Raw genomic sequence first — 57,671 nt, forward strand, 5'->3', positions numbered from 1 at the left:
TACTTCTTCATCTTCGGTCTGCTGCTGGGCGCCCGTAAGGGCATCCCCAGCGACATCTACGTGCCGTTCCTGGTCACCGGCGTGTTCGTGTTCACCTTCACGCAGAGTTCGGTGCTCGCGGGCGTGCGCGCCATCTCCGGCAACCTGGGCCTGGTGCGGGCCCTGCACTTCCCGCGGGCCGCGCTGCCGGTCTCCTTCGCGCTGCAGCAGCTCCAGCAACTGCTGTTCTCGATGGTCGTCCTGGTCGTCGTGGTGATGGCGTTCGGCAGCATGCCCGCCCTGTCCTGGCTGCTGGTGATCCCCGCGCTGCTGCTCCAGTTCGTCTTCAACACCGGCCTGGCGCTGCTCTTCGCCCGCCTGGGCAGCAGCACCCCCGACCTGGCCCAGCTGATGCCGTTCGTGCTGCGCACCTGGATGTACGCCTCGGGCGTCATGTTCAGCATCCCGGCGATGCTCGCCGACAAGGACGTCCCGCACTGGCTGGCCGACGTCCTGCAGTGGAACCCGGCCGCGGTCTACATGGACCTGGTCCGCTTCGCGATGATCGACGACTACGGCTCCTCGTACCTGCCGCCGCACGTGTGGGCCTTCGCGGCGGGCTGGGCGCTGCTGGCCGGCGTGATCGGCTTCGTCTACTTCTGGAAGGCGGAAGAGAGGTACGGCCGTGGCTGACGAGAGGACGGACACCCACATCCCCACCGTCATCGCGGACGACCTGCACATCGTCTACCGGGTCAACGGCGCCCGCGGCGGCCGCGGCAGCGCCACGGCGGCGCTCAGCCGGATGATACGGCGGGGCAAGGACGACGACGCACGGGGTGTGCGCAAGGTGCACGCCGTGCGCGGGGTCTCCTTCGTCGCCCACCGCGGCGAGGCCATCGGCCTGATCGGCTCCAACGGCTCGGGCAAGTCGACCCTGCTGCGGGCCATCGCCGGCCTGCTTCCCGCCGAGAAGGGCAAGGTCTACACCGACGGCCAGCCCTCCCTCCTCGGCGTCAACGCCGCCCTGATGAACGACCTGACGGGCGAACGGAACGTCATACTCGGCGGGCTGGCCATGGGCATGACCCGCGAGCAGATCAAGGAGCGCTACCAGGAGATCGTCGACTTCTCCGGCATCAACGAGAAGGGCGACTTCATCACCCTGCCGATGCGCACCTACTCCTCCGGCATGGCCGCCCGGCTGCGCTTCTCCATCGCGGCGGCCAAGGACCACGACGTCCTGATGATCGACGAGGCCCTGGCCACCGGCGACCGCAAGTTCCAGAAGCGCTCCGAGGCGCGGATCCGGGAACTGCGCAAGCACGCCGGGACGGTGTTCCTGGTCAGCCACAACAACAAGTCGATCCGCGACACCTGCGACCGCGTGCTGTGGCTGGAGCGCGGCGAGCTGCGCATGGACGGACCGACCGAAGAGGTGCTCAAGGAGTACGAGAAGTTCACCGGTAAGTAGCCCAGTCCCTCAGGGCCCCGCCACCACTGGCCCATGGGGTCCGGTGTCCGCAAAAGAAGCGTCAACTCCTGCCGTGCGCAGGAATCTTGACACCGGTCGGCGCGTTGTTCCGAGGCGCGGGGACACCCCGGCGGTCCGTACCGCGCTGTACAACGTAAGCTGTAGCGGTGCCTAAAGACGGCAATCAGGGCCATAACGCGCGACACCGACCGGTGACCCGGCCGGGTGGAAGTGCGGGCGGCGTGTCCGAAATAGTGTGTATTGGGTCGGCAGTGTAGAACGGGAGATGTGACGGCAATGGCTACGGAGACTTCCCTGCTCAACGCAGTGTGCGCCGTCCCCGTCCAGGGCAGTCCGCGATGACCCGAACCCGCACGGCGCGAGCGGCCGACCCCGGGCGCGCTCCCCTGGACACCGAACGCGCCACCCTCGACAAGGCCGCCGCCGAGAACTTCCCGGTGGCGCCGTTCTTCCTGCCCGGAGCCTGGCGCGCCGACCTGATGGCGGTCTACGGCTACGCCCGGCTCGTCGACGACATCGGCGACGGCGATCTGGCCCCCGGCGGCGCCGACGCCGCACTGCTCGGCGTCGCCCCCGACCGGGCAGACGACCGGACGGCGCTGCTGGACGCCTTCGAGGCGGATCTGCACCGTGTGTTCGACTCGGTCCCGCGCCATCCGCTGCTGCGCCGGCTCCAGCCGACGGTCCGCCGCCGCGGCCTGCCCCCCGAACCCTTCCTGGGCCTGATCGCCGCCAACCGCCAGGACCAGGTCGTCAGCCGCTACCAGACCTACGACGACCTGCTCGCCTACTGCGAACTGTCGGCCAACCCGGTCGGCCGCCTGGTCCTCGGCGTCACCGGGACCTCGACCCCCGAGCGGATCCGCCGCTCCGACGCGGTCTGCACCGCCCTCCAGATCGTCGAGCACCTCCAGGACGTCACCGAGGACCTCGGCCGCGACCGCGTCTACCTGCCCGCCGAGGACATGAAACGCTTCCACGTCGACGAGGCGGACCTCGCCGCGCCGCACGCCGGCGCGTCGGTGCGCGCGCTGATCGCGTTCCAGGCGCAGCGCGCCCGCGAGCTCCTGGACGAGGGCGCTCCCCTGGTGGACAGCGTCCGCGGCAGGCTGAAGCTGCTGCTCGCGGGGTTCGTGGCAGGGGGACGGGCGGCCCTGGGCGCGATCGCCGCCGCCGAATACGACGTACTTCCCGGCCCGCCCAAGCCCGGCAAGGTCCGGCTGCTGCGCGAGGCCGGCACGACGCTGCGAGGAGAGGGGTGATCCGGGCCGTGGAGCCGGACACACACACGTCGGCGCCGGTGCTCGCCGCCTACCGGTACTGCGAGGCCGTCACCGGACAGCAGGCCCGGAACTTCGCCTACGGCATCCGGCTGCTGCCGACGCCCAAGCGGCGCGCGATGTCGGCGCTCTACGCGTTCTCCCGGCGCGTCGACGACATCGGCGACGGCACGCTGCCGGACGACGTCAAGGCCGCCCGGCTCGAGGACACCCGGGCGCTGCTCACCCGGGTCCGGGACGGGGCGGTCGACGAGGACGACACCGACCCGGTCGCCGTCGCCCTCGCGCACACCGCGCAGCAGTTCCCGGTCCCGCTCGGCGGTCTGGACGAGCTGATCGACGGCGTCCAGATGGACCTGCGCGGCGAGACCTACGAGACCTGGGACGACCTGAAGGTCTACTGCCGCTGCGTCGCCGGCGCCATCGGGCGGGTCTCCCTCGGCGTCTTCGGCACCGAACCCGGGGCCCGGGGCGCCGAACGCGCCCCCGAGTACGCCGACACGCTGGGGCTCGCGCTCCAGCTCACCAACATCCTGAGGGACGTCCGGGAGGACGCCGAGGGCGGGCGCACCTATCTGCCCGCCGACGACCTGGCCAAGTTCGGCTGCTCGGCCGGGTTCGGCGGGCCGACCCCGCCGGAGGGATCCGACTTCGCCGGCCTCGTCCACTTCGAGGTGCGCCGGGCCCGCGCCCTGTTCGCCGAGGGCTACCGGCTGCTGCCCATGCTCGACCGGCGCAGCGGCGCCTGTGTCGCCGCCATGGCCGGCATCTACCGCCGTCTCCTCGACCGCATCGAGCGCGAGCCCGAGGCCGTGCTGCGCGGCCGGGTCTCCCTGCCCGGACGGGAGAAGGCCTACGTCGCGGTGCGCGGCCTGTCCGGCCTGGACACCCGGCACGTCACCCGGCGGACCGTCAGGAGGCGCGCCTGATGGACACACCACTCCCGCCCGACGGCGCCGCCGGCAAGCGGGGCGCAACCCTCCGCCGCCGCCCTGCGTCCCTGACCGGGACGGCCCGCCGCGCACCGATCCGGTGGCACGGCGGCCGGGCAGGGGAGGGCACGCCATGACCCGTGTCACCAGCTCCGGGAACCCGCCCGCCGGCGACGACGCCCCGGCGAGGCGGCACGCCGTCGTGGTCGGCGGCGGGCTCGCCGGCGCCACCGCCGCGCTCGCGCTCGCCGACGCCGGCGTGCGCGTCACCCTGCTCGAAGGCCGCCCCCGGCTCGGCGGGCTCGTCTTCTCCTTCCAGCGCGGCGACCTGACCGTCGACAACGGCCAGCACGTCTACCTGCGCTGCTGCACCGCCTACCGCTGGTTCCTCGACCGGATCGAGGGGGCGGCCCTGGCACCACTGCAGAACCGTCTCGACGTGCCCGTGATCGACGCCGACCGGCCCGAGGGACGCCGGCTCGGCCGGCTGCGCCGCGACCCGCTGCCCGTACCCCTGCACCTGGGACGCAGCCTCGCCGCCTACCCGCACCTCTCGCTCGCCGAACGGGCGAACGTGGGCCGGGCCGCGCTCGCGCTCAAGGGACTCGACCTCGCCGATCCCGCTCTCGACGACCAGGACTTCGGCAGCTGGCTGGCCGCGCACGGCCAGTCGCCGCGCGCCGTCGAGGCACTGTGGGACCTGGTGGGGGTCGCCACCCTCAACGCGGTCGCGGGCGACGCGTCCCTGGCGCTCGCCGCGATGGTCTTCAAGACCGGTCTGCTGTCCGACCCGGGCGCGGCCGACATCGGCTGGGCCCACGTCCCCCTGGGCGACCTGCACGACCGGCTGACCCGCAAGGCGCTCGACTCCGCGGGCGTCCGCACCGAGGTCCGTACCCGCGTCACCTCCGTCTCCCGGCGCGGCGACGGGAGCTGGAGCGTGCAGGTTCCCGGCGAGACCCTCGACGCGGACGCCGTCGTCCTCGCCGTGCCGCAGCGCGAGGCGTACGACCTGCTGCCCGCCGGAGCGCTCGACGACCCCGGGCGGCTGCTCGGCATCGGCACCGCGCCGATCCTCAACCTCCACGTCGTCTACGACCGCACGGTGCTCACCAGTCCCTTCTTCGCTGCCCTCGGCAGCCCCGTGCAGTGGGTCTTCGACCGCACCCGGGCCTCCGGCCTGCGGGAAGGGCAGTACCTGGCCGTCTCGCAGTCGGTCGCCCAGAACGACATCGACGAGCCCGTGGCCGTGCTGCGCGAGCGCTACCTGCCCGAACTGGAGCGCCTGCTGCCGGGCACCCGCGGCGCCACCGTGCGGGACTTCTTCGTCACCAGGGAGCGCACCGCCACGTTCGCCCCCGCTCCCGGCGTCGGACGGCTCAGGCCCGGCGCCCGCACCAAGGCTCCCGGCCTGTACCTGGCCGGAGCGTGGACCGCCACCGGGTGGCCCGCGACCATGGAGGGTGCGGTCCGCAGCGGCGTCGGCGCGGCGGACGCCGCGCTGAGCAGCCTGGGCCGGCCCCGCCCCCGCCACCTCTTCGCGTGGGACGGGGCGGCCGGCCGCGGCGCCCCGGGCCCCGCCGTGCGAGAGGGACTCCGGTGAGCGCCGACGCACCCGCCGTGGCGGGCCCCCGCACCCCCGGTACCGCAACAAGAGGAGAGACTGTGCCCACTGTGCCCCCGGCCTCGAAGGCCGCTGGAAGGACCGCGGCGGACGTGCCCGCGCTCCTGGAGCGCGGCAGGACACTGGCCATGCCGGTACTGCGGGCGGCCATCGACCGCCTGGCGCCCCCCATGGACACCGTCGCCGCCTACCACTTCGGCTGGATCGACGCCCAGGGCAGGCCCGCCGACGGCGACGGCGGCAAGGCCGTGCGCCCCGCGCTCGCCGTGCTGTCCGCCGAGGTCACCGGCGCCGCCCCCGAAGTCGGCGTCCCCGGCGCGGTCGCCGTCGAACTCGTCCACAACTTCTCCCTGCTGCACGACGACCTCATGGACGGCGACGAGCAGCGCAGGCACCGCGACACCGTCTGGAAGGTGCACGGCCCCGCCCAGGCCATCCTGGTCGGCGACGCCCTGTTCGCCCTCGCCAACGAGGTGCTGCTGGAACTCGGCACCGCCGAGGCCGGCCGGGCCGCCCGCCGGCTGACCACCGCCACCCGCGCCCTCATCGACGGCCAGGCACAGGACATCTCCTACGAGCACCGCGACCGGGTCGGCGTCGAGGAGTGCCTGGAGATGGAGGGCAACAAGACCGGCGCCCTGCTCGCCTGCGCCAGCTCCGTCGGAGCGGTGCTCGGCGGCGCCGACCCGCGTACCGCGGACACCCTGGAGAAGTACGGCTACCACCTCGGCCTGGCCTTCCAGGCAGTCGACGACCTCCTCGGCATCTGGGGCGACCCGGCGGCCACCGGCAAGCAGACCTGGAGCGATCTGCGCCAGCGCAAGAAGTCCCTCCCGGTCGTGGCGGCGCTCGCCGAGGGCGGCCCGGCCTCCGGGCAGCTCGCGGAGATCCTCGCCGCCGACGCGGGCAGCAGTGACTTCGCGAACTTCTCCGAGGAGGAGTTCGCGGCCCGTGCGGCCCTCATCGAGCAGGCCGGCGGACGGGAGTGGACCGCCCAGGAAGCACGTCGACAGCACACCATCGCCATCGAGGCCCTCGACGCCGTCGACATGCCCGACAGGGTGCGGGAGCAGTTCACCGCGCTCGCGGACTTCGTCGTCGTACGAAAGAGATGATCACTATCGGTCGAATAACCCTCGCGTAGTCGCCGGCCGGTGTTGCGGGGAGGTACGGCACCGGCCGACGGCGGACCCACAGCAGACGCACACATTGCAGGACTGCACGAAGGGGAAGCCATGACAGCGACGACCGACGGAAGCACCGGGGCGGCCCTGCCGTCCTCGGTGGCCGCGGCCAGCGACACCGACACCGACATCCCCGCGGCGGCCGGGGTACCCGACATCGCCGCCGACGCCATGCGGCGCGCCACCGAGTTCCTGCTGTCCCGCCAGGACGACCAGGGCTGGTGGAAGGGAGACCTCGAGACCAACGTCACGATGGACGCCGAGGACCTGCTGCTGCGTCAGTTCCTGGGCATCCTCGAGGAGGAGACCACCCGGGCCGCCGCCCTGTTCATCCGGGGCGAGCAGCGCGAGGACGGCACCTGGGCCACCTTCTACGGCGGACCCGGCGACCTCTCCGCCACCATCGAGGCGTACGTCGCGCTGCGGCTGGCCGGCGACCGGCCGGACGCCCCGCACATGGCGCGTGCCGCCGCCTGGGTCCGCGACCGGGGCGGGGTCGCCGCCTCCCGGGTCTTCACCCGGATCTGGCTGGCCCTGTTCGGCTGGTGGAAGTGGGAGGACCTGCCCGAACTCCCGCCCGAGCTGATCTGGTTCCCGTCCTGGGTGCCGCTCAACATCTACGACTTCGGCTGCTGGGCCCGCCAGACCATCGTCCCGTTGACGATCGTCTCCGCCCAGCGGCCGGTACGACCCGCCCCGTTCCCGCTCGACGAACTGCACACCGACCCGGCCAGGCCCAACCCTCCCGGACGGATGGCACCGGCGATCAGCTGGGACGGCGCCTTCCAGCGGCTCGACAAGGGCCTGCACGCACTGCGCCGGGCCGTCCCGCGCCGGCTGCGCAGGGCGGCGATGAACACCGCGGCCCGCTGGATCATCGAGCGGCAGGAGAACGACGGCTGCTGGGGCGGCATCCAGCCGCCCGCCGTCTACTCCGTCATCGCGCTGCACCTGCTCGGCTACGACCTGAACCACCCGGTGATGCGGGCCGGACTCCGGTCCCTCGACCGGTTCGCGGTGTGGCGCGAGGACGGCGCCCGGATGATCGAGGCCTGCCAGTCCCCGGTGTGGGACACCTGCCTCGCGACCATCGCCCTCGCCGACGCCGGTCTGCCCGCCGACCACCCCCGACTGGTCAGAGCCGCCGACTGGATGCTCGGCGAACAGGTCGTACGGCCCGGCGACTGGTCGGTGCGCAGGCCCGGACTGGCGCCCGGGGGATGGGCGTTCGAGTTCCACAACGACAACTACCCCGACATCGACGACACCGCCGAGGTGGTCCTCGCACTCCGCCGGGTCAAGCACCACGACCCGGAGCGGGTGGACAACGCCATCGGCCGCGGGGTCCGCTGGAACCTCGGCATGCAGTCCCGCAACGGCGCCTGGGGCGCCTTCGACGTCGACAACACCAGCCCGTTCCCCAACCGGCTGCCGTTCTGCGACTTCGGCGAGGTCATCGACCCGCCGTCGGCCGATGTCACCGCGCACGTCGTGGAGATGCTCGCCGTCGAAGGGCTCGCCCACGACCCGCGCACCAGGCGCGGCATCCGGTGGCTGCTCGCCGAACAGGAGCCGGACGGTTCGTGGTTCGGACGCTGGGGCGTCAACTACCTCTACGGCACCGGGTCCGTGGTGCCCGCGCTGGTCGCCGCCGGCCTCCCCGGCTCGCACCCGGCCGTCCGACGGGCCGTGTCCTGGCTGGAGTCGGTCCAGAACGAGGACGGAGGATGGGGCGAGGACCTGCGCTCCTACCGCGACTCCCGCGAGTGGAGCGGCAAGGGCGCCTCGACCCCCTCGCAGACCGGCTGGGCGCTGATGGCCCTGCTGGCGGCGGGCGAGAAGGAGTCCGCGGCCGTCGAACGCGGCATCACCTGGCTGGCGGCCACCCAGCACGAGGACGGCTCCTGGGACGAGCCCTACTTCACGGGCACCGGGTTCCCCTGGGACTTCTCCATCAACTACCACCTCTACCGGCAGGTCTTCCCGCTCACCGCGCTCGGCCGGTACGTGAACGGGGAGCCGTTCGCCAAGCCGCCGGCTGCTCGGCCGGCGGAGGCGCCGGGAGTGCAGCCGGGGGCGGACACGGCGGCTGCCGGTGCGCCGGGCGCCGGCGCACCGCAGCAACCGGCCGAGGCGAAGGGCGGCTGATGAGCCCCCGGGCGGCCCCGGCGCCGTTGCTGATCGCCTGCGCGCTCGGCATCGAGCGGCTCGCCCTGAGGGGGATGGGCCGCGGCGGCCCCGGCGGACCGGTCACCGTCCTGCGCACCGGCATGGGGCCCGCGGCGGCCGAGCGTTCCGTCACCCGGGCGCTCGCCGGCCCGGCGCTGCGCGACGCCGCCGTGCTGGCCACCGGCTTCTGCGCCGGGCTGGCCCCCGGAATGCACCCCGGCGACCTGGTGGTCGCCGGGGAGACCCGCGACCCGCGCGGCAGCGTGCCGTGCGTGCGGACCGACCTGCTGGTGAAGGAGCTGGCACGGGTCGCGCCGGGGCGCACCGTCCACATCGGGCCGCTCACCGGCTCCGAGCACGTGGTCCGGGGGCACGAACGGTCCGAGCTGCTCACCACCGGCGCGATCGCGGTCGACATGGAGTCCGCGGCCACGCTCCTGAGCGCCGTCCGCGCGGGTGCGCGCCCTGTTGCGGCCGTACGGGTGGTCGTGGACGCTCCTGAACATGAACTGGTCCGGATCGGCACGGTGCGCGGTGGAATATCGGCTTTCCGCGTTCTTCGTTCCGTTCTTCCCGCGTATCTCGAATGGCACCGTTCCTTGCTGCTCCCCAGGAGGTGAGCCAGATGGCCATGCCGCTGCGTCAGTCCATCAAGGTCGCTACATACTTGGCCGAACAGAAGCTCCGCAGGCGGGACAAGTTCCCGCTGATCGTCGAGCTGGAACCGCTCTTCGCCTGCAACCTCGCCTGTGAGGGCTGCGGGAAGATCCAGCACCCGGCCGGGGTGCTCAAGCAGCGCATGCCGGTCGCGCAGGCCGTGGGCGCGGTGCTGGAGTCCGGGGCGCCGATGGTGTCGATCGCCGGCGGCGAGCCGCTGATGCACCCTCAGATCGACGAGATCGTGCGCCAGCTGGTGGGCCGGCGCAAGTACGTGTTCCTGTGCACCAACGCCATGCTGCTGCGCAAGAAGATGGACAAGTTCACCCCGTCGCCGTACTTCGCGTTCGCCGTGCACATCGACGGACTGCGCAAGCGGCACGACGAGTCCGTCGCGAAGGAGGGCGTGTTCGACGAGGCGGTGGCCGCCATCAAGGAGGCCAAGCGACGCGGCTTCCGGGTCACCACCAACTCGACCTTCTTCAACACCGACACCCCGCAGACCATCATCGAGGTGCTCAACTACCTCAACGACGACCTCCGGGTCGACGAGATGATGATCTCGCCCGCCTACGCCTACGAGAAGGCCCCCGACCAGGAGCACTTCCTCGGCGTGGAGCAGACCCGCGAGCTGTTCAGGAAGGCGTTCGCCGGGGGCAACCGCCGCCGCTGGCGGCTCAACCACTCGCCACTGTTCCTGGACTTCCTCGAGGGCAGGGTCGACTTCCCGTGCACCGCGTGGGCGATCCCGAACTACTCGCTCTTCGGCTGGCAGCGTCCCTGCTACCTGATGAGCGACGGCTATGTGCCGACGTACCGGGAGTTGATCGAGGAGACCGACTGGGACAAGTACGGCCGCGGCAAGGACCCGCGCTGCGCCAACTGCATGGCGCACTGCGGCTACGAGCCCACCGCGGTCCTCGCCACCATGGGGTCCCTGAAGGAGTCCCTGCGCGCCCTGCGCGAGACGGTCTCGGGAAACGGGGAGTGACGCCGTGACCGCTGTCTCCCTCGGGGTCCCCGAGGTGCCGGTCCGGCCGCTGGCTCGGCGCCGCAGGAGCCGGAAGATCCAGGTCGGGTCGGTGGCGGTGGGCGGGGACGCGCCGGTGTCGGTGCAGTCGATGACGACGACGCGGACCTCGGACATCGGGGCGACGCTGCAGCAGATCGCGGAGCTGACGGCGTCGGGCTGTCAGATCGTGCGGGTGGCGTGTCCCACGCAGGACGACGCGGACGCGCTGGCGACGATCGCGCGCAAGTCGCAGATTCCGGTGATCGCCGATATTCACTTCCAGCCGAAGTACGTGTTCGCGGCGATCGAGGCGGGCTGTGCGGCGGTGCGGGTGAACCCGGGCAACATCAAGCAGTTCGACGACAAGGTCAAGGAGATCGCGAAGGCGGCCGGGGAGCACGGCACGCCGATCCGGATCGGGGTGAACGCCGGCTCGCTGGACCGGCGGCTGCTGCAGAAGTACGGGAAGGCGACGCCGGAGGCGCTGGCGGAGTCGGCGCTGTGGGAGGCGTCGCTGTTCGAGGAGCACGGCTTTCGGGACATCAAGATCTCGGTCAAGCACAACGATCCGGTGGTGATGGTGGAGGCCTACCGGCAGCTGGCGGCGCAGTGCGACTATCCGCTGCACCTGGGGGTGACCGAGGCGGGGCCGGCGTTCCAGGGCACGATCAAGTCGGCGGTGGCGTTCGGGGCGCTGCTCTCGCAGGGGATCGGGGACACGATCCGGGTGTCGCTGTCGGCGCCGCCGGTGGAGGAGGTCAAGGTCGGCCTGCAGATCCTGGAGTCGCTGAATCTCAAGCAGCGGGGTCTGGAGATCGTTTCGTGTCCGTCCTGCGGGCGTGCGCAGGTGGATGTGTACAAGATGGCGGACGAGGTGACGGCGGGTCTGGAGGGGATGGACGTGCCGTTGCGGGTGGCGGTGATGGGCTGTGTGGTGAACGGTCCGGGGGAGGCCCGGGAGGCCGATCTGGGGGTGGCGTCCGGCAACGGCAAGGGGCAGATCTTCGTGAAGGGCGAGGTGATCAAGACCGTGCCGGAGTCGAAGATCGTGGAGACCCTCATCGAGGAGGCCATGAAGATCGCCGAACAGATGGAAGCCGACGGCGCCGGCTCCGGCGCCCCGGCCGGTACCGGAAAGCCGGCAGTGACGGTGGGTTGAGACGAGGCACGGACCGATAGGGGGCCGAGCGTGACGATACTGGAGAGCATCAGGCAACCACGCGACCTGAAGGCGTTGTCCGAGGCGGAACTCGGTGAACTGTCCGAAGAGATCAGAGAGTTCCTGGTGCACGCGGTTGCCAGGACCGGCGGTCATCTCGGCCCCAACCTGGGCGTGGTGGAGCTCACCGTCGCCCTGCACCGGGTCTTCGAGTCACCCGTCGACCGCATCCTGTGGGACACGGGTCACCAGAGCTACGTGCACAAGCTCCTGACGGGCCGTCAGGATTTTTCCAAGCTGCGCGGCAAGGGCGGCCTCTCCGGCTACCCCTCGCGCGAGGAGTCCGAGCACGACGTCATCGAGAACAGCCACGCCTCCACGGCACTGGGCTGGGCCGACGGGCTGGCCAAGGCACGCCGGGTGCAGGGGGAGAAGGGGCACGTCGTCGCGGTGATCGGCGACGGAGCCCTGACCGGCGGCATGGCCTGGGAGGCGCTGAACAACATCGCCGCCGCCAAGGACCGCCCGCTGATCATCGTCGTCAACGACAACGAGCGCTCCTACGCCCCGACCATCGGCGGCCTCGCCGACCACCTCGCGACCCTGCGCACCACCGACGGCTACGAACGGGTGCTCGCCTGGGGCAAGCACGTGCTCCGGCACACCCCCGTGATCGGCGGCACCGTCTACGAGGCGCTGCATGGCGCGAAGAAGGGCTTCAAGGACGCCTTCGCTCCCCAGGGCCTCTTCGAGGACCTGGGCCTGAAGTACGTCGGCCCCATCGACGGGCACGACATCGGGGCCGTGGAGTCCGCCCTGCGCCGCGCCAAACGCTTCCACGGGCCCGTCCTGGTCCACTGCCTCACCGAGAAGGGCCGCGGCTACCAGCCCGCCCTGGCGGACGAGGCGGACCGCTTCCACACCGTCGGCGTGATGGACCCCCTCACCTGCGCCCCGCTCGCACCGGCCGGAGGCCCGTCCTGGACCTCCGTCTTCGGCGAGGAGATCGTCCGCGTCGGTGAAGAACGCGAGGACGTGGTGGCGATCACCGCCGCCATGCTGCATCCGGTCGGCCTGGGTACCTTCGCCGAGCGGTTCCCGGACCGGGTGTGGGACGTCGGCATCGCCGAGCAGCACGCCGCCGTGTCCGCGGCGGGCCTGGCGACGGGCGGCACGCACCCGGTCGTCGCCGTGTACGCCACCTTCCTCAACCGCGCCTTCGACCAGCTGCTGATGGACGTGGCCCTGCACCGCTGCGGGGTCACCTTCGTCCTGGACCGGGCCGGCGTCACCGGCGTCGACGGGCCCTCGCACAACGGCATGTGGGACCTGTCGGTGCTCCAGGTCGTGCCCGGTCTGCGCATCGCCGCGCCACGCGACGCCGACCGGCTGCGTGCCCAGCTGAGGGAGGCGGTCGCCGTCGACGACGCGCCGACGCTGCTGCGGTTCCCCAAGGAGTCCGTGGGCCCGGCCGTCCCGGCGCTCGACCGGATCGGCGGCACGGACGTGCTGCACCGCGCCGGCGATCCCGAGGTGCTGCTGGTGTCGGTCGGCGTCATGGCGCCCGTCTGCCTCCAGGCCGCCGAACTGCTCGAGGCACGCGGTACCGGGTGCACCGTGGTCGACCCGCGCTGGGTCAAACCCGTCGCACCCGAACTCGTCGAACTTTCCGCGCGGCACCGGCTCGTGGCCGTTGTCGAGGACAACAGCCGTGCGGCGGGCGTGGGTTCGGCCGTGGCGCTGGCGCTGGGCGACGCGGATGTCGATGTACCGGTACGGCGGTTCGGCATTCCGGAGCAGTTCCTCGCGCACGCCAAGCGCGGTGAGGTGCTGGCGGACATCGGCCTGACGCCCGTCGAGATCGCCGGCCGGATCGGCGCGAGCCCGGCCGTGGGCCGGGAGCGGCGGTCCCCGGGGGAACCGTCCGAGAAGCAACGGGAGCAACAGCCATGAACACCGTGGAGTCCACCCCGGAGCCCTCGCGGGCCGGGGACTTCGACCTCGGCGCGCTGCTGGCCGAGCGCGGAGCCGAACGCTACGAGCTGCACACCAGACACCTCAACCACCAGCTCCCGCGCATGCTGCACACCATCGGCTTCGACAAGGTCTACGAACGCGCCGAGGGCGCCCACTTCTGGGACGCGGACGGCAACGACCACCTGGACATGCTCGCCGGATTCGGGGTGATGGGCCTGGGGCGTCACCACCCCGTGGTCCGCAAGGCGCTGCACGACGTCCTCGACGCCTCGCTCGCCGATCTCACCCGCTTCGACTGCCCGCCCCTGCCCGGACTGCTGGCCGAGGAACTGCTCACCCACAGCCCTCATCTGGACCGGGTGTTCTTCGGCAACAGCGGCACGGAGGCGGTCGAGACCGCGCTGAAGTTCGCCCGCCGCGCCACCGGCAGGTCCAGGGTCCTGTACTGCGCGCACGCCTTCCACGGGCTGACCACCGGCTCCCTGTCCGTCAACGGCGAGTCCGGATTCCGGGACGGATTCGCCCCGCTGCTGCCCGACACGGCGGTACCCCTGGGTGATGTGGACGCACTCGGGCGGGAGTTGGCCAAGGGCGACGTCGCCGCCCTCATCGTGGAACCCATCCAGGGCAAGGGTGTGCACGCGGCCCCGCCCGGCTATCTGCGCGCCGCCCAGGAACTGCTGCACCGGCACAAGGCGCTGCTGATCGCCGACGAAGTGCAGACCGGACTCGGACGGACCGGCGACTTCTACGCCTACCAGCACGAGGAAGGGGTCGAGCCGGACCTGGTGTGCGTGGCCAAGGCGCTCTCCGGCGGCTATGTGCCGGTGGGGGCCACGCTCGGCAAGGACTGGATCTTCCGGAAGGTCTACTCGTCGATGGACCGGGTGCTGGTCCACTCGGCCAGCTTCGGAGGCAACGCCCAGGCCATGGCCGCGGGCCTCGCGGTGCTGGCGGTGATGGAGAACGAGCAGATCGTCGCGAACGTCCGGGCCACCGGGGAACTGCTGCGGTCCCGGCTCGCGGCCCTCGTCGACACGTACGAGCTGCTCGCCGACGTCCGTGGCCGGGGTCTGATGATCGGCATCGAGTTCGGCCGGCCGCGGTCGCTGAAGCTGCGCGGTCGCTGGGCCATGCTGCAGGCCGCTCGGAAGGGACTCTTCGCACAGATGGTGGTGGTCCCACTGCTGCAGAAGCACAGGATCCTCACCCAGGTCTCCGGCGACCATCTGGAGGTGATCAAGCTGATCCCGCCGCTGATCATCGGCGAGCGGGAGGTGGACCGGTTCGTGGACGCCTTCACCGCGGTCATGGACGATGCCCACGACGGCGGTCTGGTGTGGGAGTTCGGCAGGACACTGGTGAAACAGGCGGTCGCCGACCGGTGAGACCGTGACGTTCCGCAGGCCGGGCGCTTTTTGCCTGTGAGGCAAACGATTTGCCCCACAGGCAAAGATGCGCCTGAATGGAGTCATGAGCTCCCCCGAGGCCGAGCCGTCGGCCGGACCGGCCGCCGCGCTCCCCGCGGTCGCGCCGCAGCTGCGCGCCCTGAGGCGTCGGGCCTCCCTGACGCTGGAGGCCGCCGCCCGCGACGCGGGGCTGTCGCCCGCCCATCTCTCCCGGCTGGAGACCGGGCAGCGCCAGCCCTCGCTGCCGATGCTGCTCTCCCTCGCCCGTATCTACGGTACGACGGTTTCCGAACTGCTCGGTGAGACGACCGCCGACCGCGAGGCGGTGACGCGCGCCGGTGACATGGAGCCGACCTCCGTGGGCGGTTGGACGTACCGGCAGGCCGGTTCCCCCGGGCGCGGGATGCAGGCCCTGCGGGTCCAGGTCCCGTACGGGGCCCAGGGCGACATCGTGCGGGTCCACCCGGGCGAGGAGTGGCTGTACGTCCTCAAGGGGCGGCTGCGGCTGCGCCTCGGGGACGCCCTGCACCGCCTCGCCCCGGGGGACAGCGCGCACTTCGACTCGCTGACCCCGCACCGTATCGCCGCCGAGGACCCCGACGGCGTCGAGCTGCTGTTCGTCCACACCCTGCTGCAGAGCCCCACGGCCGCCCTGTGCCTGGGCCCCACCCAAGGAGATGTGTCATGAAAGACCTGGAGGAGAAGTTTCCCCGCGCCCTGTGGGTGAGGCTGTTCGTCTACGTGGTGGTGGGGCACCTCTTCGCGGGTTTCATCTATCTGCTGTTCGAGCTGGGTGCGAAGCAGTAGTCCCCGGACGGACGCGGCGGGAGCCGAGTGATTCCGTGATCCCCCGGCCGAGCACCTGCTCGGCCGGGGGATCACTCAGTCCAGCATGCGCTCGCGCAGCCGCTCCCGGTTCTCGGGGGTGAGCCCGAGTCCCTGCTCGAGGTAGGGGTCCACCCCGCCCCAGGTCTCCTCGATCGTCTCCAGCGCGGCCGACAGGTACTCGGCGCGGGCGTCGAACAGGGGGTCGAGCAGTTCCATGACCTCGGGGGAGTAGGCCGAGGCGGAGGTGCCGCTGCGGCGCACCTTGTAGCGGCGGTGCGCGGCGCTGGACTTCAGGTAGTCGTCGTAGATCGCGTCCCGTTCCACGCCCAGCGCGAGCAGCGTCACCGCCACCGACAGGCCCGCGCGGTCCTTGCCCGCCGCGCAGTGCATCAGCGCGGGCACACTCTCCTCGGCGAGCGAGAGCAGCACCTGGGAGTGCTCGGCGGTGCGTTGCCTCACCGTCATGCGGTACGAGGCGATCATCCGCTCCGCCCCCTTGCCGCCGGCGAGGATCGAACGGAGCTGGTCCAGGTCCCCGTCGCGGACCATCCTCCAGAACTCGGCGCCGTCGGCCGGGTCGCTCAGCGGCAGGTTCACATTGCGCACGCCGGGCAGTTCGATGTCCCGCCCGTCCAGCTTGTGGTCGGCCGCGTTGCGGAAGTCGAAGACGGTGTGCAGCCCCAGGGAGGACAGGAAGGCGGCGTCCTCCTCCGTGGCGTGCGCGAGATGGCCACTGCGGAACAGCGCCCCGTGCCGCACCCGGCGGCCGTCGACGGTCGGCAGACCGCCCACATCACGGAAATTGCGCACTCCGGTGAGCTCGGGTTCGGTCGACGGGATCTGCTGCGTCACGGGGGCCCCTCTCCCACTCTGCGCCGCCGGCGCGTCGGCGGCGGGCGTCACCCGACGATACGACATGCCGAGCAGGGGCGATGAGGTGGCGACGGGGCCGTCGGAGTGGAGGCAGGGCCGTCCCGGGGAGCCCCGGTGCGGAGCCGCCGGCGCGGACGGACCCGTGCCGCCGGCCTCACGCCCCGACCCGGCCGAACCGTCCAAGGATTCACCTATTGGTACGTTCTGTCCGTTTAAGGAGTTTCGCCATAACGTGCCACCATAGAGGGGGAGATGGGAATGGGGTGGTGAGCATCGTCATAGAGGTGACGATGTGTTGTCGCCATGTTCACGTAATTCCGGCATTTCGCAAGGGGGTTCGGGGGGTGTCGAAAATTCTGGGCGACTCTGGGTGACGGTTTTCAGGGCAATGGATCACGAAAGCACACCTTCGGTCAGAAGATCGTGCTTGTCCCTTTGCGTCTCGGTCGCCTACGTTCGCCATCGATCCGGACGGACGCCTAATCCTGCCGCTGTCCGGAACCTTCACCCTCTGACCCGTATATGGCAGGAGCGGGGGACCCACAGGTACGACTGCCTGTTCCGGTCTCCGGAACGGCTTGGGGTTAAGTCGCGTTCTCGACGCGGCCGGGCATCTCCAGTCCGCACCCGACAGCTCACCTCGTAGGCGCCGGAGAGGAAATTCGTCATGCCCGCAAAGGGTAAGCACCGCCGTCCCAGCGCTTTGCGTTTCACCCGTTCCATCGCCGTCGCCGGGACCGGTGGCGCCGTACTCGCCCTGCCGCTCCTCGGCGCCACCGGAGCGAGCGCCGCCACTCCGCAGGCCGCCCCGGAAAAGGCCGTCCAGTCGTATTCCGTCGCCGGCAAGGCGTCTGACGGCGTGAAGGCGGACGGTGGCAGGAACGGCGAGGTCCGCACGTACATCGTGAAGGGCGGCGACTACCTGGCGAAGATCGCCGAGTCCGAGAACGTCGACGGTGGCTGGAAGCAGCTCTACTCCGACAACCGTGAGGCCGTGGGCGACGACCCGTCGCTCATCCACCCCGGCCTGAAGCTCTCGGTCGACGGCAAGGCCGCCGCGACCAGTGCGCCGAAGAAGCCCTCTTCTTCCGAGACGCCCTCTTCATCTGCTCCGTCGGCTCCGTCCTCCGCGTCGAAGCCGACGACGGCCGGCAAGGCCTCCGGGCAGTCCGCGCCGAAGTCCTCCTCCGGCTCGACCACCGCGAAGCAGGCCGCGACCACCTCCGGTTACAGCTCGCCGGTGCCCGGCGGCGGCCTCGGCACCGCCTACAAGGTGGCCGGCAGCATGTGGTCCAGCGGCTACCACACCGGTGTCGACTTCGCCATTCCGACCGGCACCTCCCTGAAGGCCGTGGGCGCGGGCACCGTCGTCTCCGCCGGCTGGGCCGGCTCGTACGGCAACCAGGTCGTCATCAAGCTGAACGACGGTTACTACGCCCAGTACGCCCACCTGTCCTCGCTCTCCGTCTCGGCCGGCCAGACGGTGAGCGGCGGCCAGCAGGTCGGCCTCTCGGGCTCCACCGGCAACTCGACCGGTCCGCACCTGCACTTCGAGATCCGCACCACGCCGAACTACGGCTCGGACCTGGACCCGGTCTCCTACCTCCGCGGCAAGGGCGTCTCCATCGGCTGACCCCCGAGGCAACCTGCCTGACGCGCCGAAAGGCCGGACCCCGATCCCCGGGTCCGGCCTTTCGTGCGTCCGGTGCGCCCGGTGTGCTCATAAAGGTGGAGGGGTGGGGAATGCCGGGGGTGCCGGGGGTGTTCCGTGCGTCACGTTGCTCGCCGATCAACGTCCCTGCCCGGAGGGCTATTCCGGATTGGCCGATGCTTCGCGAGTGGCTTATCTCACCGTCCGTCAATGCCTTCCTACGGTCGCGTAGGTCACATTCGAAGGTGAATCATGTCCGGTTGTGGCAGACGATTCGAAGAATGACAGCAAGGCAGTGATCGGGTCGTACGTGGCGGTGGGGGACAGCTTCACCGAGGGCGTCGGCGACCCCGGTCCCGACGGGGCATTCGTCGGCTGGGCCGACCGATTCGCGGTGCTTCTCGCCGACCGGCGTCCCGAAGGCGACTTCCGGTACACAAATCTCGCGGTGCGCGGAAAACTGCTCGACCAGATCATGGCCGACCAGCTTCCGCGGGCCGTCGAACTGGCCCCCGCACTGGTTTCCTTCTGTGCGGGCGGCAACGACATCCTGCGTCCCGGCAGTGACCCGGACGAGGTGGCCGAGCGTTTCGAACAGGCGATCGCCGCACTCGTGGCGGTCTCCGGCACGGTTCTGGTGACCACCGGGTTCGACACCCGTGGCGTGCCCGTGCTCAGGCACCTGCGCGGCAAGATCGCCACCTACAACGGGCATGTGCGGGCCGTCGCCGACCGGTACGGCTGCCCGGTGCTCGACCTCTGGTCCCTCAGGAGCATCCAGGACCGCAGGGCCTGGGACACCGACCGGCTGCACCTGTCGCCCGAGGGGCACACGCGCGTGGCGCTCCGCGCGGGACAGGCCCTCGGCCTGGACATCCCGGCCGATCCGGAGCAGGTCTGGCCCCCACTGCCGCCCCGCGGCAACCTCGACGTCCGGCGGGACAACGTCCAATGGGCGCGCGAGTACCTGGTGCCGTGGATAGGGCGCAGGCTGCGGGGGGAGTCGTCGGGGGACCATGTGACGGCGAAGGGCGCGCTGTCCCCGGACGACATCAAGGAGCGCATCGCCTCGGTGGCGTGACGCGGGGTGGCGTGACGCGGGCCGGGAGGGCGCGGGGTGGGGGAGCGCGGGGCGGGGGAGCATGTGCGGGCACGGCCCGTGCCAGGGGTGTCCGCGTTCCCGGTTCGGCGGGCCCGCCCGGACAACTCCTCCTGCTCCGGCCCTCTTCCGGGCCGGCGGGACCCGGACACCGGGACCCGAGCACGCGGGCGAAGGCGGCGACCACCGGCTCCTCCTTCGTCGAGAAGTGAGGGGACACGTGCACGGTTCCGGGGCGCTTTCCGGTCGGTGAGACATCCTGGCGCCGGGCCGGCCACACATAATGGAATGTCTGACCGACTCCACTGGGAGGCATTGTGGCCGGTACCCGTTCCCAGAGCCCCGGGCTCCGTGCGCTACGGCCCGCGGCCTTCGGTGCGGACCCCACCGGTGAGCGCATGGCGCGTATCCGCAGGTCCCCGCACTACCGGGACGGCGTGTTCCAGAACCCCGAAGGCCCCACCCGGCTCCGGCCCCCGGGCTCGTCCCGGGACCTGGCGAAGACCTACTTCGACAAGGACACCCGGTCCCGCCGTGCCCCGCACGGCGCCCTGCCGGTGCATGCCACCACCCTCGCCGACCTGGCCCGCCCGCCCGCCTCCGGGCTGCGCCTGACCTGGATGGGCCACTCCAGTGTGCTCGCGGAGATCGACGGGCGGAGGGTGCTGTTCGACCCCGTGTGGGGCGAGCGCTGCTCCCCGTTCCCCTTCGCCGGCCCGAAGCGGCTGCACCCGGTACCCCTGCCGCTGGCCGCGCTCGGTCCGGTCGACGTCGTCGTGATCTCGCACGACCACTACGACCACCTGGACCTGCCCACCGTCAAGGCGCTCGCCGGCACGGACACGCTGTTCGCCGTACCGCTCGGTGTGGGCGCCCATCTCGAGCACTGGGGCGTCTCCGCCGACCGGCTGCGCGAACTGGACTGGCACGAGGCGACCGGGATCGGCGGACTCACCCTCACCGCCACCCCGGCCCGCCACTTCTGCGGCCGGGGCCTGCGCAACACCCAGCACACCCTGTGGGCCTCATGGGTCGTCGCGGGTGAGGAGCACCGCGTCTACCACAGCGGCGACACCGGCTACTTCGACGGCTTCAAGGACATCGGCGCCACCCACGGCCCCTTCGACGCGACGATGATCCAGATCGGCGCGTACTCGGACTTCTGGCCCCAGGGGCACTCGGACCCGATTCCGGGACCTGGCTCCTGGCCGGAGATCCACATGAATCCCGCAGAGGGTCTCCAGGCCCACCTCGACCTCCAGCAGGGCCGGCCGGGCGGGGTCCTCCTGCCGATCCACTGGGGCACCTTCAACCTGGCACCGCACCCGTGGGCGGAGCCCGGCGAGTGGACGATGGCTGCGGCCGACGCGGTCGGGCAGCCCGCCGCCTTCCCCGTTCCTGGCCTGCCGTTCGAGCCCGCCGGGGAGCTGCCGGCCGAACCGTGGTGGCGGGGTGTGGGACACGTCCCGAGCCGCAAGTGGCCCTTGCCCGACCCCGTCAAGGACTCCTCCCACGAGGGCCTGGACCTGGTGGGGGAGGAATGAGCCTTGGCCTTGATCGCTACGGTGAGTGATATTTTCGCGAGGGGCACGCTGGGCGGAGAGGAGTCCCGAAGGGTCCTCCGGTAGGGCGGCCGGGCGGAAGGACGAGGGCCGGGGAGCTTTGAGCTCCCCGGCCCTCGGTGTTTCCCGATGACCGCCTCTGACCAGGTCGGATCGAGTGGTGACTGTTCTTTGACGAGTGAGTGACGGGTTTATCGGTCTGTCGTACGAAGCCTCATACCAGAGCGGGACGCCGTCCGTGTGAGTTTGTCAACTGACCACCGCACGTGATGCGGTGGTGACTACGGTGAGTGTCGGTCGGGTGACGCATGGCCGACGCCCTCGGTCTTTCGAGGCGCCCCCGACCGGTACGGCGACACCACGACGACACCCGTCGCTCGGCGCATCGCGCCACGGGGTCGCGCCCATCAGATCGGATCAGGGAGCGGGGACCGGTACGTGCAGGCAGAAGGCGGACGAGGGAGAGGACGGGGTGACACACCCCGCCGCTCGGGCCCGGCCGGCGCCTCGGGCGTGACCAGCGGGTCGCCGGCAGCCGCGGCTGCCCCGGGCGGGCCGTCGGCCGGGGCACGCGCGGGTGCCGACAACGGGCGTCCGCCCGCCGCGCGCGGCGACGAGCCGCGCGGAGCACGGAACCGGTCCCGCGCGCCCGGCGGCCGCGGCCCCACGCGGTCCCCCGGCACCCAGGACCGACGGACCAGTTCGAGGACACCCATGCCCGATCTCCGCGCTCCCGCCGGTCCGCCCTCCCGCACCGACCGGCGGGAGGGCGGACGGCACGGGCGCCCACCCGCCCGGCCCGCCCTCGCGTACCCCGAGGCGCAGATACGGCCCCAGTTGCTGCGGCTCGCCGTCCTGCCGCCCGTGGCGGTCGCCCTCAGCGCCAGCGCCGCCGTGCTCTTCCTCGTCCGCTCCACCGGCGTACGGCCGGGCGCGACCCTGTGGGGTGTGCTCGGTGGCGCGGTGTCGGTGACCCTCGCCGGCATCGTCATCGCCGCCGTGGCCGCCGACCGCGCGGCCCGGTCCGTGCACGACCGCATCGAGAGCCTGCGCCGGAGCACGGCCCGGCGCGAGGCCGACCTGCGCGCTCTCGTGGACACCCTGCGCCGTGGCGACGGCCCGCCACCGCGCACGCAGCCGGGCGGGACGCCCCGAGACGCCGACGACTTCGACCGGCTCGCCGCCGACCTGTCCCGGGCCCATGACAGCGCCGTCACCGCCGTCGTCCAGGCGTCCCAACTCTCCAGCCAGGCGGGCAGCGAGCAGAAGCTCGAGGTGTTCGTCAACCTGGCCCGGCGCCTGCAGTCCCTGGTGCACCGCGAGATCTCCATCCTCGACGAGATGGAGAACGAGATCGAGGACCCCGACCTGCTCAAGGGCCTCTTCCACGTCGACCATCTCGCCACCCGCATCCGCCGGCACGCCGAGAACCTCGCCGTGCTCGGCGGGGCCGTCTCCCGGCGGCAGTGGAGCAACCCGGTCTCCCTGACCGAGGTGCTGCGCTCGGCCATCGCCGAGGTCGAGCAGTACTCACGGGTCAAGCTGGTGCCGCCGATCGACGGCACCCTGCGCGGGCACGCCGTCGCCGACGTCATCCACCTGCTCGCCGAACTCGTCGAGAACGCCACGCTGTACTCCGCGCCGCACACCCAGGTGCTGCTGCGCGCCGGATTCGTCACCTCCGGGCTCGCCGTCGAGGTCGAGGACCGCGGGCTCGGCATGCCCGTGGACGAGCAGGAACGGATGAACGCCCTGCTCGCCGACCCGGACCAGGTCAATGTCGCCAGCCTCCTGGCCGACGGGCGCATCGGCCTGTACGTGGTCTCGCAGCTCGCGCGGCGGCACGGCATCCAGGTCCGGCTCCAGAACAACATCTACGGCGGAGTCCAGGCCGTGCTCGTGGTGCCGCAGGCACTGCTCGGCGCCGAGCAGTGGTCCTCGGGACCGGGCGCGGGCGAGGGCGAGGGCCGGCCGGCCGAGGGCGACGCGGGACCGGGCCCGCGGGACATCGGCGGGCCGACACACCGGCCCGCGCATGCCGTGCCCGCACCCGGGAGCGCTCCGCTGCCCGGCCCCGCCGGGTACGGGAACGGGGACGGACCATGGCCGCAAGAGCCCCAGGCAGGCACCGATCCCTACGCCGGACCCGGCCCGCAGACCCGACCCGATCTGCGGACGGGACCCGATGCGGGGACGGACCTCGCACAGCAGACCGGATCCGGCTCGCTGCCGGAGCCCGGGAGCGGAACGCCCCTCCCCCCGGTCTCGTCCCCCGGCGTACCGGCGGCACGGAGCCACGACCGGGCCGGCGCCCCGGCGGCCCCGACGGGCCCCGGCGGCGTGGCACCGCCCCTGCCGCTGCGTGGCGCCCGCGCGGTGCGGCCCAATCCGGCCGAGGCCGTGCCCGGCGTCACCCCGGACGACCGGCAGACCCTCGAGGAGAGCGGGATCGGGACCGCACCCCTCACCCCGCGCAGCCCCACCGTGCGCGGCACCATGGGCAGACCCCAACTGCCCCGCCGCCGTGCCCAGGAACACTTGGTGCCCCAGCTCCGCGACGGTCCCACGCCGCGTCAGGACACCGACCACGTCGTCGGGCACGACCCCCACCTGATGGCGGCCTTCCGGCGGGGCGTCAGTCTCGCCGAAACCCAACAGCACATGGACATGGGCCACATGGGCGGCGACGACCTGGACCGTAACGACCCGGCCCACGACGACACGAGGCACGACGACATGGGCCGTGTCGAGACAAGGAGCGTCGACACGGGCCGTGGTGACACGGCCGAGGACCACAGGATGGGCGACCACCTGGTGGGCGACTACAGGGCGGGAGGCCACATGGCGCCCGTGTCCATGCCGCTCTCGTCACCCACGGGCGAGCGCTTCGACCCCACCGCCCGTCCCATGGACGCAGGTCCCACGGACGCCCGTCCCATGGACATCCCCTATGCGGACGCCCACCGCATGGACCCGCACCACACGATCAAGGCTCACGCGACGGAGTCCCACACCGTGGAGTCCCACACCGCCGACGCGCGTCCCCCGCATACGGCGTCCCAGGAGGCGCGCGGCGGCCACGACGGTGTGCCCGCGCCCCGCACCGACCACCCCACCGCACGGCACGACGGGAGCGCACCCGCCGGATGAGCACGCCCGCACCCTATGGGGCCCCCACCTTTCCGCCAGCCCCCGGCCCCGGCGCTCCCGCAGACCTTCGTACCCCAAGGAGTCGATCCACCATGGCGAGCGATGCGCCGACCGCCCACGTTTCCGATCTCGACTGGCTGATGAGCGGCCTCGTGCAACGGGTGCCGCACACCTCCAGCGCCGTGCTGCTCTCCTGCGACGGACTGGTGAAGTCCGTGCACGGCCTCGACGCGGACAGCGCCGACCACATGGCGGCCCTGGCCTCCGGCCTCTACTCCCTCGGCCGCAGCGCCGGAGTCCGCTTCGGCGCGGGCGGCGACGTACGCCAGGTCGTCGTCGAGCTCGACTCGATGCTGCTGTTCGTCTCCACCGCGGGTTCCGGCACCTGCCTCGCGGTGCTGGCCGGCCGCGAGGCCGACGCGGCGGTGCTCGGCTACGAGATGGCCATGCTGGTCAAGAGCGTCCGGCCGTACCTGGTGACCGCCCCCCGGCAACCCGCCGTCGAACCGCCGGCGATGAGGCCTTGAACGTGGCGGCGGCCGGTGACGGCCCCTGGCTGGACGACGCGGCCGGGCGGCTGGTGCGCCCCTTCACCGTCAGCGACGGCCGCACTCGCCCCACCGTCGAACTCGACCTGATGTCACAGGTGATGGCCACCGGGGCCACCCCCTTCGGCTACCTCGGCCCCGAGCACGCGCAGGCACTCGAACTGTGCCGCGCGCCCCTCCCGGTCGCCGAGGTGGCCGCCCACCTCAAGCTGCCGCTGGCCGTCACCAAGGTGCTGCTGGCGGACCTCGTCGACAGCGGAGGCCTCACCACCAAACCCCCCGTGTTCGACCGCAACCCGACGGACCGGGCCCTTCTGGAGGCAGTGCTCGATGGACTACGACGACAGCTCTGACCACGGCGCCGGCGCCGACGTGTTCCCCACCGCGCTCAAGATCCTCGTGGCGGGCGGGTTCGGCGTGGGCAAGACCACCTTCGTCGGCGCGGTCAGCGAGATCGCACCGCTCAGCACGGAGGAACTGCTCACCACGGTCAGTGCCGCCACCGACCGGCTCGACGGCATCGAGAACAAGGTCGAGACGACCGTGGCGATGGACTTCGGCCGCATCACCCTGGACCAGCACCATGTGCTCTACCTGTTCGGCACACCGGGCCAGGAACGGTTCTGGTTCATGTGGGACGAACTCTGCGAAGGCGCCCTCGGCGCGGTCATCATCGCCGACACGCGGCGCCTGGAGGAGTGCTTCGCCGCCGTCGACTTCTTCGAGCAGCGCGGTCTCGGCTTCATCATCGCCGTCAACGAGTTCGACGGCGCCTTCCGCTACGACCCCCAGGAGGTACGCGCTGCCCTGGACCTGCCGGACGAGATCCCCGTCGTGTGCTGCGACGCCCGGATCTCCAGCTCGGGCGTCCAGACCCTGCTGACGCTGGTCCGCCACCTCATCGCCCACGCCCCGGCCACCGCGACGGGGTACGGCGCCCACATGTGATCCCCACACACCCACACGGAGCCCGTATATGACATGTGCCCACATCCAGGGAGCCCGCCCATGAGCTACGACCCGCCGCGTCCGGCCGGTCGTCTGCTGCTCACCCCCGAGGACAAGGAGGCCCCGGCCCGCACCGAGCGGCTGCGCCGGCTGGGACTGGGCGAGCGCCCCGAGCCCACACTCGACGCCTTCGCGTACGGCCTCTCCGAGTTCACGGGGGCGGCGTACGCGATGGTCAACTTCCTGGGGCAGGAGGGGCAGTTCTTCGCCGGTCTGCACACGCCGGCGGTCGCGCCCGTCCTCCGCGGCGACGGCACCGGCGCACTGCTGGGCCGGTCGCTGCCCCGCGACCACGGCTTCTGCCCCCATGTGGTGGCCCGCCGCAAGGCTCTGGTCCTGGGGGACGTGAGCGACTACCCCCGGTTCGCGGGCAACCCGGTCGTGGACGAGTTCGGGGTGCGCTCCTATCTGGGTGCCCCGCTCATCGACAGCACCGGCATGGTGCTGGGCACCGTGTCCGTCTCCGACACCCGGCCGCGGGCCTGGGGGCAGGAAGGGCTTACGGCCATCAAGGAACAGGCCGCGGATCTCGTCGTACGGATCGAACGCGGGGAGAGCGACGGACTGCTGTTCTGAACCCGCGGACGCGGGGTGCTGCCGCCGATGGGGTGAGGCGTGAAGGAAAGCTGTGGCCGCGCTTAAGAAATCCTCGATGGACCGGTGAGGGTGTCGTACGGCAGATTGCAGTGCGATCCCACCCCGCTCCCGGCCAGGGCTGCTCCGGCATGCCCAAAGCCGGGACTCACCCCGAGGAGCCGTGGCGTTGAAGGCGCTCGTCAAGGACAAGGCCGAACCCGGGCTGTGGCTCGCGGACGTCCCGGAGCCGGCCGTCGGCCCCGGCGACGTGCTCATCAAGGTGCTGCGCACCGGCATCTGCGGCACCGACCTGCATATCCGCGCCTGGGACGGCTGGGCCCGGCAGACGATCAGCACCCCGCTGATCCTCGGGCACGAGTTCGTCGGCGAGGTCGTGGAGACCGGACGGGACGCCGGCGAGATCAAGACCGGTGACCGGGTCAGCGGCGAGGGCCACCTGGTGTGCGGCAAATGCCGCAACTGCCAGGCCGGACGCCGGCACCTGTGCCGCGCCACCGTCGGCCTCGGCGTCGGCCGCGACGGCGCGTTCGCCGAGTACGTCACCCTGCCCGCGGCCAACGTCTGGGTGCACCGCGTTCCCGTCGACCTCGACGTCGCCGCGATCTTCGACCCGTTCGGCAACGCCGTGCACACCGCCCTGTCCTTCCCGCTCGTCGGCGAGGACGTCCTGATCACCGGCGCCGGACCGATCGGCCTGATGGCCGCCGCGGTGGCCCGGCACGCCGGCGCCCGCCACGTCATGATCACCGACGTCAGCGAGGAGCGTCTGGAACTCGCCCGCAAGATCGGCGTGAGCCTGGCGCTGAACGTGCGGGACTCGGCGATCGCCGACGGGCAGCGCATCCTCGGCCTGCGCGAGGGCTTCGACATCGGCCTCGAGATGTCCGGCCGCCCCGAGGCACTGCGCGACATGATCGCCAACATGACCCACGGCGGCCGGATCGCGATGCTCGGTCTGCCGGCCGAGGAGTTCCCGGTCGACTGGTCCCGGATCGTCACCTCGATGATCACGCTCAAGGGCATCTACGGCCGTGAGATGTTCGAGACCTGGTACGCCATGTCGGTGCTCCTCGAGGGCGGCCTGGACCTCGCCCCCGTGATCACCGGCCGGTACTCCCACCGCGACTTCGAGGCGGCCTTCGAGGACGCGGCGAGCGGCCGCAGCGGGAAGATCATCCTCGACTGGACGGCGTAGCCCTCCTCGGCGCCCTTCCCGACCACCTCGTGGTCACCTCCCCGGCCCTTCCTTCTTTCTTTCCTTCCTTCCGCGAGCACCTTCAGGAGCCTCCCCATGTTCGACTCCGTGCGCGACGACCTCCGCACCACCCTCGACGAGATCCGCGCCGCCGGACTGCACAAGCCCGAGCGCGTGATCGGCACCCCGCAGTCCGCCACCGTGAACGTCACCGCGGGCGGCCGGCCCGGTGAGGTCCTCAACTTCTGCGCCAACAACTACCTCGGCCTCGCCGACCACCCCGAGGTGCTCGCCGCCGCCCACGAGGCCCTCGACCGCTGGGGCTACGGCATGGCCTCGGTGCGCTTCATCTGCGGTACACAGGAGGTGCACAAGGAGCTGGAGGCGCGGCTGTCGGCGTTCCTCGGCCAGGAGGACACGATCCTCTACTCGTCCTGCTTCGACGCCAACGGCGGCGTGTTCGAGACGCTGCTCGGCGCGCAGGACGCGGTGATCTCCGACGCGCTGAACCACGCGTCGATCATCGACGGCATCCGGTTGTCCAAGGCCCGCCGCTTCCGCTACGCCAACCGTGACATGGCCGACCTGGAACGCCAGTTGAAGGAGGCCGCCGAGGGCGGGGCGCGGCGCAAGCTGATCGTCACCGACGGCGTCTTCTCCATGGACGGCCACGTCGCACCGCTGGCCGAGATCTGCGACCTCGCCGACCGCCACGGCGCCATGGTCATGGTCGACGACTCGCACGCCGTGGGCTTCGTCGGAACCGGCGGGCGCGGCACGCCCGAACTGCACGGGGTCATGGACCGCGTCGACATCCTCACCGGCACCCTCGGCAAGGCGCTCGGCGGCGCCTCCGGCGGCTATGTCGCCGCCCGCGCGGAGATCGTCGCCCTGCTGCGCCAGCGCTCCCGGCCGTACCTGTTCTCGAACACGCTCGCCCCGGTGATCGCCGCGGCCTCGCTGAAGGTCCTCGACCTGCTGGAGTCCGCCGACGACCTGCGGGTCCGGCTGGGCGAGAACACCGCCCTGTTCCGTCGCCGGATGACCGAGGAGGGCTTCGACATCCTCCCCGGCGACCACCCCATCGCCCCGGTGATGATCGGTGACGCGTCCCGGGCCGGACGCCTCGCGGAGCTGCTGCTGGAGCGCGGTGTGTACGTGATCGGCTTCTCCTACCCCGTGGTGCCCGAGGGACAGGCCCGGATCCGCGTCCAGCTGTCCGCCGCGCACTCCACCGAGGACGTGAACCGCGCGGTGGACGCCTTCGTGGCGGCACGGGCGGAGCTCGACGCCTGAGCGAGGCCTGACGCGCCCTGCCCGCGCGCCCTGCCCGGGGGAGTCGCCCGGGCGGGGCGCGCGGCGGCGTTTGAGAGAATCGATTCCATGATCGAGGCACGGCGGCTCCACATCCTTCGCGCGGTGGCCGACCACCGCACGGTCACGGCGGCGGCCGCCGCGCTGTACCTGACCCCGTCGGCGGTGTCCCAGCAGCTCGCCGCACTGGAGCAGGAGACCGGCCACCGGTTGGTGGAGCGCGGCGCCAGGGGCGTACGGCTGACCCCGGCCGGCGAGATCCTGCTCGGCCACACCAACGTGGTCCTCGCCCAGCTGGAGCGGGCCGCGGCCGAACTCGCCGCGTACGGCGCGGGCGCGGCCGGCACCGTCACCGTCGCCTCCTTCGCGACCGGGATCGCCCAGGTCGTCGTCCCCGCGGTGGTCCGCCTCGCCGCGACGGCACCCGGTATCCGCATCCGCGTCCAGGACGCCGAGGGCGACGCCAGCCTGCCGATGTTGCTGGACCGGCAGGTCGACGTCGCCGTGGCCGTCGAGTACCGCGGGGCGCCGCCCGCCGACGATCCCCGCCTGTCCCACGTACCGCTGTACGCGGAGCCCTTCGACGCGGTCGTCCCCGTCACCCACCGGCTGGCCGACACCGCGGAGGTACCACTCGCCGAGCTGGCCAAGGACCCGTGGATCGGCCCGTACCCCGGCAACCCCTGCCATGATGTCGTCGTCCTGGCCTGCGAGAACGCCGGATTCCAGCCCTTGCTCGAGCACTCCTCGGACGACTTCCGCGCGGTGGTGGCACTGGCCTCGGCGGACGTGGGCGTCGCACTGGTCCCCCGTTCGGCGCTGCGCGGCATGGACCTGACCGGCGTGGTCGTCCGCCCGGTCGACGGCGTCGCGCCGACCCGCCGGGTCTTCGCCGCCGTACGCCGGGGGGCCGAGGAACACCCGCTGATCCGCCCGGTCCTGGACGCACTCGGCGAGGCCGCCGGCGAGGCGTAGGGCCCGGAACACTGAGCCGGAAGCAGCGCCCGGAGCGGGACCCGGAGCGGCACCTGAAGCGGAGGGCGCCGGGAAGGGCCGACGCTCGGGGGCTGAAGAAGAGCGGGGCGCCGAGCGGCAGGTGGCGACGGGCATGCGGAGCCGCGAGGAGGCCCCGGGGCTCCTCTCCGCCACCGCCACCGGGTGATTGTCAGTGGCAGCCGCTACCTTGCCTGCCATGCCGGATGCCGAAGACGTACGACGGATCGCGCTGTCCCTGCCGGACACGACGGAGAAAGTGGCCTGGAGCATGCCCACGTTCCGGGTGGCGGGGAAGATGTTCGTCACCCTGCCCGAGGACGAGACGTCCGTCGCCGTGCGCTGCCCCAAGGAGGAGCGCGACGAACTGGCCCTCGCCGAGCCGGAGAAGTTCTGGATCGCGGACCACGAGGCGCAGTTCGCCTGGGTCCGGGTCCGCCTCGCCGCCCTGGAGGACGAGGACGAACTGCACGACATCCTCGCCGACTCCTGGCGCCAGGCGGCCCCGCCCCGGCTGCTCGAGGCGCATCCCCGGCTCGGCCGGCCGCCCGGGGACTGAACCCCGGGGCGTTGTCAGTGGGCCAGGACATGCTCCGGGGCCGTGGACGGCGGCCGGAGGAGGGCTCCGGCCGCCGTGAACGCTCCGATGCGCTCCCGCAGCGAGCGGGCGTCGAGACCGTGCGCGGCGACATGCTCCTCGAGCCGCCCGTACCGTCGCAGCTCCCGCCGGCCCACACCCAGCCCCAGCACCCGGTGCGGCACGTCGGACAACGCGTCGTTCGCCGCCGCCACCGACGTGCCCGCCAGATACGGTTCGACCAGGACGACGTCCGTCCCGGCGGCCTCGGTGGCCCGGCGCAGGGCGGCCGCGTCGAAGGGCCGGACCGTGGTGGCGTACAGGACGGTGACGTCGAGCCCCTCCGTGGCCGTGAGCACCGCGTCCAGCACGGGACCGACGGCGACCACCACACCCGCACGGCCCTCGCGGACGGTGCGCAGCCGCTCGCCGTCCACCGGCAGTGGACGCGCGTTGGCCTGCAGGGACAGCCGCACATACACCTTGTCGTCCCCGGCGGCCACCGCGTGCCGCACCAGGGTCTCGGCCTCGTCCGGATGCCCCGGCACGTGCACGGTCCAGCCGTCCAGGGTGTCCAGCAGCGCCACGTCGCCCGGTGCCATGTGCGTGTAGCCGCCGGCCGGCCAGTCGAAGGAGGCGGCGGCGCTCACCAGCACCGCGCCCGCGTCCTGATGACCGAGGTCCAGCTTGACCTGCTCGAACGGCCGCTCGACGAGGAAGCTGGCGAACGTGTGCACGACGGGCCGCAGACCGGTGAGCGCCATCCCGGCGGCGGCCCCCACCAGGAGCTGTTCCCGGATGCCGACGTTGACGACCCGGTCCGGATACCGGCGGACGGCATCGGTGAAGGCGTCCGCGCCGATCTCGGCGAGGACGACGGCGACCCGGGGGTCCTCGTCCAGCAGCCGGGTGACGACGGGAGCGAACCGGTCACGCATGGTTTCCACGGGAGGGGTCCTTTCGGAAGGAGAAGCAGGAGGAGGAAGCGGGAAAGGGGAGGTTCACGCGTACTTCGGCTCGACCCGGGCCACCACCACGTGCGGCCGCCCCGGATGCGGCGCGGTGAACGCCGCGTGCAGCGCCTCGTGGTCACGGCCGTCGACCGTGAGCGCGGACCAGCCCGCGGCCTCGAAGCGCGCGGCGATCCCGCCGGGCCGGGCGTGACTGGCGGAGGAGTTGTCCACGACGACGGTGTGCAGCCGTGTCAGCCCGGCCGGACCGGCGAACGCGATCGCCTCGTGGTTGCTGCCCTCGTCCAGCTCGGCGTCCCCGATCAGCGCCCACACGGCCGGCCCGTCGAGTCCCTGCGCGCGCAGCCCCAGCGCCGTCCCGACCGCGATCGGCAGCCCGTGCCCCAGCGATCCGCTGCCGATCTCGACACCCGGCACCAGCGTCCGGTCGGGGTGATGGCCGAGCGGCGAGTCGTACGAGCCGAACCCGGTCAGCCACTCCACCGGCAGGAAGCCCTTGGCGGCCAGCACGGCGTAGTACGCCATCGGCCCGTGCCCCTTCGACAGCAGGAACCTGTCCCGGTCCAGGTCGTCCATCCGCTCCGGCGAGACGCGCAGGACACGGTCGTAGAGCACCCACAGCACGTCCAGGGTGGAGGTCGCCGCCGGCCCGTGCTTCTCGTCGCCGGTCATCCTGCCCATCAGCGCGGGCAGATCCGCATAGTCGTACGCAGCCGTCGTCCTGCGCGTGTGTTCCTCGGTGATCGTCATACGGTGATCGTGCGACCTCAACCGAACTTGAGGTCAAGGGTCGCCCCGGAGCCCCGGACAAAGGGGTGCGCGATCACCGCCCTGGGTGCGGTATTGTTTCCGTGCACGTCGACGCCGGGGAATCACCAGGTCAGACGGGCAACGGGACGTGGCGCAGCTTGGTAGCGCACTTGACTGGGGGTCAAGGGGTCGCAGGTTCAAATCCTGTCGTCCCGACTTAATGAAGTCGCAGATCGAGGGGCGGTTTCGGAGGAATCCGAAACCGCCCCTCGACCGTTCCCGTCCGCGGCCTCACCACAGGCCGAAAGCCGCCCTCCCGGGAATGATGAGCCGGTCTCCGTCGTTTCCGTGGGCAACGGCGGGAGCTGTCGACACCTGTGGCCGCTCGTTCGCTGCCGCCCCTTCTGATGTGGAGCCGCTCATGACCACAGCGCGGGATCTGCTCGTCGTCGTCATCGACACACGTTCCGGTACGTCCGTCGAGCAGGGAGATCTGTCGTTGGCGCTCGCGGGAGCGGAACTGCTCGACCTCATCGACGCCGGGGCCGCCGACCTCGACGGAGACCGGGTGGTGCCGGGCCCGCGGCAGGCCGCGGAGCTCGCGGCGGAGCCGGCCACCGACGACCCCCTGCTGCGGCAGGCCGCGTCCTCGATGATCCGGCAGGAACCTCACGAGCCGGTCGAGGACTGGCTGTGGCGCCGGGGCCGCGACCTGGTGGCCGCGTATCTCGCGGAGTGGGGGACGACGGGTTCGGCTGCCGCCCGTTGGCGCGCCCGGAAGCCGTCGCTGAGCATCGACCCGTCGGCGCTGGCCGACTCGCCGGCGCGCCGCCACGCGAACGACCGCTGGGCGGCGCACGAACCCGTGCTCACCGCCCTGGCCGCCGCCGCGGGCGTCGGCGCCCGGTACGACGGCGACCCGGACGACGGCCCCGAGGGCCGCGACGCCCTCACGGATCTCGGCGACGACCGGGTGGTGACCGTGCTGGCCGCGGTCAACGAAGCCGTCGTCGAACTGGCCGGTGTGCGGCAACGACGGGCCATCGAGACGGCGGCCTTCGACAACATCTGGCGCGCCGTCTGACCCGTCTGTGAAGGAAACGGGGCCGGTGAACGGCACGGGGCGTGACCTGCGCCGTACGGCGCAGGCACGACCCCGCGCCGCGTCAGCTCAGGCAGCCCGCGTGCGCCAGGGCCTGCCTCAGCAGTACCCCGTGCCCACCCGGCATCTCGCTCTGCACCGCCTCCGACAGCGCCTCCTGCGGGCTGAACCACACCAGGTCGAGAGCGTCCTGCCGGGGCCGGCAGTCACCCGTCACCGGCACGATGTAGGCGAGGGACACCGCGTGCTGACGCGGGTCGTGGTACGGCGTGACCCCGTGCGTGGGGAAGTACTCGGCGACCGTGAACGGCTGGAGCGAGGCGGGGACATGGGGCAGCGCCACCGGGCCGAGGTCCTTCTCCAGATGGCGCAGCAGCGCGTCCCGGATGCGCTCGTGGTGCAGCACCCGGCCGGAGACCAGCGTCCGGCTGACCGTACCGTCCGGTCCGATGCGCAACAGCAGGCCTACGCTGGTGACTTCGCCGCTGTCGTCGACACGTACGGGGACGGACTCGACGTACAGGATCGGCATGCGGGCACGTGTCATCTCCAGTTCGTCGGAGGACAGCCAACCCGGCGTGGTTTCGGTCGTGTCAGACATTGTTTGATCATACTTTCAACGGTTCGGGCTGACGAGGATGGCCGCTCCGCGGTGGTGTTGTCCTCCGCGACGGGTTCGGCCGGGCCGGCGGCGAAGGGGGACCCGGGAGGCGTCAGGGCTTCACGGCCACCGCGCCGTACTGCGGTACCACCGGGGCGGAGCCGGCCCGGGCGCGCCACTGAGAGCAGGACACCAGACCGGGCTCGACCGGGTTCAGCCCTTCGAGGAACGCGGCGATCTCCTCGGCGCTGCGAGCCGTGATCGGGGGAGTGGCGTTCTCGTTCCAGAACTCCATCGCGGGGATCTGGTTCTCACCGCCCACCTCGGCGTCGTAGGTGGGGTGGGTGAGGACGAGGAAGCTGCCGGAGGGGACCCTGTCCATGATCCGCCGGACGGTTCCGCGCGCCTTCTCGGCGTCGAGGACGAAGTTGAGGATGCCCAGCATCATCACCGCGACCGGGCGGTCGAAGTCGAGGGTCCCGGCGGCCCGTTCGAGTAGGGCGTCCGGGTCGTGCACATCGGCGTCGATGTAGTCGGTGGCGCCGTCTCCGGTGCCGGCGAGCAGGGTCCGGGCGTGCATCAGCACGATCGGATCGTTGTCGACGTAGACGATCCGGGAGTCGGGCGCGATCCGCTGGGCGATCTCGTGGGTGTTGTCCGCGGTGGGCAGTCCGGTGCCGATGTCGAGGAACTGCCGCACGCCCCGCTCCCCGGCCAGGTACGTGACGGCCCGCCCCAGGAACTCCCGGTCCGCGCGGGCGATGTCCCGGATGACGGGGATGATCGAGGCGACCCGGTCGCCGACCTGCCGGTCGACCTCGTAGTTGTCCTCGCCGCCGATCCAGTGGTTCCACACACGTGCGTTGTGCGCCACCGAGGTGTCCGGTCGCGTCGAGCCGCGCGGCGGGGTGTGGCTCTCACCCACGTCTCTTCCCCTCCCTCTCCCTGCCCTTCTCCGCGGCCGGAGCCGGCCGTCGCGGTCATTGTGCCTGCGTAGTGATCACTTTGTCCCCGGAACGGGGGAGCGGGCACGAGGCGGGAGGGGAGGGGACGGAAGGGGAGGGGAACGCCGACGGGAGACGGGGTGCCGGGGTTCGCCGTCCGGTTGCGTCACGCCTCGGCGGGAGTGTTCTCCGCCTCGAACATCCAGCGCTGCTTCTCCAGATCGGCGGTGACGGAGATCAGCAGGTCCTGGGTGACCGGGTCCGCCTTCTCGGTGGCGTCGACGCGCTCGCACAATCGTACGATCGCGGCCCCCAGCGCCTCCGCCATCAACCGCACGACGTCCGCGTCGCGCAGCAGGCCCTCCTCGGGGACGGGCAGGGCGAAGACCTTGGCGATGGTCTCCGGGCGGCCGTCCGGCGGCACGCCGAGCGTCGCGGCCCGCTCCGCGACCGTGTCGGCCTGGGTGCGCGCGGTCGAGACCACTTCGTCCAGCTGGAGGTGGACCGAGCGGAACCTCGGCCCCACGACGTTCCAGTGGGCCTGCTTGCCGATCAGTGAGAGACCGAGGAGATCCACCAGGGTCTCCTGGAGTGCCTTGCCGGCGACTCGGCTGGCCTCGTCGGGCAGGGTGCTCCGCACAACGGTCATGGGGTATCGCTCCTTCTCGGATGCTCGGATGCTCGGATGCTCGGATGCTCCGCGAACGCGCGGGTGCCCCTCGGCCCCCCGGAGCAAACCCGGGCCCGCCCCGGAGCAAACCCGGGCCCGCCCCGGGGCGGGCCCGGCCGCACGGCTCGGCACGGCGTGCGAGGGCGGCGGCGGAGAACGCCGTGCGAGGTGCGAGGAGCCGACAGACGGGACGCCGCTCACGGCGATCGTTAGGTGGGCATACCATCAGTCTCCGCAATGGACATGATGACGCTCTGGCACCTCACCGGCTGGGAATTCGCCGCCCTCGCCTTCGCCGCCCTGCTCGTGGGCTTCTCCAAGACCGCCGTCAGCGGGGCCAACACGGTCAGCCTCGCCATCTTCGCGGCGGTGCTGCCCGCCCGCGCCTCCACCGGCGTACTGCTGCCCATCCTGATCGCCGGGGACGTGCTCGCCGTCCTCGCCTACCGGCGGCACGCCCACTGGCCCACCCTATGGCGGCTGTTCCCGGCGGTCGCGGCTGGTGTCGTCGTCGGCACCTTCTTCCTGATGCGGGCGGACGACGAGGCCGTGGGGACGTCGATCGGGGCGATCCTGCTGCTGATGGCCGCGGTGACGGTGTGGCGGCGGCGGGCGGCGGACCGGGCCGCGCAGGCCGCCGTCGACGCGGAGGGAGAACCCGGCGGACGGAGTGGACCCGAGGAGATCACCTCCCGGGCCGGCCGGATCAAGGCCCGCTCGTACGGCGTCCTCGGCGGCTTCACCACCATGGTCGCCAACGCGGGCGGGCCGGTGATGTCCCTGTACCTGCTCTCCGCCGGCTTCCGGAAGCTGGGCTTTCTGGGGACATCGGCGTTCTTCTTCCTGATCGTCAACACGTCCAAGGTGCCGTTCAGCGTGGGTCTCGGACTGATCGACGCGGAATCGCTGCTGCTCGACGCGGCACTCGTGCTGTTCGTCGTGCCCGGCGCGCTGCTCGGGAAGTGGGCCGTGAACCGGATCAACCAGCGGCTGTTCGAGCGGCTGGTGATCGCGGCGACGGTGGTGGGCGGCGTGCAACTGCTGGTGCGCTGAGCCGGGAGCCGTTGCTGTGCGCGCCGGGGCTGGGGCCTGTCCGGCGGGTCATGCCAAAGACGCGAGGACCTGCACGCTCATCTGCGGCGTTGTCATCGGTTGCCGACTCCCCCGAGCGCTCGGCTCCTCCCCCACTCTCGGCTTCGCTCGAGCGGGGGCACCCCCATGAGCAGGGGGACCCCCATCGCGTCGACGCCCTCCTCCGCCATGCGGCTGCACGCACCAGTCCTCGCTCACCCCAGCCGGCCGGATACCGTCCCTTGCCTCCGACTCGACCCGCCGGACAGGCCCTAGCGCCCGAGGAAGGGCCCCTGCCCTCCCGGGAGGTCGGGGATCTCCGGATGGTGCCGGAACCGGCTCGGAGCCGCCGTACGGCCAACCGTCGCCGCCAGTTTGCGCAGCCGCCGCCAGTTCAGGCGCGGGGGCGCCTGGGCCACGCCGGGCCGCTTGCGCGGGACGCGGACGCGCAGTGCGCCGGGCGCGATACGGCAGAGGACGGGCGCGGGCAACAGCAGGGCCTCCCCGTCGACCCCGGCCTCGATCTCCGCGCGGTCGCCCTCGATGAGGACCTCGGGTGCGGTCAGATTGGTGAGCCGGCCCCGCGAGGGGTCCAGCAGCAGCGCGGCGGCGTCGACCGCGCTCTCGACCTTGACGCCGAGGACCCCGAGCACACCCGTGTCCAGCCGCTCCCGTCGGCCGAGGCCGAAGGGATCGTCGGTGCGGTAGGGGTTGTTGCTGACCAGTACGGCCTGCGGATTGTCGAGCGACGTGTCCCCGACATGGGCGACCAGCCGGGCTCCCTGCTGCCCGGTGAGCAGGTCGGGCAGCATCTCCAGGCTGGTGCCGATCTTGTCGTTCCGGTACGCCGGACTCTGCACGATCGACGCGTACGCGCCGAAGGACGCGTTGTTCACGAAGGGCTGGTCACCGGCGAAACCCAGGTCGACGCGCAATTCCACCCCGTCGCTGAGGGCATTCAGGCAGGCCGCCGGATCGCCGCGGTCCAGGCCCAGGTCCAGGGCGAAGTGGTTGCGGGTCCCGGCGCTGATGACCAGGAAGGAGATGTCGTGCTCGGCGGCCACGGCCGCGACCAGCGCCTGCGTGCCGTCACCGCCCGCGGCGCCCAGCAGATCCGCGCCGCCCGCGACGGCCTCCCGGGCCATCGCCGTCACGTCGTTCTCCTTCTCCGGATCGAGCAGGACGACCCGGGCACCCAGCCGTTCCGCCTTCTCCCGCAGGCGGTAGCGGCCCACTTTGCCGCCGCCCGACCGCGGATTCATGATGAGCACCGCCCGCCGGGGCAGCGGCATCCGCCGTTCCCGCTGCCGTTCCGGCTGCTCGCTCCCCGTCCCGCGCAGCGCGAACCGCCCGCTCCACACGGCCAGCGCCCACAGTGCCAGCGACACCGGGAGAGCCCAGAAAAGGAGGACCGCGGACAGGGCGATGACGGCCGCGGGCACACACACGGCCACCAGCGCGGCCACCCAGCGCAACGGCCCCCGCAGCGTGAGCGTCCACCACAGCGCGGCGGCGCTGAGGGCGAGCCCCACCGCGCCGCAGAGCAACAGCACCAGGCCCTGCAAGCCCCCGTAGAGGAGCGGGAACACCACCGCGAGCGCGGCGGCGAGCAGGGCCCCCCGCGCGGCCCACCGCTGGGCCCGGTAGGCTCGCCTGCTCAAGTCCACGGCCATGACTCCTCCAGTCGCCGGCGTCATCGTAGGCCGTACAGGGCCGTGGGGACGTCGGCTTCCGGGGCCCGGTCACGGCGTATGTCCGACATCCGCGGGCCTGCCCCGTTCCCGTACCCGCCTTGATCCCTCCCGGCCCTCACCGCGACCGCGGCGACGTCCTGGTGACCAAGGACAGGGGGGATCGGCGACCTCCGCCCCCGTCCCGGGAGCCCGCGCACTCGGCCTGCCGGCCGCGGCCGTAGCGGCTCGGGTCCCCCCGATGCCGGGGCTCACCTGCTCCCCCGGGGCTCACCTGTTCCCGGGGTTCCGGCGCAGCAGGTAGGTGTCCATGATCCAGCCCTTGCGCTCGCAGGCCTCGGCGCGCAGCGCTGCGATCCGGGGCGCGGCTTCGGCGAGCGGCCCGGACACGAGGATCTCGTCCGGAGTGCCTATGTAGGCACCCCAGTAGATGTCGATGTCCTGGTCGGCGTACTGCCGGAAGGTCTGGTGGGCGTCCAGCATCACGACCACGTCGTCCACTCCTTGCGGGAAGCCCTCCGCGAGCCGCCTGCCGGTGGTGATCCGGATGGGGCGGCCGACCCTGTTGAGCCCCGTGCGGTGCCGGGCGGCGAGAGCGGAGACACTGCTGATCCCCGGAACGACGTCGTACGCGAAGGCGACCTCGCCCCGCGCCAGAACCTCCTCGAGAATCGCGAGCGTACTGTCGTACAGCGACGGGTCGCCCCACACCAGGAACGCGCCGACCTGGTCCTCGCCCAGTTCCCCGGCGATCAGCCGGCCGTAGACGTCCGCGCGGGCGCTGCGCCAGTCGCCGACGGCGGCGGAGTATGCGGCGCCCTCGGCCCGCCGGTCCCGCTCCGGATCGCGCGCCTCGACGACGCGGTACGACCCCTCCGGCAGGTGCGCGTCGAGCATGTCCCGGCGGAGGCCGGTCAGGTCCGCCTTCACCTCACCCTTGTCGAGGAGGAAGAACACGTCCGTGCCGCGCAGTGCCTTGACCGCCTGCAGGGTCAGTTGGTCGGGGTCGCCCGCACCGATGCCGATGACATGAATCCTTCGCACGCCCCGAGTCTGCCGCACGCCACTGACACCGGGCCCACCGCACCCGCCCACCGCCCGGCCCGTTGCCGGGAGCCACTGCTCAGGAACCCCGGGATCCTCCCGCCTACGAGCCCTGCCCCCGGGCTCCCGCCCGCAGCCGCGGCGCCCGCGCCCCGGCGTCCAGGGGAACGCCGTCCCCCCGCTCGACCTCCGCCGCCAGCTCCCGGGCCCACGCGACGACACCGCCGAGGTCGATCCCGTACGGACGCGGCTCCCCGGCGCCCGCCGCCCACTCCTCGGCCGAGCCCGCCCCGCGCCGCAGCAGCCGGGCCCCGCCGGTCACGTTCCCGCGCGCCGTGTGCGTGAGCCCGACGGCGAGCTGGGCGAGCCCCCGCCACAGCTCCCGCTCCTTCTCGGGCCCCGACTTCCAGGCGTCCTCGAACACCTCGTGCGCGTGGAACGGCTTCCCCTCGTCCAGCAGGCGTTGGGCCTCGGCGACGCTCTCCGACGGCGGCCGGACCACCCCCTCCGGCTGCCGGGGCACCCCCCGCGCCCCGTGGGGCAGCGGCCGCCCCAGCCCGTCCCGGGGCCGCGCGCTGCGCGCCCGCCCCTCACCGTCCCGGTCGCGCCCGTCGCCCGTCCGCCCGGAGGCCGCCCTGTCGTCCTGGTCCCAGGTGATGCCGTCCTTGCCGTCCATACCCCGATTGTCCCGTGCCCGGACCGCTTTCGGCCCGGCCGCGGCCGTGGGGTAAAGTACTGACCGCGCGATCACGTGGTTCACCGCACGTGGGCGCATCGGGACGTGGCGCAGCTTGGTAGCGCACTTGACTGGGGGTCAAGGGGTCGCAGGTTCAAATCCTGTCGTCCCGACTCGTGAGAGTCACAGGTCAGGGCCGGTTTCGGAGAAATCTGAAACCGGTCCCTGATCATTTTTGGGGACCAGTTGGGGACCAGCGTCCTTGACCGGGTCAGCGGGTCATGACGATCGGGCTCGGCAGCGAGCGTGGTGCGCGCAGCGCGCTGAAGTGAGCCGTGAGCGCCGCCCCGGCCGCCGTGATCTTGTGGACATTGCGGGTGCCGATAAATCATCCGCCCAGGTCACGGCCTTGACCGGCCATCTCTGAGGTGGCTGCCGGCCGCCCCGCTGTCTTCACCTGGGCAGGGGAAAACGGCATCATGACCGGTCGTGCTGCTGCGCCTGGCCTACCTCGCCGCTACCAACATCTTCACCCTGCTGCGTCTCCTGCCGATGAGCGACCGCGAGAAGGACGTGGAGATTCTCGCCCTGCGGCACCAACTGCTCATCCTGCAACGCCAGGTTGCCAAGACCGCGTTCACCGATACCGACCGTGTGGTCCTCGCCGGCCTGCTCCACCACCTCCCGAGAGAGAAACTGCACCACCTCCTGCTGCTGGTACGCCCGGACATGATCCTGCGCTGGCACCGCAACCTGCTCAAGCAACGCCATGCCGCCACCTGCGCGCCCAAGCGCCGCGGGCGCCCACCCACCGTCCGTTCGATTCGCGCTCTGGTGCTGCGCCTGGCCCGCGAGAACAGCTCCTGGGGCTACCGACGGATCCACGGCGAGCTCGCGGCGCTGGGCATCAAGGTCGCCGCCTCGACCGTCTGGGAGATCCTTCGCGAGCACGGCATCCCGCCCGCGCCCGAACGGCAGAGCACCACCTGGGCCGCCTTCCTGCGCAGCCAGGCCGACGCGCTGCTCGCCTGCGATCTTTTCGAGACCCGGACGCTGACCGGGGCGCGGATGTACGTCTTCGCCGTCATCGAGCACTCCACGAGGCGCATCCGGGTCCTGGACGCCACCGCTCACCCGACCGCGGAGTGGATCGTGCAGCTCGGTCGCAGCCTCGTCATGGACCTGGAGGACGCGGGCAGCAGGGCCAGGTTCCTGATCCGGGACCGAGACGCGAAGTTCACCGCCGCCTTCGACGCCCTGCTGGCCGACGCCGGCCTGAAGGTGATCACCACCGGCATCCGGATACCCCGGATGAACTCCCTCATGGAGCGCTGGATCCAGACCTGCCGGCGCGAGCTCCTCGACCGCACCTTGATCTGGAACCAGAGCCACCTCCTGTACGCGCTCCGCGAGTTCGAAACCTTCTACAACGAGCACCGGCCGCACCGAACGCTGAAGCAAGCCGCACCCCTTCGCGCACTACCCGAACCGATCAACGTGCCAGCGCACATCAGACATATGAAAGTCCCCCGACGGGATCGACTCGGCGGAACCCTTCACGAATACTGGAATGCTGCATGACCGGGCCGGATGATTTGTCGGCACCCGCAGGGTCGCCGGGTGTCACCCCGGCCCGGGTCCGGGGGCCTGGACACCGGGCCGGGGAGTCGGTCAGTCGCCCGCTTCCTGCTGCCGGGCGGCCGAGGCGAAGAGGCGGCGGCCCGGTCTGCGCTCGCCGAAGATCTTGGTCAGGGTGTGCGACCGGAACAGCACGATCTGCGTGATCACCTGGAGGACGATCCAGGACACCGCGTACAGGACGCCGTCCAGCGCGGGCACGGTGTCGATGGGGAGGGTGTACGCCATGATCAGCCGCAGCAGCGCGTCGCACAGCAGGCCGACCGCCCACAGTGTGGTCAGGCCGCGCCACACGCGGCGGAAGGAGGCGTCCGACTCCCACAGCTGCTCCAGCTTGGCCGCCCGCCCGGGCAGCAGGGTGTGCAGCGCCTGGTAGGTGAAGGGGCGCGCGGTGAACAGGGTGATGAGCAGCCAGACACCGGCGAGGGCGGTGAACAGACCGTTGCGGGCCAGGGCGATGCGCGGATCGGAGGTCAGCAGCGAGGCCAGCGCGCTCACCACCAGCAGCGCGACGGTGAAGACGCCGATGGAGTCCAGTTTGCGGTGGCGTATCGCGGAGTGCAGCGTGTGCAGTGCGGGCGCGGAACCGCTGAGCAGCAGCGCGGTGATCTCGCTCGTGCCGGCCGCGCGGAGCACGTAGTAGAGCCCGACGGGCAGCACGATGTCGCAGACGACGGTGATCACGAACCCCCAGCGCGAGGAGGGCTGTTCGGATGCCGTGGGGGGAGTCGTCGTGGCGGGCGCCGGGGAGGACGCCGTGGGTTCGGAGCTGGGTGTGGGGGAGGTCATGCGGGGGGCTCCCGGAGTGGTGGACTGACGGCTTGCCGTCCGGTGCCGGTGCTACGCGGCCTGAGTACAGCGATCGAACAGGGCGGCCAGTTCGCGGGCGCACCGGTCGAGATCCATCGACACCTCGCACAGATGGTGGCTCAGGACCCCCTCGATGGCTCCGCGCACGGCCAGAGCCATGGTGAAACAGTCGAATCCGGCGAACTCCCCGGCGCGGTGGCCCTGTTCGAGCAGGGTGACGAGCCGGTCCACCGACATGATGCTGCGTTCGATGTTCTCCAGCCCGGTGATCTGCTGGTCCCGGACCATTCTGGCGATCTCGGTGAGGGCCTGTGTGTGCACCGGATAACGGGCGACGAAGTCGAAACTCGACGCTATGTACGCCCTGAGTTTGCCGCGACAGGTGTGCTCCTCACTCATGCGCGCGGCCGCGATTCTTTCGGCCTTCTCGACAATGGTCCTCGCGACTTCCGCGAACATTTCGGGTTTGCCGGAGAAATGGTACGAGATCATCCCCGTGCTGCTGAGCTGGGCCTGGCGCGAGATTCTCGTGAATGACGCCTTCGCGTATCCGAATTCGGCGAGTGTCTCGATAGCCGCCTCAACTATCTGTGCCCGCCGTGCATTCTGCGTGAAGGTCCGGTTGTTCGGATTGGCTGTCCTGGCCATCATGGCCTCAGATTAGCCGGATCATGATCGGGTTTTTCCTAAAGTCCGAGAGTCCTTGGCCACGTGGAGGTACGTCCCTGTTCACCTCGCGGCTCCTTGTCTGTCAGCGCACCTCGACCCGCCGTGCCGTCGTGCGAATGGTGTCCACGAGCTCCATCATGGCGACGGACTCGGAGTGCGGCTCGGCGGAACCGCCGCCCGTGCGGACGGCTTCGGCGAACTCCTCCAGCAGCAGCATCAGTTGGTCCGCGGCGGGAAGCGTCAGCCGCTCCTCGCGGTCCTGTTCCTCCAGGACCAGCAACGGCTGGTGGGCGGGCGGCGGGGTGAACGCCCGGGTCACGGTCAGCCGCGCCCGGTCGCCCCACAGCGTGTACGTCGACGCGTAGGCGTGCTCGAAACCGAAGGCCAGCTCGGCCAGTATCCCCGACGGCGACACCAGCAGCACCTGCCCCGACAGTTCGAGTCCGTCCGAGGCCCGGGTGCGCAGGGTCGCTCCGGCCGGCTCGAGTCCCGGCCCGAGCAGCAGCGCCGCGGCCCGCAGCGGATACACGCCGACGTCGAGCAGCGCGCCGCCACCGAGACGGGCGTCGTAGCGGATGTCGTCGTGCGGGAGCGGCGGAATGCAGAACGCGGCCCGGAACGACGCCGGCCGTCCCAGCCGACCGTCCGCCACCATCTCGCGTGCCCTGACGTGCTGCGGGTGGTGCAGGAACATGAAGTTCTCGCGCAGCGCGAGGCGCCGCTCCGCCGCCAGGGCGCACAGGGAGCGCGCTTCCGCGGCCGTCGTGCCGATCGGCTTCTCCACCAGCACGTGCTTGCCCGCGCGCAGCGCCCGTTCGGCCCACGTGTGGTGCAGGGCCGTCGGGGTCGACACGTACACCGCGTCGATGTCGGTCCGCTCCAGCAGTGCCTCGGCGTCGTCCTCGGCCGCGCACCGGAAGTGCTCCGCGAACTGGGCCGCCTTCTTCGCCGTACGCCCCGCGACGGCCACCAGGTCCCACTGGGGCATCCGTGTCACGGTGGGCAGCACCCGCCGCCAGGCGATCGACGACGTGCCGAACGCCCCCAGCCGCAGAGGTCGTTCCGACGGTGTCACAGCGACCTCCAGGCGGCGATCAGGGTGCGGGCCTGCACGTTCAGATGATGGCTGTAGCGCAGCAGTTCGTCGACCTGACGCGGTGACACCCACTGGAACTCGTCGGAGACCAGGGGGATGTTGTCGTCGACCTCGATGACCACGTAGTGGCTCTGGGCGTTGAGGAACCGACCGCCCTCCTCCGACAGCAGCACGTCGTACACGGCTGACTCGCGCCGTTCGCGCACCTCGTCCAGGTACGGCGGCCGTGCGGCGTGCGGCAGGTCCTCGTAGTTCTCCTCGGTGCACTGCACCGTCGGGCCGAGCTCGACGACGGACAGGAACCCGGCCTCCGCGCGTGCCCGCAGCAGCACGTGAGGCACACCGTCCACCCGGCGCACGAACAGCGCCGCGATGCCCGTGCCGTGCGGTTCGAGCAGCGGCTGCGACCACGCCGCCACCTCGCGCCGGCCGGACACCACATCGACGGCCGCGACGCTGAAGTGGCGCCCGCTCACATGGGACACGCTGTACGGGTCGCGGTGCCAGTCCTTGGTCTCCGCGAGCCCGATCGGCACCGCCCGCACCTCGTGCTCGGCGCGGCGGCGGGTGATCCAGCTGCGGATCTCGGTGTCCGAGTGCAGCGACGTGGTCGGCCCGGTGACGTCCGGCCGCCAGTCCGGCAGGCAGGACAGCACGGTACGGGCGTCCATGTTCACGAGGTTGTCCTGCCCCAACAGCATGTTGACCTGCCGCAGCGTCAGCCAGGCGAAGTCCTCTCCGGCCTCCACCTCCGGGCCGACCCGCACGATCATGTTCCGGTTCCTCTTGCCCAGGAACCAGGATCCCTGCTCCGACTGGAGCACGTCGGCCACCACCGAGCCCGGTGCGGGACGGCGGAAACAGTCCAGGTACTTCACGGCCGAACCGCCGTGTACCCGCATGTAGTTGCTCTTCGTCGCCTGCACGGTCGGCGACACCTGCATCCCGTTGACGTTCCCCGGCTCCGACTTCGCCTGCATGAGCAGGTGCGTGACCCCGTCGAAGTCGCGCACGGCGATGCCCAGGATCCCGATCTCGGGCTGGTCGATGACGGGCTGCTCCCACACGGACACCGGGCCGAAGTCCGAGCGGACCCGCAGCCCGTGCACCGCGAAGAAGCCGCCGCTCGCGTGACGCAGGTCGCCGGTGCTCTCCTCGAACCGCCAGCCGTCCAGCTCCGCGAACGGCACCCGCTCTACCCGCTGCGGCTGCGTACGGCGCCGGTCCGCCAGCCACGCGGCGAGCTCCACGTCGCTCAGCACACCGCCGTCGACGGCCGCCGCCGACCCGGCGAGCGCCGTCCGTGTGTCGGCCTTCCCGCCTCGCGACGACGCGAGCGCGGTTGTCGGAGTCATGGATTTGCCCTTCTCTCGCTTTCGAGAACGCGGCGTCCGCGGAATGCGACGTCCGCGCGATGCACCGGGCCGGGGCGCCACAGGACACACCGCACGGAAGGTCGCGCAGCGATTGCCGCCCTCCCAGCGTGCCCCCTCGAATTCGAGCATTCGCCTAGATCATCGCCCCTTGCGGGCCGCCGACGCCGCTGGCTACGATCCGCCGCCGCTCCCGGTCGGCCATGGCCGCCCTCGGTCGGTCATGGTCACCCCCTGCCGCTCCCTGCCGCTCCCGGTCGGCCACGGTCGGCCACGAGGAATCCCCCTCGCCCGGGGCGCCGTCACCGAAGCTGCTTCCCGACGTGCCTAGAGATTCCCCTAGAGCGTTTCCCGCGACCACCGGACGACTCCTGCCCGCGTGCGAATGTGTGCATCGCTCCCATCCCTCTCGCCCTCGGTATCTGGAGTGCCATCGATGAACGAGCCGGTGCCCACCGACGTCCGGAATACCGCTCCGGGCCACGAGCCCGTGGCCGTGGTCGGCCTCGCGTGCCGGCTCCCGGGGGCCGACGACCCGGCCGCGTACTGGGACCTGCTCACCGAGGGATGCAGCGCCGTCACCGACATGCCGGAGGAGCGGCGCACGGGTGTGCCCGCCGACGGCTGGCCCGCCCCGCACGGCGGCACCGCACCCCTGCGCGGCGGATACGTCTCCGCTCCCGCCGACTTCGACGCCGCGTTCTTCGGCATCTCGCCCCGCGAGGCCGACGCCATGGATCCGCAGGCCCGGCTCGCCCTGGAACTCGGCTGGGAAGCCCTGGAGCACGCCGGCATCCGCGCCGCCGACGCCCCGCGCGCCACCGCGGTCTTCCTCGGCGCGGACACCTGCGACTACGCCGACGTCGTCCGCGCCGCCGGGCAGGGCGCCGGACACCACACCCTGACCGGCCTCAACCGTTCCCTCATCGCCAACCGGCTGTCCTACGCGCTCGGTGTCAACGGACCCAGCATGACCGTCGACAGCGCCCAGTCGTCCTCCCTGACCGCCGTGCAGCTGGCCTGCGACAGCCTGCGCGGCGGCGACTGCGAACTCGCCCTCGCCGGCGGGGTGCACCTCAACCTGAGCCCCGAAAGCTCCCTCGCCGCCGCCCAGTTCGGCGCGCTCTCCCCGGACGGCGCCTGCCACACCTTCGATGCCCGCGCCAACGGCTACGTGCGCGGCGAGGGCGGCGGCCTCGTCGTACTCAAGCTGCTCTCCCGCGCCCTCTCCGACGGCGACCGCATCCACGCCGTCATCCGCGGCGGCGCCCTCAACAACGACGGCACCGGCGCCAGCATCACCACCCCGGACGCCGACGCCCAGGCCGCCGTCCTGCGCGCCGCCGTCCGGCGCGCCGGCGTCGACCCGGCCGACATCGGATACGTCGAACTCCACGGCACCGGAACCCGCGTCGGCGACCCCGTGGAGGCCACCGCACTCGGCGCCGTCCTCGGCACCGCCGAGGGACGACGCGCCCCGCTCGCCGTCGGCTCCGTGAAGACCAACATCGGTCACCTCGAAGGCGCCGCTGGCATCGCCGGGCTCCTCAAAGCCGTGCTGTGCCTGTCGCACCGCCGGCTGGTGCCCAGCCTCCATCACAGCGAACCGAACCCCGCCATCGACCTCGACCGCCTCGGACTGCGCGTCCAGCGCGAGACCACCGACTGGACCCCGGACACCCCCGGCACCCCCTTGCGCGCCGGCGTCTCCTCCTTCGGCATGGGCGGCACCAACGCCCACCTCGTCCTCGAAGAACCCCCCGCACCCGACCCGACCCCGCAGCGCGCTCACCGGACCGCGCCCGCCACCGTGCCCTGGCTGCTGTCCGCCGCCGACCCCGGCGCCCTACGCGCACAGGCTGACCGCCTGGCCGCCGACGTCCGCGCCACCGGCGCCGACCCCGTAGACATCGCCTGGTCCCTCCTCACCACCCGCACGTCCTTCGCGCACCGGGCCCTAGCCGTGGGAGCCGACACCACCGCCCTGCTCGACGGCATCACCACCGCCACCCCGAGCGGCCCGGTCACGGGAGACATCCACCGGCTCGTGTTCGTCTTCCCCGGGCAGGGCAGCCAGTGGGCCGGCATGGCCGCCGAACTCCTCGCCACCTCGCCCGTCTTCGCCGCCCGCCTCGCCGAGTGCGGCGACGCCCTCGCCCCGCACGTCGACTGGGACCTCGCGGCCGTGCTGCGCGGCGACCGGGACGCCCCGCCCCTGGACCGCGCCGACGTCGTGCAGCCGGTCCTGTGGGCCGTCATGGTCTCCCTGGCCGCCCTGTGGCAGTCGCACGGCATCCGGCCCGCCGCCGTCGTCGGACACTCCCAGGGCGAGATCGCCGCCGCCTGCGTCGCCGGAGCCCTCAGTCTGGAGGACGCCGCCCTCGTCGTCGCCCTCCGCAGCAAGATCCTGGTCCCCCTCGAAGGCCGCAGCGGCATGGTCTCGCTCGCCCTCACCGAGGACGACGCGCGGGACTTCGTCGCCCGCTGGGGCGACCGCGTCACCGTCGCCGCCCTCAACGGTCCCGCCTCCACCGTCGTCTCCGCCGACATCGACACCGTCACCGACATCCTCGCCACCGCCGAACGGGAGGACGTCCGCGCCCGCCGCGTCGGGATCGACTACGCCTCCCACTCACCGCACGTCGAACCCGTCCGCGCCGAGATGCTCCGCCTTCTCGCCCCGATCGTCCCGCGCCGGCCAGAGGTGCCCTTCCTGTCCACCGTCACCGGCGACTGGGTCGACACCCCTGCCACCGACGCCCGTTACTGGTACGACAACCTCCGCAACCCCGTCCTCCTCGAACCGGCCGTCCGCGCCCTGACCCACGCCGGCCACGGCGCCTTCGTCGAGGTCAGCCCGCACCCCGTGCTCACCGGCCCGGTCCAGGAGACCGTCGAGGCCGCCGCGGGCACCCGGCAGGCCGTCGTCACCGGAACCCTGCGCCGCGACCAGGGCGGCCCCGCACGGTTCCAGACCTCCCTGGGGGCCCTGTGGACCAGGGGCGCCGACGTCGACTGGACACCCGCCTTCACGGACCTCGCCCCCCGCCGGGTCTCCCTGCCCACCTACGCCTTCCAGCGCCGCCGCCACTGGATCGGCGGGACGGACGGGACCGCGCCGGCGGACACGACCGCGGCCACCACCACGGTGCCCGCCGCCGGGACCCATCCCGCCACGACCGACGCGGTGATCGACAGCGACGACGCCCTGCGCCTGGTCCGCGAGTCCACCGCGGTCGTCCTCGGCTACGCCGCTGCCACGCTGGTCGACCCGCAGCGGACCTTCAAGGAGCTGGGCGTCGACTCCGTCACCGCCGTCGAACTGCGCGACAGGATCAACTCCCTCGCCGACGCCCAGCTCCCCGCGACCGCCGTCTACGAGTACCCGACCCCCGAACGCCTCGCCGCACACCTGACCGCCCCCACGACCGCGGACGTGGTATCCCCCGCCCGCCGCGAGGCCGACGACGAGCCGATCGCCATCGTGTCGATGGGCTGCCGCTTCCCCGGCGGAGTACGCAGCCCGGAGGACCTGTGGCGGCTGGTCCGCGAGGAGACCGACGCCGTCTCCGCGTTCCCCACCGACCGCGGCTGGGACCTCGACGGCCTCTACGACGCCGACCCCGACCGGACCGGCACCACCTACGTCCGTGAGGGCGGTTTCCTGCACGACGCGGCCGAGTTCGACGCCGCGTTCTTCGGCATCTCGCCGCGTGAGGCGACCGCGATGGACCCGCAGCAGCGCCTGCTGCTGGAGACCACCTGGGAGGCCATCGAACGGGCGGGCCTCGACCCGCGCAGCCTGCACGCCAGCGCCACCGGCGTGTTCGTCGGCGCCACCGCACCCGAGTACGGACCGCGTCTGTACGAAGCCGGAGCAGCCGTCGAGGGCCATGTTCTCACCGGCACGACGGCCAGCGTGGCGTCCGGGCGCATCGCCTACGCGTTGGGGTTGGAGGGCCCGGCGGTGACGGTCGACACGGCCTGTTCCTCGTCACTGGTCGCCCTCCACCTCGCCGTCCGCGCCCTGCGCACCGGTGAATGCTCGATGGCCGTCGCCGCCGGCGCGACCGTGATGTCCAGCCCGGGCATGTTCGTCGAGTTCGGCCGCCAGCGCGGACTGGCCGCCGACGGCCGCTGCAAGCCCTTCGCCGCCGACGCGGACGGCACCAACTGGGCCGAGGGCGTTGGCGTGCTGCTGCTGGAGCGTCTGTCGGACGCGCAGGCCAACGGCCATCAGGTCCTTGCCGTGGTGCGGGGCTCGGCGATCAACCAGGACGGTGCGTCGAACGGCCTGACCGCTCCCAACGGTCTGTCCCAGCAGCGTGTCATCCGTGCGGCGTTGTCCGATGCGGGTCTGTCGGCTGCGGACGTGGACGTGGTGGAGGCGCACGGTACGGGTACGAAGCTGGGCGATCCGATCGAGGCGCAGGCGTTGCTGGCCACGTACGGGCAGGAGCGTGAGGGTGACCGGCCGTTGTGGCTGGGCTCGGTGAAGTCCAACATCGGGCACACACAGGCGGCAGCCGGTGTCGCGGGCGTCATCAAGATGGTGCAGGCGATGCGCAACGGCACCCTGCCCAAGTCGCTCAGGGCGGAGCAGCCGTCGCCGCTCGTGGACTGGTCCTCGGGTGCGGTGGAGTTGCTGGACCAGTCGCGGGAGTGGGAGGAGCTCGACGACGGGCGTCCGCGTCGGGCCGGTGTGTCGTCGTTCGGCATCAGCGGCACCAACGCCCACGTCATCGTCGAAGCCCCGCGACACGCTGTCGACGCGGGCTCCTCCCCGAACCCCGAACCCGCTGCCGTACCGCCCCTGCTGGTCTCCGCCCGCACCGAGGAGGCCCTGGCCGACCAGATCCGTCGGCTGACCGCGTACCTGGAGTCCACCGACGCGGACCCGGTGGATGTGGCGTGGTCGTTGTGGCGGTCGCGGTCGGCGTTCGAGTGCCGGTCGGTGGTGGTGGCGGGCGAGCCGGTGGTGTCCGGTTCGGTGTCGGCTGGGGCTTCTTCTCCGGTGTTCGTGTTTCCGGGGCAGGGGGCGCAGTGGGTGGGGATGGCGGTCGAGTTGCTGGACTCGTCGCCGGTGTTCGCGGTTCGGTTCGGGCAGTGTGCCGAGGCGCTGGGTGAGTTCGTGGAGTGGTCGCTGGTCGATGTGGTGCGGGGTGTGGAGGGCGCGCCGGGCTTGGACCGGGTGGACGTCGTGCAGCCGGTGTTGTGGGCGGTGATGGTGTCGCTGGCGGCTGTGTGGGAGTCGTTCGGTGTGAAGCCGGCTGCGGTGGTGGGGCATTCTCAGGGTGAGATCGCTGCTGCGGTGGTGTCGGGTGCGTTGAGTGTGCGTGATGGTGCGCGGGTGGTGGCGTTGCGGTCGCGTGCGATCGTGGCGTTGGCCGGGTGTGGGGGCATGGTGTCGGTGGCGCTGCCCGCGCAGGGTGCTGTGGAGTTGGCGGGGCGGTGGCCGGGGCGGGTGTCGGTTGCGGCGGTGAACGGGCCGACGTCCACGGTGGTCTCCGGTGACGCGGACGCGTTGGATGAGCTGGTGGCGTGTGCGGAGGCCCAGGGTGTCCGGGTGCGTCGTATCGACGTGGATTACGCCTCGCACTCGGCTCATGTGGAGGCCATTGAGGGTGAGTTGGCTGAGGTGTTGGCGTCGGTGGTGGCGTTGGAGCCGTCGGTGCCGTTCCTGTCGACGGTGACGGGGGAGTGGATCGACTCGGCTCGGACCGATGCCGGGTACTGGTACCGCAACCTGCGGCAGACCGTGCAGTTGGAGCCGGCGGTTCGGCGGCTGGTGGAGGCCGGGCACGGAGCCTTCCTGGAGATGAGCCCGCACCCCGTGCTGACCGTGCCGGTCGCCGAGACGGTCGAGGACGCGGGCGTGGACGCGGTGGTCATTGGTTCGTTGCGCCGGGGCGAGGGCGGTCTGGACCGCTTCTGCCTCTCCCTGGGTGAGGCGTGGGCGCGGGGTGTGGCCGTGGACTGGGCGCCTGCTTTCGAGGGGGTGTCACCGCGCTTGGTCGATCTGCCGACGTATGCCTTCCAGCGCAGTCGTTACTGGCTTGAGGTGCCGAAGGCGTCCGTTGCCGTGGATCCCGTGGAGGAGCAGTTCTGGCGGACCGTGGAGGAGGGCGATCTGGAGGCGCTGGCCGGGACGCTCGGGGTCGTGGAGGGCCTGGAGGCCGTCGTCCCCGCCCTGGCTGCCTGGCGCACCACCCGACGCGAGCGGAGCGACCTCGACCAGTGGCGCTACCGTGTGGTGTGGCGCCCCCTGCCCCTCCGTACCCCCGCCTCGGTCGGCGGGACGTGGCTGCTGGTCGTCCCCGAAGGACTGGAGGGTGACGCACTCGTCACCGAGACGGCGACGGCACTCGAAGCACGAGGGGCAAGTGCGGCCGTCGTCACCGCCGCGGGCGACCTGGACCGGGCCGCCGTCGGTGACCTGCTCGCCTCGGCCGCCGGGCCGGCCGAACTCACCGGGGTGCTGTCGTTCCTGGCCCTCGACGAACGGCCCCACCCGCGTCATCCCGCTGTGCGGCTCGGACTGGCCGGAACCCTCATCCTCGTCCAGGCCCTCGGGGACAGGGCGGTCGACGCCCCGCTTTGGTGCGTGACCCGGGGTGCGGTCGGCACCGGTCCGGACGACGTGCCGACCGCACCCGAGCAGGCGGGCGTCTGGGGTATCGGCCGGGTCGCCGCCCTGGAGCACCCCAAGCGATGGGGCGGACTCGTCGACCTCCCGACGGCCGGACCCGACCTCGCCGTGGACCTCCTGCTGGACACCGTCATGGCGGGCAGCGCGGAGGACCAGGTGGCTCTCCGTGACGGTACGGCCCACGGACGTCGGCTGGTCCGTGCGGCCACCGGTGGCAGGGCTGCCCCGCGTGACTGGAAGCCGCGGGGCACGGTCCTGGTCACCGGCGGTACCGGCGCACTCGGCGCCCACGTCGCCCGCTGGCTGGCCACGCGCGGTGCGGAGCACCTCGTCCTCACGGGTCGCCGCGGCGACGGCCCGCACCTCGGCGAGCTGCGGGAGCAACTCGCCGGCCACGGCACCCGGCTCACCGTCACCGCCTGCGACATCGCTGACCGCGACGCCCTGGCCGACCTCGTGAACGGCCTCGCCGCCGACGGCAGCCCCGTGCGTTCCGTCGTCCATGCGGCCGGGGTGAGCGTGCTCCGCCCCCTGACGGACGCCGGCGTCGAGGATCTCGCCGCCACCCTCTCGGGCAAGGTGCTCGGCGCGGCCCACCTCGACGAGGTGCTGGACGCCACCGAGCTGGACGCCGTCGTCTACTTCTCGTCCATCTCCGGCACGTGGGGAGTGGCCGACCACGCCGCCTACGGTGCCGCGAACGCGATCCTCGACGCCCGTGCCGAACGGCGTCGCGCCGACGGTGCTCCCGTGCTCTCCGTGGCCTGGGGACCCTGGGCGGGCGGCGGGATGATCGCCGAGTCCGTGCAGGACGTCCTGCGTCGCAGGGGCGTCCCCGTCATCCAGCCGGACACCGCGATCGCCGGTCTCCAGCAGGCCCTCGACCACGACGACGTGGTGGTCGCGGTCGCCGAGGTCGACTGGCGCCGGTTCGCCGAGGTGTTCACCTCGGTGCGCGGCAGCGCCCTCCTGACCGAACTGTCCGCCGCCCGCACGGAGCCGTCCGACGACGCATCCGAGGGCTCCGACGACACCTCCGCCGTGCTCCGGGAGCTCGCCGGCCTCCCGCCCGCACGTAGGCTCGCCGCGCTGCGCACCCTGGTCGCCACGCATGTGGCGGCCACGCTGGGCCACGCGGACGCCGAGGCCGTCAGCGTCGAAGCGGCCTTCAAGGAACTGGGCTTCGACTCCCTCACCGCCGTCGCCCTGCGCGACCGGCTGCACCGAGCCACCGGACTGAAACTCCCCACCACCGTCGTCTTCGACCACCCCAGTGTCTCCGCCCTCGCGACGTACCTCGACGACCTCGCGTTCGGCGATCGGGGAGGCGAGGACACACGGCCCGGCACGGACACCGACCACGCCGCGGACCCGCAGGGCGCGGGTCACGACGAACCGATCGCCATCGTGTCGATGGGCTGCCGCTGCCCCGGCGGAGTACGCACACCGGAGGACCTGTGGCGCCTGGTCCTCGACGGCGTGGACGCCATCACCCCGCTCCCCACCGACCGTGGCTGGGACCTCGACGGCCTCTACGACCCCGATCCCGACCGGCTCGGCACCAGCTACGTGCGCGAGAGCGGCTTCCTCGACGGCGCCGCCGAGTTCGACGCCGCCTTCTTCGGCATCTCGCCGCGTGAGGCGACCGCGATGGACCCGCAGCAGCGCCTGCTCCTGGAGACCACCTGGGAGACCCTGGAACGGGCGGGCCTCGACCCCAAGAGCCTGCGAGGCAGCTCCACCGGTGTCTACGTCGGCCTCACCGACCAGGAGTACGCCACCCAGTTGCGTGCCGCGTCCGGGGACAACGAGGGGTACCTCGCCACGGGTGCGGCGGCCAGCGTGGCGTCCGGGCGCATCGCCTACGCGTTGGGTCTGGAGGGCCCGGCGGTGACGGTCGACACGGCCTGTTCCTCGTCACTGGTCGCCCTCCACCTCGCCGTCCGCGCCCTGCGCGCGGGCGAGTGCCGCCTCGCGGTGGCCGGCGCGGCCACGGTGATGTCGGGACCGGGCGCCTTCGTCGCGTTCAGCCGCCAGCGTGCCCTCGCCGCCGACGGCCGCTGCAAGCCCTTCGCCGCCGACGCGGACGGCTTCGCCCTGTCCGAGGGCGTGGGTGTGCTGCTCCTGGAGCGTCTGTCGGACGCCGAGGCCAACGGACACCAGGTCCTCGCCGTCATCCGGGGCTCGGCGATCAACCAGGACGGTGCCTCGAACGGCCTGACCGCTCCCAACGGTCTGTCCCAGCAGCGTGTCATCCGTGCGGCGTTGTCCGATGCGGGTCTGTCGGCTGCGGACGTGGACGTGGTGGAGGCGCACGGTACGGGTACGAAGCTGGGCGATCCGATCGAGGCGCAGGCGTTGCTGGCCACGTACGGGCAGGAGCGTGAGGGTGACCGGCCGTTGTGGCTGGGCTCGGTGAAGTCCAACATCGGGCACACACAGGCCGCATCCGGCATGGCCGGGGTCATCAAGATGGTGCAGGCCATGCGCAACGGCACCCTGCCCAAGTCGCTCAGGGCGGAGCAGCCGTCGCCGCTCGTGGACTGGTCCTCGGGTGCGGTGGAGTTGCTGGACCAGTCGCGGGAGTGGGAGGAGCTCGACGACGGGCGTCCGCGTCGGGCCGGTGTGTCGTCGTTCGGCATCAGCGGCACCAACGCCCACGTCATCGTCGAAGCCCCGCGACACGCTGTCGACGCGGGCTCCTCCCCGAACCCCGAACCCGCTGCCGTACCGCCCCTGCTGGTCTCCGCCCGCACCGAGGAGGCCCTGGCCGACCAGATCCGTCGGCTGACCGCGTACCTGGAGTCCACCGACGCGGACCCGGTGGATGTGGCGTGGTCGTTGTGGCGGTCGCGGTCGGCGTTCGAGTGCCGGTCGGTGGTGGTGGCGGGCGAGCCGGTGGTGTCCGGTTCGGTGTCGGCTGGGGCTTCTTCTCCGGTGTTCGTGTTTCCGGGGCAGGGGGCGCAGTGGGTGGGGATGGCGGTCGAGTTGCTGGACTCGTCGCCGGTGTTCGCGGTTCGGTTCGGGCAGTGTGCCGAGGCGCTGGGTGAGTTCGTGGAGTGGTCGCTGGTCGATGTGGTGCGGGGTGTGGAGGGCGCGCCGGGCTTGGACCGGGTGGACGTCGTGCAGCCGGTGTTGTGGGCGGTGATGGTGTCGCTGGCGGCTGTGTGGGAGTCGTTCGGTGTGAAGCCGGCTGCGGTGGTGGGGCATTCTCAGGGTGAGATCGCTGCTGCGGTGGTGTCGGGTGCGTTGAGTGTGCGTGATGGTGCGCGGGTGGTGGCGTTGCGGTCGCGTGCGATCGTGGCGTTGGCCGGGTGTGGGGGCATGGTGTCGGTGGCGCTGCCCGCGCAGGGTGCTGTGGAGTTGGCGGGGCGGTGGCCGGGGCGGGTGTCGGTTGCGGCGGTGAACGGGCCGACGTCCACGGTGGTCTCCGGTGACGCGGACGCGTTGGATGAGCTGGTGGCGTGTGCGGAGGCCCAGGGTGTCCGGGTGCGTCGTATCGACGTGGATTACGCCTCGCACTCGGCTCATGTGGAGGCCATTGAGGGTGAGTTGGCTGAGGTGTTGGCGTCGGTGGTGGCGTTGGAGCCGTCGGTGCCGTTCCTGTCGACGGTGACGGGGGAGTGGATCGACTCGGCTCGGACCGATGCCGGGTACTGGTACCGCAACCTGCGGCAGACCGTGCAGTTGGAGCCGGCGGTTCGGCGGCTGGTGGAGGCCGGGCACGGAGCCTTCCTGGAGATGAGCCCGCACCCCGTGCTGACCGTGCCGGTCGCCGAGACGGTCGAGGACGCGGGCGTGGACGCGGTGGTCATTGGTTCGTTGCGCCGGGGCGAGGGCGGTCTGGACCGCTTCTGCCTCTCCCTGGGTGAGGCGTGGGCGCGGGGTGTGGCCGTGGACTGGGCGCCTGCTTTCGAGGGGGTGTCACCGCGCTTGGTCGATCTGCCGACGTATGCCTTCCAGCGCAGTCGTTACTGGCTTGAGGTGCCGAAGGCGTCCGTTGCCGTGGATCCCGTGGAGGAGCAGTTCTGGCGGACCGTGGAGGAGGGCGATCTGGAGGCGCTGGCCGGGACGCTCGGGGTCGTGGAGGGCCTGGAGGCCGTCGTCCCCGCCCTGGCTGCCTGGCGCACCACCCGACGCGAGCGGAGCGACCTCGACCAGTGGCGCTACCGTGTGGTGTGGAGGCCGTTCACCGCTCCTGACAGCCGTACCCTCGGCGGCGACTGGTTGCTGGTCGTCCCCGAGGCCGGAACCGGCGCCGACCTCACGGTGCCCACCCGGCACGTGCTGGAGGAGGCGGGCGCGGGCGTCGTCCCGGTCGTCGTGCCGGAACAGGTGGATCGCGCCGCGCTCACCGAACTGCTCGGTGCCGCTGTTCGGGACCTGGGCGGCGACACGCCGGCGGGTGTGCTGTCGCTGCTCGCGCTCGACGACGAACCGGACAAGCGCAGCCCCGGCGTCTCCAGGGGCGTACTGGCCTCCATGGCGTTGAGCCAGGCGCTCACCGACACCGAGGTGCGGGCCGGACTGTGGACGCTGACCCGTGGAGCCGTCTCGGTCGACGGCGACCGGGCGCCGAACGCGGACCAGGCCGCCGTATGGGGACTGCTCCGGGTGGCCGCGCTGGACGACTCCGAACGGGCCGGCGGCCTGGTCGACCTCCCGGCCGACCGTCCCACCGAGGCGCTGTCCCACCTGCCCGCGCTGCTTGCCACGGGCCAAAACCCTGGCGCCGACATTGAGTTCGTGCTCAGGAGCGATGCCGTGGGCGTCCGTGTCCGGCGCATGGTGCGCTCGCCTCTCGCCGCCGGTACGGGTCCGGTGTGGACGCCGCGCGGGATGATCCTGGTCACCGGCGGTACCGGCGCGCTCGGTGCCCACGTCGCCCGGGACCTCGCTCGCGAGGGGGCGCAGCACCTCGTACTGACCAGCAGGCGCGGTCCCGCAGCGCCCGGAGCGGCCGAACTGGAACGCGAGTTGACCGACCTCGGCTGCCGCGTGACGATCGCCGCCTGCGACGTGGCCGACCGGGAGGCGCTGGCCAAGCTCCTGGCGGATCTGCCCGCCGAGCCGGAGCTGACGGCGGTCGTGCACACCGCGGGCGCCGTCGACCAGGCGCGTCCGCTCACCCAGGTCGACGCGGACGAGGCGGTCGACCTGATGCACGCCAAGGTCGTCGGCGCCCAGAACCTCCACGACCTGCTCGGCGACCGCCCGTTGGACGCCTTCGTGCTCTTCTCCTCCGGCGCCGGCGTGTGGGGCAACGGAGGGCAGGCACCGTACGCGGCGGCCAACGCCCACCTGGACGCGCTCGCCGAGGCCCGCCGGGCCGCGGGGCTGCCCGCCACCTCGATCGCGTGGGGTGCGTGGGCGGGAGGCGGCATGGTCGACGCCGAGGTGGGGGAACAGCTCCTGCGGCGCGGCGTGCCGGCCATGGAGCCGCGACTCGCCGTGCGCGCCCTGCGGGAGTCGGTGGCGGCGGACGACACGGCCGTCGTCGTGGCGGACATCCGCTGGGACCGCTTCGTCCCGGCGTACTGCGCCCACGGGCACCGTCCGCTCATCGACGAGGTCCCGGACGTCCAGGCCCTGCTGGCGGCACAGCGGGCCGAGGAGGAAGCAGCGCGGACGGCGGACGCGTCCG

The 57,671-nt window shown here is 71.9% G+C and carries 44 protein-coding genes, 2 tRNA genes and 1 riboswitch (2 of these 47 only partly in view); of the genes, 33 read left to right on the forward strand and 13 right to left on the reverse strand.

What is annotated here, in order from left to right; all coding sequences use genetic code 11:
- The 15 genes from OHB56_RS36920 to OHB56_RS36990 form a co-directional block, all read left to right on the forward strand.
- Positions 1–672, forward strand: partial view of an ABC transporter permease gene (locus tag OHB56_RS36920; protein WP_406358206.1) — the 3' portion only. 264 nt of this gene lie to the left of the window's left edge; the window shows 672 of its 936 coding nt (coding positions 265–936); its start codon lies beyond the left edge, outside the window; it ends in the stop codon at positions 670–672.
- Positions 665–1,453, forward strand: a complete 789-nt coding sequence (locus OHB56_RS36925; protein ID WP_406358208.1) for an ABC transporter ATP-binding protein — start codon at positions 665–667, stop codon at positions 1,451–1,453. Before OHB56_RS36920 ends, OHB56_RS36925 begins: the two co-directional genes overlap by 8 nt.
- A 359-nt stretch (positions 1,454–1,812) precedes the next feature.
- Positions 1,813–2,736 carry a squalene synthase HpnC gene (hpnC, locus tag OHB56_RS36930; RefSeq protein WP_406358210.1) on the forward strand — a complete coding sequence of 308 codons (924 nt, stop codon included), beginning with the start codon at positions 1,813–1,815 and terminating at the stop codon, positions 2,734–2,736.
- Positions 2,733–3,683: a presqualene diphosphate synthase HpnD gene (hpnD, locus tag OHB56_RS36935; RefSeq protein WP_406358212.1), complete on the forward strand. Its 951-nt coding sequence runs from the start codon at positions 2,733–2,735 to the stop codon at positions 3,681–3,683. Before hpnC ends, hpnD begins: the two co-directional genes overlap by 4 nt.
- Positions 3,683–3,823 carry a DUF6380 family protein gene (locus OHB56_RS36940; protein ID WP_406358214.1) on the forward strand — a complete coding sequence of 47 codons (141 nt, stop codon included), beginning with the start codon at positions 3,683–3,685 and terminating at the stop codon, positions 3,821–3,823. Before hpnD ends, OHB56_RS36940 begins: the two co-directional genes overlap by 1 nt.
- Positions 3,820–5,289, forward strand: coding sequence for a hydroxysqualene dehydroxylase HpnE (hpnE, locus tag OHB56_RS36945; RefSeq protein WP_406358215.1), 1,470 nt, complete (start codon positions 3,820–3,822; stop codon positions 5,287–5,289). Before OHB56_RS36940 ends, hpnE begins: the two co-directional genes overlap by 4 nt.
- Positions 5,290–5,360: 71 nt before the next feature.
- Positions 5,361–6,425, forward strand: a complete 1,065-nt coding sequence (locus tag OHB56_RS36950; RefSeq protein WP_079034751.1) for a polyprenyl synthetase family protein — start codon at positions 5,361–5,363, stop codon at positions 6,423–6,425.
- Positions 6,426–6,545: 120 nt separating this feature from the next.
- Positions 6,546–8,642 (forward strand): squalene--hopene cyclase, encoded by a 2,097-nt coding sequence (shc, locus tag OHB56_RS36955; RefSeq protein ID WP_406358217.1) that lies wholly within the window; start codon positions 6,546–6,548, stop codon positions 8,640–8,642.
- Complete coding sequence (locus OHB56_RS36960) at positions 8,642–9,283, forward strand: 1-hydroxy-2-methyl-2-butenyl 4-diphosphate reductase (RefSeq protein ID WP_326756066.1); 642 nt, start codon at positions 8,642–8,644, stop codon at positions 9,281–9,283. The genes shc and OHB56_RS36960 overlap by 1 nt, the downstream gene beginning before the upstream one ends.
- Positions 9,284–9,288: 5 nt before the next feature.
- Positions 9,289–10,311, forward strand: a complete 1,023-nt coding sequence (gene hpnH, locus OHB56_RS36965; protein WP_055593335.1) for an adenosyl-hopene transferase HpnH — start codon at positions 9,289–9,291, stop codon at positions 10,309–10,311.
- 4 nt (positions 10,312–10,315) lie between these two features.
- Positions 10,316–11,491: a flavodoxin-dependent (E)-4-hydroxy-3-methylbut-2-enyl-diphosphate synthase gene (gene ispG, locus OHB56_RS36970; protein WP_406358219.1), complete on the forward strand. Its 1,176-nt coding sequence runs from the start codon at positions 10,316–10,318 to the stop codon at positions 11,489–11,491.
- A 30-nt stretch (positions 11,492–11,521) separates the two neighbouring features.
- Positions 11,522–13,444, forward strand: a complete 1,923-nt coding sequence (gene dxs / locus OHB56_RS36975; protein ID WP_406358221.1) for a 1-deoxy-D-xylulose-5-phosphate synthase — start codon at positions 11,522–11,524, stop codon at positions 13,442–13,444.
- On the forward strand, positions 13,441–14,856 hold the full coding sequence (locus OHB56_RS36980; RefSeq protein ID WP_326756069.1) for an aspartate aminotransferase family protein: 1,416 nt from the start codon (positions 13,441–13,443) through the stop codon (positions 14,854–14,856). The genes dxs and OHB56_RS36980 overlap by 4 nt, the downstream gene beginning before the upstream one ends.
- An 85-nt stretch (positions 14,857–14,941) precedes the next feature.
- The gene (locus OHB56_RS36985; RefSeq protein ID WP_326756070.1) at positions 14,942–15,565 is read left to right on the forward strand and encodes an XRE family transcriptional regulator; all 624 of its coding nucleotides are present in this window, start codon (positions 14,942–14,944) and stop codon (positions 15,563–15,565) included.
- Positions 15,562–15,684, forward strand: coding sequence for a DUF6126 family protein (locus tag OHB56_RS36990; protein ID WP_055595265.1), 123 nt, complete (start codon positions 15,562–15,564; stop codon positions 15,682–15,684). The genes OHB56_RS36985 and OHB56_RS36990 overlap by 4 nt, the downstream gene beginning before the upstream one ends.
- 75 nt (positions 15,685–15,759) lie before the next feature.
- On the opposite strand, the gene OHB56_RS36995 is transcribed toward OHB56_RS36990, so the two are convergent.
- On the reverse strand, positions 15,760–16,557 hold the full coding sequence (locus OHB56_RS36995; protein WP_326756071.1) for a tyrosine-protein phosphatase: 798 nt from the start codon (positions 16,555–16,557) through the stop codon (positions 15,760–15,762).
- Positions 16,558–17,076: 519 nt separating this feature from the next.
- A riboswitch (cyclic di-AMP (ydaO/yuaA leader) is annotated at positions 17,077–17,242 on the forward strand.
- A 3-nt stretch (positions 17,243–17,245) separates the two neighbouring features.
- On the opposite strand from OHB56_RS36995, the gene OHB56_RS37000 reads away from it, so the two are divergent.
- The 12 genes from OHB56_RS37000 to OHB56_RS37055 all read left to right on the forward strand — a co-directional run bounded on the left by OHB56_RS37000 (position 17,246) and on the right by OHB56_RS37055 (position 30,254).
- Complete coding sequence (locus tag OHB56_RS37000) at positions 17,246–18,211, forward strand: peptidoglycan DD-metalloendopeptidase family protein (RefSeq protein ID WP_406358224.1); 966 nt, start codon at positions 17,246–17,248, stop codon at positions 18,209–18,211.
- A 313-nt stretch (positions 18,212–18,524) separates the two neighbouring features.
- The gene (locus OHB56_RS37005) at positions 18,525–19,310 is read left to right on the forward strand and encodes an SGNH/GDSL hydrolase family protein (protein ID WP_326757244.1); all 786 of its coding nucleotides are present in this window, start codon (positions 18,525–18,527) and stop codon (positions 19,308–19,310) included.
- A 335-nt stretch (positions 19,311–19,645) separates the two neighbouring features.
- Positions 19,646–20,872, forward strand: coding sequence for an MBL fold metallo-hydrolase (locus tag OHB56_RS37010; protein ID WP_326756073.1), 1,227 nt, complete (start codon positions 19,646–19,648; stop codon positions 20,870–20,872).
- A gap of 732 nt (positions 20,873–21,604) precedes the next feature.
- Positions 21,605–24,040 carry an ATP-binding protein gene (locus OHB56_RS37015; protein WP_406358227.1) on the forward strand — a complete coding sequence of 812 codons (2,436 nt, stop codon included), beginning with the start codon at positions 21,605–21,607 and terminating at the stop codon, positions 24,038–24,040.
- A 92-nt stretch (positions 24,041–24,132) separates the two neighbouring features.
- On the forward strand, positions 24,133–24,567 hold the full coding sequence (locus OHB56_RS37020; protein WP_326756075.1) for a roadblock/LC7 domain-containing protein: 435 nt from the start codon (positions 24,133–24,135) through the stop codon (positions 24,565–24,567).
- 2 nt (positions 24,568–24,569) lie between these two features.
- The gene (locus OHB56_RS37025) at positions 24,570–24,941 is read left to right on the forward strand and encodes a DUF742 domain-containing protein (protein WP_326756076.1); all 372 of its coding nucleotides are present in this window, start codon (positions 24,570–24,572) and stop codon (positions 24,939–24,941) included.
- Positions 24,919–25,536: an ATP/GTP-binding protein gene (locus OHB56_RS37030; RefSeq protein WP_326756077.1), complete on the forward strand. Its 618-nt coding sequence runs from the start codon at positions 24,919–24,921 to the stop codon at positions 25,534–25,536. Before OHB56_RS37025 ends, OHB56_RS37030 begins: the two co-directional genes overlap by 23 nt.
- A gap of 60 nt (positions 25,537–25,596) precedes the next feature.
- Positions 25,597–26,172, forward strand: a complete 576-nt coding sequence (locus OHB56_RS37035) for a GAF domain-containing protein (RefSeq protein ID WP_406358229.1) — start codon at positions 25,597–25,599, stop codon at positions 26,170–26,172.
- Positions 26,173–26,359: 187 nt separating this feature from the next.
- The gene (gene tdh / locus OHB56_RS37040) at positions 26,360–27,388 is read left to right on the forward strand and encodes an L-threonine 3-dehydrogenase (RefSeq protein ID WP_326757245.1); all 1,029 of its coding nucleotides are present in this window, start codon (positions 26,360–26,362) and stop codon (positions 27,386–27,388) included.
- 96 nt (positions 27,389–27,484) lie between these two features.
- Complete coding sequence (locus OHB56_RS37045) at positions 27,485–28,684, forward strand: glycine C-acetyltransferase (RefSeq protein WP_326756079.1); 1,200 nt, start codon at positions 27,485–27,487, stop codon at positions 28,682–28,684.
- Between the two features lie 87 nt (positions 28,685–28,771).
- Positions 28,772–29,677, forward strand: coding sequence for a LysR family transcriptional regulator (locus OHB56_RS37050; RefSeq protein ID WP_326756080.1), 906 nt, complete (start codon positions 28,772–28,774; stop codon positions 29,675–29,677).
- A 217-nt stretch (positions 29,678–29,894) separates the two neighbouring features.
- Positions 29,895–30,254: an MmcQ/YjbR family DNA-binding protein gene (locus OHB56_RS37055; RefSeq protein ID WP_326756081.1), complete on the forward strand. Its 360-nt coding sequence runs from the start codon at positions 29,895–29,897 to the stop codon at positions 30,252–30,254.
- 14 nt (positions 30,255–30,268) lie between these two features.
- On the opposite strand, the gene OHB56_RS37060 is transcribed toward OHB56_RS37055, so the two are convergent.
- Positions 30,269–31,219: a transketolase gene (locus OHB56_RS37060; protein WP_326756082.1), complete on the reverse strand. Its 951-nt coding sequence runs from the start codon at positions 31,217–31,219 to the stop codon at positions 30,269–30,271.
- A gap of 54 nt (positions 31,220–31,273) precedes the next feature.
- Positions 31,274–31,993, reverse strand: coding sequence for a transketolase (locus OHB56_RS37065; protein ID WP_326756083.1), 720 nt, complete (start codon positions 31,991–31,993; stop codon positions 31,274–31,276).
- 142 nt (positions 31,994–32,135) lie between these two features.
- Between OHB56_RS37065 and OHB56_RS37070 the strand changes: the two genes are divergently transcribed.
- Positions 32,136–32,209: transfer RNA gene (locus OHB56_RS37070), tRNA-Pro, on the forward strand.
- 205 nt (positions 32,210–32,414) lie between these two features.
- On the forward strand, positions 32,415–33,077 hold the full coding sequence (locus tag OHB56_RS37075) for a GPP34 family phosphoprotein (protein WP_326756084.1): 663 nt from the start codon (positions 32,415–32,417) through the stop codon (positions 33,075–33,077).
- 82 nt (positions 33,078–33,159) lie between these two features.
- Here OHB56_RS37075 and OHB56_RS37080 read toward each other — a convergent pair whose 3' ends face one another.
- The 3 genes from OHB56_RS37080 to OHB56_RS37090 all read right to left on the reverse strand — a co-directional run bounded on the left by OHB56_RS37080 (position 33,160) and on the right by OHB56_RS37090 (position 35,289).
- The gene (locus OHB56_RS37080) at positions 33,160–33,696 is read right to left on the reverse strand and encodes an NUDIX hydrolase family protein (RefSeq protein WP_326756085.1); all 537 of its coding nucleotides are present in this window, start codon (positions 33,694–33,696) and stop codon (positions 33,160–33,162) included.
- 112 nt (positions 33,697–33,808) lie between these two features.
- The gene (locus OHB56_RS37085; RefSeq protein WP_406358233.1) at positions 33,809–34,621 is read right to left on the reverse strand and encodes an SAM-dependent methyltransferase; all 813 of its coding nucleotides are present in this window, start codon (positions 34,619–34,621) and stop codon (positions 33,809–33,811) included.
- A gap of 185 nt (positions 34,622–34,806) precedes the next feature.
- Positions 34,807–35,289 carry a Dps family protein gene (locus OHB56_RS37090; protein ID WP_406358235.1) on the reverse strand — a complete coding sequence of 161 codons (483 nt, stop codon included), beginning with the start codon at positions 35,287–35,289 and terminating at the stop codon, positions 34,807–34,809.
- Between the two features lie 258 nt (positions 35,290–35,547).
- Here OHB56_RS37090 and OHB56_RS37095 point away from each other — a divergent pair, with 258 nt between their 5' ends.
- Positions 35,548–36,363 (forward strand): sulfite exporter TauE/SafE family protein, encoded by an 816-nt coding sequence (locus OHB56_RS37095; RefSeq protein ID WP_326756088.1) that lies wholly within the window; start codon positions 35,548–35,550, stop codon positions 36,361–36,363.
- A gap of 290 nt (positions 36,364–36,653) precedes the next feature.
- Here the strand turns inward: OHB56_RS37095 and OHB56_RS37100 are convergent, their stop codons facing one another.
- The 3 genes from OHB56_RS37100 to OHB56_RS37110 all read right to left on the reverse strand — a co-directional run bounded on the left by OHB56_RS37100 (position 36,654) and on the right by OHB56_RS37110 (position 39,792).
- The gene (locus OHB56_RS37100; protein WP_406358238.1) at positions 36,654–38,054 is read right to left on the reverse strand and encodes a diacylglycerol/lipid kinase family protein; all 1,401 of its coding nucleotides are present in this window, start codon (positions 38,052–38,054) and stop codon (positions 36,654–36,656) included.
- 288 nt (positions 38,055–38,342) lie between these two features.
- Complete coding sequence (cobF, locus tag OHB56_RS37105) at positions 38,343–39,116, reverse strand: precorrin-6A synthase (deacetylating) (protein ID WP_406358240.1); 774 nt, start codon at positions 39,114–39,116, stop codon at positions 38,343–38,345.
- A gap of 103 nt (positions 39,117–39,219) precedes the next feature.
- A complete protein-coding gene (locus OHB56_RS37110) occupies positions 39,220–39,792 on the reverse strand; it encodes a DUF309 domain-containing protein (RefSeq protein ID WP_406358242.1) in 573 nt (190 codons plus the stop codon).
- Positions 39,793–39,891: 99 nt separating this feature from the next.
- Here OHB56_RS37110 and OHB56_RS37115 point away from each other — a divergent pair.
- A tRNA-Pro gene (locus tag OHB56_RS37115) sits at positions 39,892–39,965 on the forward strand.
- Between the two features lie 316 nt (positions 39,966–40,281).
- Positions 40,282–41,373, forward strand: coding sequence for an integrase core domain-containing protein (locus tag OHB56_RS37120; RefSeq protein ID WP_406358244.1), 1,092 nt, complete (start codon positions 40,282–40,284; stop codon positions 41,371–41,373).
- Positions 41,374–41,463: 90 nt separating this feature from the next.
- Here the strand turns inward: OHB56_RS37120 and OHB56_RS37125 are convergent, their stop codons facing one another.
- The 4 genes from OHB56_RS37125 to OHB56_RS37140 all read right to left on the reverse strand — a co-directional run bounded on the left by OHB56_RS37125 (position 41,464) and on the right by OHB56_RS37140 (position 45,360).
- The gene (locus OHB56_RS37125) at positions 41,464–42,219 is read right to left on the reverse strand and encodes a VC0807 family protein (RefSeq protein WP_326756093.1); all 756 of its coding nucleotides are present in this window, start codon (positions 42,217–42,219) and stop codon (positions 41,464–41,466) included.
- A 51-nt stretch (positions 42,220–42,270) separates the two neighbouring features.
- Entirely contained in the window at positions 42,271–42,891 is a 621-nt protein-coding gene (locus tag OHB56_RS37130; protein WP_326756094.1) for a TetR family transcriptional regulator, read from the reverse strand.
- 100 nt (positions 42,892–42,991) lie between these two features.
- Positions 42,992–43,984, reverse strand: coding sequence for a Gfo/Idh/MocA family oxidoreductase (locus OHB56_RS37135; protein ID WP_326756095.1), 993 nt, complete (start codon positions 43,982–43,984; stop codon positions 42,992–42,994).
- On the reverse strand, positions 43,981–45,360 hold the full coding sequence (locus OHB56_RS37140) for an NDP-hexose 2,3-dehydratase family protein (RefSeq protein ID WP_406358247.1): 1,380 nt from the start codon (positions 45,358–45,360) through the stop codon (positions 43,981–43,983). Before OHB56_RS37140 ends, OHB56_RS37135 begins: the two co-directional genes overlap by 4 nt.
- A 454-nt stretch (positions 45,361–45,814) precedes the next feature.
- On the opposite strand from OHB56_RS37140, the gene OHB56_RS37145 reads away from it, so the two are divergent.
- A protein-coding gene (locus OHB56_RS37145; RefSeq protein WP_406358249.1) for a type I polyketide synthase crosses the window boundary here: on the forward strand, positions 45,815–57,671 show its 5' portion. 524 nt of this gene lie beyond the right edge of the window; the window shows 11,857 of its 12,381 coding nt (coding positions 1–11,857); its start codon is at positions 45,815–45,817; its stop codon lies beyond the right edge, outside the window.

This window comes from Streptomyces sp. NBC_01635 (genome assembly GCF_045209715.1).
Taxonomy (GTDB): Bacteria; Actinomycetota; Actinomycetes; order Streptomycetales; family Streptomycetaceae; genus Streptomyces; species Streptomyces hirsutus.

Bases quoted from the DNA above. Each gene is read 5' to 3' on its own strand.
- hpnC (WP_406358210.1), top strand. From the start codon at position 1,813: ATGACCCGAACCCGCACGGCGCGAGCGGCCGACCCCGGGCGCGCTCCC.
- OHB56_RS36940 (WP_406358214.1), top strand. From the start codon at position 3,683: ATGGACACACCACTCCCGCCCGACGGCGCCGCCGGCAAGCGGGGCGCA.
- hpnE (WP_406358215.1), top strand. From the start codon at position 3,820: ATGACCCGTGTCACCAGCTCCGGGAACCCGCCCGCCGGCGACGACGCC.
- shc (WP_406358217.1), top strand. From the start codon at position 6,546: ATGACAGCGACGACCGACGGAAGCACCGGGGCGGCCCTGCCGTCCTCG.
- OHB56_RS36960 (WP_326756066.1), top strand. From the start codon at position 8,642: ATGAGCCCCCGGGCGGCCCCGGCGCCGTTGCTGATCGCCTGCGCGCTC.
- hpnH (WP_055593335.1), top strand. From the start codon at position 9,289: ATGGCCATGCCGCTGCGTCAGTCCATCAAGGTCGCTACATACTTGGCC.
- OHB56_RS36980 (WP_326756069.1), top strand. From the start codon at position 13,441: ATGAACACCGTGGAGTCCACCCCGGAGCCCTCGCGGGCCGGGGACTTC.
- OHB56_RS36985 (WP_326756070.1), top strand. From the start codon at position 14,942: ATGAGCTCCCCCGAGGCCGAGCCGTCGGCCGGACCGGCCGCCGCGCTC.
- OHB56_RS36990 (WP_055595265.1), top strand. From the start codon at position 15,562: ATGAAAGACCTGGAGGAGAAGTTTCCCCGCGCCCTGTGGGTGAGGCTG.
- OHB56_RS37000 (WP_406358224.1), top strand. From the start codon at position 17,246: ATGCCCGCAAAGGGTAAGCACCGCCGTCCCAGCGCTTTGCGTTTCACC.
- OHB56_RS37015 (WP_406358227.1), top strand. From the start codon at position 21,605: ATGCCCGATCTCCGCGCTCCCGCCGGTCCGCCCTCCCGCACCGACCGG.
- OHB56_RS37020 (WP_326756075.1), top strand. From the start codon at position 24,133: ATGGCGAGCGATGCGCCGACCGCCCACGTTTCCGATCTCGACTGGCTG.
- OHB56_RS37030 (WP_326756077.1), top strand. From the start codon at position 24,919: ATGGACTACGACGACAGCTCTGACCACGGCGCCGGCGCCGACGTGTTC.
- OHB56_RS37035 (WP_406358229.1), top strand. From the start codon at position 25,597: ATGAGCTACGACCCGCCGCGTCCGGCCGGTCGTCTGCTGCTCACCCCC.
- OHB56_RS37045 (WP_326756079.1), top strand. From the start codon at position 27,485: ATGTTCGACTCCGTGCGCGACGACCTCCGCACCACCCTCGACGAGATC.
- OHB56_RS37050 (WP_326756080.1), top strand. From the start codon at position 28,772: ATGATCGAGGCACGGCGGCTCCACATCCTTCGCGCGGTGGCCGACCAC.
- OHB56_RS37055 (WP_326756081.1), top strand. From the start codon at position 29,895: ATGCCGGATGCCGAAGACGTACGACGGATCGCGCTGTCCCTGCCGGAC.
- OHB56_RS37065 (WP_326756083.1), bottom strand. From the start codon at position 31,993: ATGACGATCACCGAGGAACACACGCGCAGGACGACGGCTGCGTACGAC.
- OHB56_RS37075 (WP_326756084.1), top strand. From the start codon at position 32,415: ATGACCACAGCGCGGGATCTGCTCGTCGTCGTCATCGACACACGTTCC.
- OHB56_RS37080 (WP_326756085.1), bottom strand. From the start codon at position 33,696: ATGTCTGACACGACCGAAACCACGCCGGGTTGGCTGTCCTCCGACGAA.
- OHB56_RS37090 (WP_406358235.1), bottom strand. From the start codon at position 35,289: ATGACCGTTGTGCGGAGCACCCTGCCCGACGAGGCCAGCCGAGTCGCC.
- OHB56_RS37095 (WP_326756088.1), top strand. From the start codon at position 35,548: ATGGACATGATGACGCTCTGGCACCTCACCGGCTGGGAATTCGCCGCC.
- OHB56_RS37100 (WP_406358238.1), bottom strand. From the start codon at position 38,054: ATGGCCGTGGACTTGAGCAGGCGAGCCTACCGGGCCCAGCGGTGGGCC.
- OHB56_RS37110 (WP_406358242.1), bottom strand. From the start codon at position 39,792: ATGGACGGCAAGGACGGCATCACCTGGGACCAGGACGACAGGGCGGCC.
- OHB56_RS37125 (WP_326756093.1), bottom strand. From the start codon at position 42,219: ATGACCTCCCCCACACCCAGCTCCGAACCCACGGCGTCCTCCCCGGCG.
- OHB56_RS37130 (WP_326756094.1), bottom strand. From the start codon at position 42,891: ATGATGGCCAGGACAGCCAATCCGAACAACCGGACCTTCACGCAGAAT.
- OHB56_RS37140 (WP_406358247.1), bottom strand. From the start codon at position 45,360: ATGACTCCGACAACCGCGCTCGCGTCGTCGCGAGGCGGGAAGGCCGAC.